49 protein-coding genes (1 of these 49 running past the window's edge) are annotated in these 57671 nt (G+C 66.1%); 33 read left to right on the forward strand and 16 right to left on the reverse strand.

Annotated features, from left to right (window positions below):
* Positions 1–184, reverse strand: a 184-nt coding sequence (locus V9L21_RS07575) for a hypothetical protein (protein ID WP_337310567.1), incomplete at its 3' end; no start/stop codon positions are given.
* A 645-nt stretch (positions 185–829) separates the two neighbouring features.
* Between V9L21_RS07575 and V9L21_RS07580 the strand changes: the two genes are divergently transcribed.
* Positions 830–2128 carry a hypothetical protein gene (locus V9L21_RS07580; protein ID WP_337310569.1) on the forward strand — a complete coding sequence of 433 codons (1299 nt, stop codon included), beginning with the start codon at positions 830–832 and terminating at the stop codon, positions 2126–2128.
* Positions 2129–2338: 210 nt separating this feature from the next.
* Here V9L21_RS07580 and V9L21_RS07585 read toward each other — a convergent pair whose 3' ends face one another.
* Positions 2339–4741: an acetamidase/formamidase family protein gene (locus tag V9L21_RS07585; RefSeq protein ID WP_337310571.1), complete on the reverse strand. Its 2403-nt coding sequence runs from the start codon at positions 4739–4741 to the stop codon at positions 2339–2341.
* 181 nt (positions 4742–4922) lie between these two features.
* Here V9L21_RS07585 and V9L21_RS07590 point away from each other — a divergent pair, with 181 nt between their 5' ends.
* Positions 4923–5297: a RidA family protein gene (locus V9L21_RS07590; protein ID WP_337310573.1), complete on the forward strand. Its 375-nt coding sequence runs from the start codon at positions 4923–4925 to the stop codon at positions 5295–5297.
* Here the strand turns inward: V9L21_RS07590 and V9L21_RS07595 are convergent.
* Positions 5294–5659 carry a hypothetical protein gene (locus V9L21_RS07595; RefSeq protein WP_337310575.1) on the reverse strand — a complete coding sequence of 122 codons (366 nt, stop codon included), beginning with the start codon at positions 5657–5659 and terminating at the stop codon, positions 5294–5296. The two genes, V9L21_RS07590 and V9L21_RS07595, sit on opposite strands and share 4 nt — an antisense overlap.
* A gap of 453 nt (positions 5660–6112) precedes the next feature.
* On the opposite strand from V9L21_RS07595, the gene V9L21_RS07600 reads away from it, so the two are divergent.
* On the forward strand, positions 6113–9229 hold the full coding sequence (locus V9L21_RS07600; RefSeq protein WP_443304516.1) for an autotransporter family protein: 3117 nt from the start codon (positions 6113–6115) through the stop codon (positions 9227–9229).
* Positions 9230–9405: 176 nt separating this feature from the next.
* A complete protein-coding gene (locus tag V9L21_RS07605; protein WP_337310577.1) occupies positions 9406–10542 on the forward strand; it encodes a YihY/virulence factor BrkB family protein in 1137 nt (378 codons plus the stop codon).
* Between the two features lie 15 nt (positions 10543–10557).
* Here the strand turns inward: V9L21_RS07605 and V9L21_RS07610 are convergent, their stop codons facing one another.
* From V9L21_RS07610 to V9L21_RS07630, 5 genes are all read right to left on the reverse strand, one after another.
* Positions 10558–11640 carry a bifunctional nicotinamide-nucleotide adenylyltransferase/Nudix hydroxylase gene (locus V9L21_RS07610; RefSeq protein WP_337310579.1) on the reverse strand — a complete coding sequence of 361 codons (1083 nt, stop codon included), beginning with the start codon at positions 11638–11640 and terminating at the stop codon, positions 10558–10560.
* A 7-nt stretch (positions 11641–11647) separates the two neighbouring features.
* Positions 11648–13348, reverse strand: coding sequence for an NAD+ synthase (locus tag V9L21_RS07615; protein WP_337310581.1), 1701 nt, complete (start codon positions 13346–13348; stop codon positions 11648–11650).
* 5 nt (positions 13349–13353) lie between these two features.
* Positions 13354–14541 (reverse strand): nicotinate phosphoribosyltransferase, encoded by a 1188-nt coding sequence (gene pncB / locus V9L21_RS07620; RefSeq protein ID WP_337310583.1) that lies wholly within the window; start codon positions 14539–14541, stop codon positions 13354–13356.
* Positions 14542–14567: 26 nt separating this feature from the next.
* Positions 14568–15431: a cysteine hydrolase family protein gene (locus V9L21_RS07625; RefSeq protein ID WP_337310585.1), complete on the reverse strand. Its 864-nt coding sequence runs from the start codon at positions 15429–15431 to the stop codon at positions 14568–14570.
* A 69-nt stretch (positions 15432–15500) separates the two neighbouring features.
* Entirely contained in the window at positions 15501–16241 is a 741-nt protein-coding gene (locus V9L21_RS07630; RefSeq protein ID WP_337310587.1) for an NUDIX hydrolase, read from the reverse strand.
* An 80-nt stretch (positions 16242–16321) separates the two neighbouring features.
* On the opposite strand from V9L21_RS07630, the gene V9L21_RS07635 reads away from it, so the two are divergent.
* The 7 genes from V9L21_RS07635 (at position 16322) to ybaL (ending at position 23861) form a co-directional block, all read left to right on the forward strand.
* Positions 16322–17542: a helix-turn-helix domain-containing protein gene (locus V9L21_RS07635; RefSeq protein ID WP_337310589.1), complete on the forward strand. Its 1221-nt coding sequence runs from the start codon at positions 16322–16324 to the stop codon at positions 17540–17542.
* Positions 17543–17588: 46 nt separating this feature from the next.
* Entirely contained in the window at positions 17589–18275 is a 687-nt protein-coding gene (locus V9L21_RS07640) for a Vgb family protein (protein WP_337310591.1), read from the forward strand.
* Positions 18276–18323: 48 nt separating this feature from the next.
* Positions 18324–19112 (forward strand): DUF899 domain-containing protein, encoded by a 789-nt coding sequence (locus V9L21_RS07645; protein WP_337310593.1) that lies wholly within the window; start codon positions 18324–18326, stop codon positions 19110–19112.
* Between the two features lie 31 nt (positions 19113–19143).
* Entirely contained in the window at positions 19144–19695 is a 552-nt protein-coding gene (locus tag V9L21_RS07650; RefSeq protein ID WP_337310595.1) for a hypothetical protein, read from the forward strand.
* A gap of 177 nt (positions 19696–19872) precedes the next feature.
* The gene (gene phbB / locus V9L21_RS07655) at positions 19873–20610 is read left to right on the forward strand and encodes an acetoacetyl-CoA reductase (protein WP_337310596.1); all 738 of its coding nucleotides are present in this window, start codon (positions 19873–19875) and stop codon (positions 20608–20610) included.
* Positions 20611–20736: 126 nt separating this feature from the next.
* On the forward strand, positions 20737–22080 hold the full coding sequence (locus V9L21_RS07660; RefSeq protein ID WP_337310598.1) for a dicarboxylate/amino acid:cation symporter: 1344 nt from the start codon (positions 20737–20739) through the stop codon (positions 22078–22080).
* A gap of 80 nt (positions 22081–22160) precedes the next feature.
* Entirely contained in the window at positions 22161–23861 is a 1701-nt protein-coding gene (gene ybaL, locus V9L21_RS07665; RefSeq protein WP_337310600.1) for a YbaL family putative K(+) efflux transporter, read from the forward strand.
* 20 nt (positions 23862–23881) lie between these two features.
* Here the strand turns inward: ybaL and V9L21_RS07670 are convergent, their stop codons facing one another.
* Complete coding sequence (locus V9L21_RS07670; RefSeq protein ID WP_337310602.1) at positions 23882–24286, reverse strand: hypothetical protein; 405 nt, start codon at positions 24284–24286, stop codon at positions 23882–23884.
* 395 nt (positions 24287–24681) lie between these two features.
* On the opposite strand from V9L21_RS07670, the gene V9L21_RS07675 reads away from it, so the two are divergent.
* Entirely contained in the window at positions 24682–26040 is a 1359-nt protein-coding gene (locus tag V9L21_RS07675) for a homoserine dehydrogenase (RefSeq protein WP_337310604.1), read from the forward strand.
* 123 nt (positions 26041–26163) lie between these two features.
* Entirely contained in the window at positions 26164–26499 is a 336-nt protein-coding gene (locus V9L21_RS07680; protein ID WP_337310606.1) for a DUF1090 family protein, read from the forward strand.
* A gap of 31 nt (positions 26500–26530) precedes the next feature.
* On the opposite strand, the gene V9L21_RS07685 is transcribed toward V9L21_RS07680, so the two are convergent.
* Entirely contained in the window at positions 26531–27382 is an 852-nt protein-coding gene (locus V9L21_RS07685; protein ID WP_337310607.1) for a PA4780 family RIO1-like protein kinase, read from the reverse strand.
* Between the two features lie 307 nt (positions 27383–27689).
* On the opposite strand from V9L21_RS07685, the gene V9L21_RS07690 reads away from it, so the two are divergent.
* From V9L21_RS07690 to V9L21_RS07710, 5 genes are all read left to right on the forward strand, one after another.
* A complete protein-coding gene (locus V9L21_RS07690) occupies positions 27690–28070 on the forward strand; it encodes a helicase SNF2 (RefSeq protein WP_337310609.1) in 381 nt (126 codons plus the stop codon).
* Positions 28071–28213: 143 nt separating this feature from the next.
* Complete coding sequence (locus V9L21_RS07695) at positions 28214–29191, forward strand: Bug family tripartite tricarboxylate transporter substrate binding protein (RefSeq protein ID WP_337310612.1); 978 nt, start codon at positions 28214–28216, stop codon at positions 29189–29191.
* Between the two features lie 72 nt (positions 29192–29263).
* Positions 29264–30658, forward strand: coding sequence for an acyclic terpene utilization AtuA family protein (locus V9L21_RS07700; RefSeq protein WP_337310615.1), 1395 nt, complete (start codon positions 29264–29266; stop codon positions 30656–30658).
* Complete coding sequence (locus tag V9L21_RS07705; protein WP_337310617.1) at positions 30655–31020, forward strand: AtuA-related protein; 366 nt, start codon at positions 30655–30657, stop codon at positions 31018–31020. The genes V9L21_RS07700 and V9L21_RS07705 overlap by 4 nt, the downstream gene beginning before the upstream one ends.
* A 48-nt stretch (positions 31021–31068) precedes the next feature.
* A complete protein-coding gene (locus V9L21_RS07710) occupies positions 31069–32037 on the forward strand; it encodes a Bug family tripartite tricarboxylate transporter substrate binding protein (RefSeq protein WP_337310619.1) in 969 nt (322 codons plus the stop codon).
* A gap of 22 nt (positions 32038–32059) precedes the next feature.
* On the opposite strand, the gene V9L21_RS07715 is transcribed toward V9L21_RS07710, so the two are convergent.
* Complete coding sequence (locus V9L21_RS07715; protein WP_337310621.1) at positions 32060–32860, reverse strand: NAD(P)H-dependent oxidoreductase; 801 nt, start codon at positions 32858–32860, stop codon at positions 32060–32062.
* Between the two features lie 89 nt (positions 32861–32949).
* On the opposite strand from V9L21_RS07715, the gene V9L21_RS07720 reads away from it, so the two are divergent.
* Positions 32950–33843 carry a LysR family transcriptional regulator gene (locus tag V9L21_RS07720; RefSeq protein ID WP_337310623.1) on the forward strand — a complete coding sequence of 298 codons (894 nt, stop codon included), beginning with the start codon at positions 32950–32952 and terminating at the stop codon, positions 33841–33843.
* A 22-nt stretch (positions 33844–33865) separates the two neighbouring features.
* Here V9L21_RS07720 and V9L21_RS07725 read toward each other — a convergent pair whose 3' ends face one another.
* The 3 genes from V9L21_RS07725 to V9L21_RS07735 form a co-directional block, all read right to left on the reverse strand.
* Positions 33866–34219 (reverse strand): DUF2200 domain-containing protein, encoded by a 354-nt coding sequence (locus V9L21_RS07725; protein WP_337310625.1) that lies wholly within the window; start codon positions 34217–34219, stop codon positions 33866–33868.
* An 8-nt stretch (positions 34220–34227) separates the two neighbouring features.
* Positions 34228–34674, reverse strand: coding sequence for an SRPBCC family protein (locus tag V9L21_RS07730; protein ID WP_337310627.1), 447 nt, complete (start codon positions 34672–34674; stop codon positions 34228–34230).
* 167 nt (positions 34675–34841) lie between these two features.
* Entirely contained in the window at positions 34842–35714 is an 873-nt protein-coding gene (locus V9L21_RS07735) for a helix-turn-helix transcriptional regulator (RefSeq protein ID WP_337310629.1), read from the reverse strand.
* Positions 35715–35991: 277 nt separating this feature from the next.
* Here V9L21_RS07735 and V9L21_RS07740 point away from each other — a divergent pair, with 277 nt between their 5' ends.
* From V9L21_RS07740 to V9L21_RS07760, 5 genes are all read left to right on the forward strand, one after another.
* Positions 35992–39678 carry a beta strand repeat-containing protein gene (locus V9L21_RS07740; RefSeq protein WP_337310631.1) on the forward strand — a complete coding sequence of 1229 codons (3687 nt, stop codon included), beginning with the start codon at positions 35992–35994 and terminating at the stop codon, positions 39676–39678.
* Between the two features lie 87 nt (positions 39679–39765).
* Positions 39766–41583, forward strand: coding sequence for a type I secretion system permease/ATPase (locus tag V9L21_RS07745; RefSeq protein ID WP_337310633.1), 1818 nt, complete (start codon positions 39766–39768; stop codon positions 41581–41583).
* The gene (locus V9L21_RS07750) at positions 41580–43304 is read left to right on the forward strand and encodes a type I secretion system permease/ATPase (RefSeq protein WP_337310635.1); all 1725 of its coding nucleotides are present in this window, start codon (positions 41580–41582) and stop codon (positions 43302–43304) included. The genes V9L21_RS07745 and V9L21_RS07750 overlap by 4 nt, the downstream gene beginning before the upstream one ends.
* A gap of 40 nt (positions 43305–43344) precedes the next feature.
* On the forward strand, positions 43345–44718 hold the full coding sequence (locus tag V9L21_RS07755; protein WP_337310637.1) for an HlyD family type I secretion periplasmic adaptor subunit: 1374 nt from the start codon (positions 43345–43347) through the stop codon (positions 44716–44718).
* Complete coding sequence (locus tag V9L21_RS07760; RefSeq protein ID WP_337310639.1) at positions 44718–46052, forward strand: TolC family outer membrane protein; 1335 nt, start codon at positions 44718–44720, stop codon at positions 46050–46052. Before V9L21_RS07755 ends, V9L21_RS07760 begins: the two co-directional genes overlap by 1 nt.
* 10 nt (positions 46053–46062) lie before the next feature.
* Here V9L21_RS07760 and V9L21_RS07765 read toward each other — a convergent pair whose 3' ends face one another.
* Complete coding sequence (locus tag V9L21_RS07765) at positions 46063–46557, reverse strand: Lrp/AsnC family transcriptional regulator (RefSeq protein WP_337310641.1); 495 nt, start codon at positions 46555–46557, stop codon at positions 46063–46065.
* A 65-nt stretch (positions 46558–46622) separates the two neighbouring features.
* Between V9L21_RS07765 and ilvB the strand changes: the two genes are divergently transcribed.
* Entirely contained in the window at positions 46623–48404 is a 1782-nt protein-coding gene (gene ilvB / locus V9L21_RS07770) for a biosynthetic-type acetolactate synthase large subunit (protein WP_337310643.1), read from the forward strand.
* 56 nt (positions 48405–48460) lie between these two features.
* Here the strand turns inward: ilvB and V9L21_RS07775 are convergent, their stop codons facing one another.
* Complete coding sequence (locus tag V9L21_RS07775; RefSeq protein WP_337310645.1) at positions 48461–50209, reverse strand: hypothetical protein; 1749 nt, start codon at positions 50207–50209, stop codon at positions 48461–48463.
* A 399-nt stretch (positions 50210–50608) separates the two neighbouring features.
* Here V9L21_RS07775 and V9L21_RS07780 point away from each other — a divergent pair, with 399 nt between their 5' ends.
* The 8 genes from V9L21_RS07780 to V9L21_RS07815 form a co-directional block, all read left to right on the forward strand.
* The gene (locus tag V9L21_RS07780; protein WP_337310647.1) at positions 50609–51289 is read left to right on the forward strand and encodes a helix-turn-helix domain-containing protein; all 681 of its coding nucleotides are present in this window, start codon (positions 50609–50611) and stop codon (positions 51287–51289) included.
* Between the two features lie 71 nt (positions 51290–51360).
* Entirely contained in the window at positions 51361–51669 is a 309-nt protein-coding gene (locus V9L21_RS07785; RefSeq protein WP_337310649.1) for a hypothetical protein, read from the forward strand.
* A gap of 186 nt (positions 51670–51855) precedes the next feature.
* Positions 51856–52902 (forward strand): beta-ribofuranosylaminobenzene 5'-phosphate synthase family protein, encoded by a 1047-nt coding sequence (locus tag V9L21_RS07790; RefSeq protein WP_337310651.1) that lies wholly within the window; start codon positions 51856–51858, stop codon positions 52900–52902.
* Positions 52903–52957: 55 nt separating this feature from the next.
* A complete protein-coding gene (locus tag V9L21_RS07795) occupies positions 52958–53878 on the forward strand; it encodes an NAD(P)-dependent methylenetetrahydromethanopterin dehydrogenase (RefSeq protein WP_337310653.1) in 921 nt (306 codons plus the stop codon).
* 20 nt (positions 53879–53898) lie between these two features.
* The gene (locus V9L21_RS07800) at positions 53899–55047 is read left to right on the forward strand and encodes an ATP-grasp domain-containing protein (RefSeq protein ID WP_337310655.1); all 1149 of its coding nucleotides are present in this window, start codon (positions 53899–53901) and stop codon (positions 55045–55047) included.
* Entirely contained in the window at positions 55044–56051 is a 1008-nt protein-coding gene (gene mch / locus V9L21_RS07805; RefSeq protein WP_337310657.1) for a methenyltetrahydromethanopterin cyclohydrolase, read from the forward strand. The genes V9L21_RS07800 and mch overlap by 4 nt, the downstream gene beginning before the upstream one ends.
* 10 nt (positions 56052–56061) lie before the next feature.
* A complete protein-coding gene (locus tag V9L21_RS07810) occupies positions 56062–57018 on the forward strand; it encodes an ATP-grasp domain-containing protein (protein ID WP_337310659.1) in 957 nt (318 codons plus the stop codon).
* Positions 57018–57671, forward strand: the 5' portion of a protein-coding gene (locus tag V9L21_RS07815) for a triphosphoribosyl-dephospho-CoA synthase (RefSeq protein WP_337310661.1). It continues 285 nt past the right edge of the window; only the first 654 of its 939 coding nucleotides appear in the window; it begins with the start codon at positions 57018–57020; the stop codon falls past the right edge of the window. The genes V9L21_RS07810 and V9L21_RS07815 overlap by 1 nt, the downstream gene beginning before the upstream one ends.

Below are 57671 nucleotides of genomic sequence, written 5' to 3' on the forward strand. Positions count from 1 at the left end.
CCATCTGAAGCAGTTGCGGCAATGAAGACTGCGTGAGGTGAGCTTGCAGGCTTGCCACGTGCTCTCGCATCGTCAACACGATCAAGATTTCTGTGTGATCGCCAGCGCAGGCAAGATTCAAGGCGAGTTTTTCAACACAATCGGCCAAGACCAGTCCTTCGCGGCTCCGGCAGAATTCAGTCATCTGCAGAAGAAGCCCAAATGAAGCCTACCTACTGTCACCTTTGCCACAAGGATTGCCGCTGCGAGTCATGGCATTTCCAAACCGGGGGTGAATACGTCCGTTTCTCCGACTTTTTGCCTCTTCATGAAGATGTAGTCGGGCATCCTCGATCCATGGAATGGTTTTGCCCTGTCCACCTGCCTGCAGCACGAGCTTTGGCATCCAAGCCGTTGAGCGAAGCTATGAATTGCTTGAAGCAGGAATTCGGTTACTTCGAGCCACCTCTTTCCGATGTTCCTTGTCCAGATCCGGAACTATGGCTGACATCCGTTGGCCCAAGTCGAGCAAAGGTGTTCAGCATTATTCGTCGAGTCACAGGCCACAGCCCAAATGAAGTTAAGGCATTGCTGGAAGCTGGCAATTTCAGGATCAAAGCAGGGTGGCCGGTAGACGTGGAGCTCAGGCCGATCGCTGAGGCCCTCCAAGCTATTGGTGCGTCAGTAGTTCTGCGTTGCCCTTAGCTGCTGCGGGCGTGGTTACTGATTTGGGACAACGTCCGCTTTCAAGCGGATCGTAAGACTGCTTCAGGCCCTTCTGCGACACTCGCTCCGAGCAACTGGTCGTCTGAAAGCTGACCTTCGGCGCAGTGCTTGCACAGGACGCTCGATGCAAATAAAACAACCGACCTTTCCATTGACCACTGCCGCGTTTGCAGCCGCTCTGCGAACAGGTCACGGGCGCGCCTTGCAGCAGGCCACAAGCTGTGGATTGAATGGGTTCGAACACGAGATCACAAAAGCGTGTGTGTCGTGTCTCTCCTACGATCCTCAATGCGAGGCGCAGCGAGCTCCGTGGCTGCTTTCGATCGTCGATCGCGCGAAGTTGAACGGGAAGGTACTTCAGGCGATAGAGGTGATGGCGGATGCGTCGTTGCAAGAGAACCACCACGACATGAGTCATCGCAGTGCGATCCTGAAAGAGCTTGCCGGCGCGGGTTCGGAACACGCGAGAAGCTTGTTGTATCGATCGCTGGCCCGAGTGCCGCATACGTCTGACGTGATTGGAGTCGATCAAATATTGGCTCTGGACGGCATGGACGGACTGATCCATGTCGCTCGACAGCTAGGACAGTGGCTGCGGACAGATCCCGACTTCTGGGTCGATGACTATCCCAGCGAGCAGTTCGATTCGCTCACGGGCATTGAGGGAGGGCTGGCCGCACTCGAACGCGAGGCTGCGGTCGACTCGGATATTTCGAACTACCTTGCAGGCGTGCGCAAGACACGCGAGAGTCGCAGCGCATCTTCAGGCCGCTTCGACACTACGGCCTATACAGGCGCCGAGATCGTGGCGCATGTCAGCAGAAACCCGCGGGATCAATGTCATTGGTTCAGGCGGTGGGGCGCGCAAGCGACCAGTGACCATCTCGATACGGTATTCGCTGCACTGTTGGCGTCGGAGGAGCCCGAGCATGCCAAGCGCTTGCTCGGATGCTTTGCAAAAAAAGGCGTTCCGCGATTCGACAGTCGGTTGCTCCCATGGATTGCTCATCTCGATGAGCAGATTCGGTGGGCCGCTGTGAGAGCCGTGGCCCCGCTCACACACGGGGAGTTGCGGCAAGCTGCCATGCGCTTGCTTGCTGCCGGCGACTTGGCGAATGGCGTCACCTTGCTGGTGAACAATTTCGAAGCTAGCGACTTTGCGATGTGTGCGGAGTATCTGGAACCGTTGCACGACGCCGATCAGGCTCATCGTCTCGTCGGAGAACTTTTGGACTTGTGCGAAGCGCACGCGGACGCAGATGCATCCGACTGTCTGCTCTACGTATATGAGCTTTCACCCTGCTCGATATGCCGCAAGCGAGCCTTGAAGGCCTTGATCGACACGAATGCCGCCCCGGCCTGGGTACTGACAGAGGCTGCGCACGATGCAGACCCGGACACACGAGCACTTGTCGCGGCCTGAGCGCTACCATCTTTTTCTGCCGCATTGCCGGGTAGAACGATGCACTTCCCATGGCCGAGTGCGACCTTCGGCTACAACCAACTCACTGGCGGAGCGGGCCTGTGCGACGGCGTCGAGTTGGCAATTTAGCCGCTAAATTCCAAGCTGAAGGAGACAACCCCCGAAGAATTCCAACTCAAATAAAACAGCGGTCCCAAGCGCAGTCATTGATCAGCCTGTATCACCCGACCTCCGCTGCCGACCGGCGAACAGCGATTTGCGGATGACCGCGTGCACGCCCCAGTTGCCGTCGACGACTTGCGTCACGCCAAAATCCACGGCCACCGACATCAGCGAAATCGCCTCGTCTTCGCTCAGCCGCATGGCGGTCATCAGGAAGCGCCGGGTCTTGCGGAAGGCATCGCGCATGGCCGGGTCGAGCGAAGACTTTTCGTAGATGGCGCTGCGCGCCTTGTCGCCGAACTCCTTCAGGTAGTTAGGGTGGCTGAAGCCGTGGATCACCCACTCGTCGGCAGTTTCCACCAAGGGGTAGTCGATGTCGGCGTAGGGTTCGCCCTGCAGCTGATCGGCCTTGCGCAGCACGATCTGGAAGACGCCGGTCAGCGAGCATTCGATGGCTGTGCCGCACAGTTCGCTGTCGCCCTGCGAGGCGTGCGGATCGCCCACCGACAGCAGCCCGCCATCGACCCCGACCCGCAGATAGACGGTGGCGCCCTTGGCAATGCGCCAGTTGTCCAGGTTGCCGCCGAAGCATGAGGGCGGCACCGAGTCGACGAGGCCGGTCTCGGCGGGCGCGACGGCGATCACGCCGAAGTGCGGGCGCACCGGGATGGTCACGCCCTGCAGCACGCCGTGGTTCTCGACGATCGATGCACGGTCGACCGGAATGCCGGGATAGTCGATGGTGGGATGCAGTACGCCGTTGGGGTCGAGCTGCGGCGTCCAGCGAAAGTTGTAGACGGCGTGGGCGCACGCATGGCCCTGGCTGCAGTCGACCTCGTAGATGGTCACCACTTCGCGCTGCCGGGGCTCTTCGATCAGGTCGTCGTAGTGAAAGCCCCACCAGGCGGCGGCATTGCTGCCGAAGGCCCGGCCCTCGTACTTGGCGTCGGCCGCCAGGCGCGGCGCAAGGTCGAGGATGCGCACCTCCAGCACGTCGCCGGGCTGCGCGTCCTTCACGTAGATGGGCCCGGTGCAGATGTGCACGCCAAAGCCCTCGCCGCTGCCCCGGCCGTAGATCGATGCGTCGGTGGGGCCGGCGCCGCGGCGGTCCACAGCCTTGTGCTCGCGCGTCCACTGAAAAACGCTCTCGGCGCCGGAGTCGCCCTTGATCATGCGTTCGTGGTCGTCGTAGGCGTGCTGGGTCAGCGTCTCGATGGTCACGATGTCGCCGGAGGCAATGGTCAGCACGGGCGGAATCGAGCGGCCGAAGTAGCCCCAGTGAATGGTTTGCGCAGTAGCCGGCAGATGGTGGTGACGGCCCGCCGCGGCGCTGGTGTCGTGTGGCGCGGCCGTTGTTGCTTGCGCGGCAATTTCGATGGTGCCGGTTGCATCGCCGGCCGGTGCCCGCGCGTCGATGCGAGCGGTGAAGGGCACCGGGTCTTCGGCCGGAGACTCGAAGTAGCCCGAAGGCCAGCCGCGGCGGATGCGCTTGCGCAGCGACTGCTGGCTGACCTCGTTGGCCTGCTGCCGGTACTGGCGAGGCGACATGCTGTAGCGGTCGCGGAAGCAGTGGCTGAAATGCGCCGGGTCGTTGAAGCCCCAGCGAAAGCAGATGTCCGAGATCGACAGGTGTCCGTACTGGCGATTCGCGAGGTCGGCGCGGCACCGTTCGAGGCGGCGCTGGCGCACGTAGGCGGTAAAGGTCTGGCCAAGGCCCTCGAAGAGCTTTTGCACCAGGCGCTCCGACACGCGCCCATGGGCCGCCACCGCGGCCAGCGACAGCGATGCGTCGCTCAGGTTGGCATCGACGTACTGGCAGAGCCGGTGCACCGTGGCAGCCTGGGTGCTGCTGATGGCAGGCAGGGCGGTGTCTCGCTGTGCGGCCAGGCTGGTTGCGATGAACTCCGACAGGGCGGACTCGACCGGTGCGACGTCGTCATCGTTCAACGTGTCGAAGGCGTCGGCCAGCGCGGTCAGCGTGCCTGCGAACATGCGGCCCAGGCCCGCTCGGCCCGGCAAGTGGCCGAGCGCGAAGCCGGGGTTGCCGGGCAGCCGGGCCTTCAGGCTGGCGCGCGGCATGGACACCATGAACTGCCGGAAGTTGGAACGGAAATCCAGCCCAGCCTGCGCCTGGGCCGGTCCGAAGACGATGTCACCGGGAGCCAGTTCGATGGTCCGCTGGCCGTCGTGCAGCGCGGCATCGCCGCTCAGATGCAGCGCGAGCCAGATGGCGTCGGCCGTGTCGCCCAGCCGCTGGATGGTTTGAGGCGACGAGGTGATGCGCGCCATGCCGACCCCGCGTGCAGTGCGCCCCGCCGTCAGGGTGCCGTACAAGGGAGCCGCTGCCGGCGCCATTTCGGGCCTGAGGCGGTGCAGATGCAATGCATCGCGCCAGGCATGGGGCCGCTGGTGCACCGGATAGGAGTCGGTCGAGAACTGTTCGAACTGCACGGCGGCGCTTTCTGGTTGCTTGCGCAGGGTGCGCAAGACACGTGCCACGCGCCATGCCCGGCGTTGGCACGCTACTGGCTTGCCGCAGGTGCATGTCGAACTCCGGGGCGGGGCGCGGCAGCCGCATCGACAACGGCTGCCGCAGCTGCCTCAACTTGCCGCGATGTCTCCCATCTTTCACATGATTGCCGGTGCACCAGAACCGGTCGCTCCTTTCAGCCACGCGGTCGAAACCGACGGCTGGGTGTTCGTTACGGGGCAGATGCCTTTCACCGGCGTTTCGCTGGATGAGCCTTATCCCGAGGGCATCGAGGCGCAGACGCGGCAGGTATTGAAGAACCTGCAGACCGTGCTGGCCGGTTGCGGGCTGGGCCTGGAACACGCGCTTTCAGTTCGCGTCTATCTGACACACTTCGACGAGGACTACGAGGCGATGAACGCGGTCTACGCCAGCCATTTCGCGAGTGGGCGAAGGCCCGCCCGCACCTGCATTGGTGTGACGGGGCTGGCCAAGGGCGCGCGCATCGAGATCGATCTGGTGGCGCGGCGCGGCTAGCGCCCCGCGTCAACCGCATCGGCCAGTTCGGCCAGTTCTGCGAGCGTGCGGAAGTGGTAGTCGGGTTCGGTGCGCTCGGGTTCGATGGTTCCGCCGGAGCCTTTTTGCGCATGGCGCCGCTCGATCCAGCAAGTGGCAATGCCCAGTTCCTTCGAGATGCCGATGTCGTGGTACTGGCTTTGAGCCACGTGCAGGTTGTCGGCCTGCTTGTAGCCCCAAGCGCCTTCGAAGCGGCCGCGGGCGTAGGCGAAGTAGCGCGCATCGGGCACCGCCGAGCGAAGGTAGGCGAGCATGCCTCCCTCGAAGTCGATCAGCGTGCCGACCACGTCGAACGTAAGAACCTTGAAATCTTGCAGGGACATGCGAATAGCTCCAATCGGTGCGGACAAGGCAAGAGATGCCGTTCGTCGATGAGCATAGGAGCGGCGGGGGTCTTGTCCGAACCGAAGTGGGCCGTTGAATCAGCATGGGATTTCGCAATCGGTGCCGTGCCGGCATCTTCTTCGGCGACGCCGTCAAGCGAACGCTTTCCTTGACGAAACATTAATTACATCTGGACGCAAGCTGGGGTATTTGGCTGGGCCTTTTCCCCGTCCGCGGCGCCATTTGCGTGCGGCTGCCGTTGTCGATTGAGTCGGCAAGGTGCGTTCCCGCGCTCCCTGGCCTGCCTCAAACGAGGTACCCGATGGGGTATGTCACGAGTTAGTACGTCTGTTTACATTGACCCTGCGGAACGGGATCCGGGGCAGTGGAGGCAACTTTTCAAACGCCTGCCTGGATGCGGTCGCAAGAACCTAAGCATTAAGGAAGAGGCTGTGAACAAGACTATTCGCGTTTTTTGGAATTCTCCAGTCGACACGCCCCCCGTCGACACCGTGGGCACCGTGGACGGCCATTCGCTGCACGCCATCGCTTTGTCTGTGCTGTTGCTGGGCGCAGCCCTGGCCCTGCCCGCGGGCGCCGCCGGCGGCACCGGCGGCCAGCCCGTGGGCGAGACCACCCTGCACGCTGGCGACGGCGGCAGCGACGGCCAGGGCGGCTCCGGTGGGCTCAATGACACCAGCGTCAACGCCCATGGCGGCGACGGCGGCGCCTCCACCGAAGCCGGCCCCAGCGCCGGCAGCGCCGCCGACATCGGCAGCTTCGGCGGTGCCACCCCGGGTGCGGGCGGTGCGGCCGGTGCCGCCACCACCGAGGTCTCCCCCGGCGTGTGGCAAGGCGACGCGGGCGGCGCCGGCCAGTCCCAGACCGGCGACCTCGGCGGCGGCAACGGCTACGGCGGCGGCGGCGGCGGCGGCCAGATCGGCAACGCCATGAGCCCGGCCACCACCGCGGCCACCTTCTCCGCCACCGGCGGGGCGGGTGGCGCCGGCGGCAACGGCTACTGGGCCGCGGGCGGCGGCGGTGCGGGCGGCCACGGCGCCACGCTGCTCGACCCCCTGGCCGATGCGACCGCCAGCGGCGTCTTCACCGGCGGCGCCGGCGGCGCGGGCGGCGATGCCTTCTCCCAGGCCGGCGGCGGCGGCAGCGGCGGCAGCGGGCTGTGGCTGCGCAGCGCCACCCCAGGGCGCACCCTGACCCACAGCGGCACCTCGGCGGGCGGCGCTGGCGGCGCAGGCGGCGCTGAACTGTTGCCGGCGCGCAGCAACGCCGCGGGCGGCGGCGGGGGTGCCGGCGGGGCCGGCCTCACGCTCGCGGGCAGCACGGCACTGACAGTGGTCAACACCGGCCAGCTCCTGGGCGGCGCCGGTGGCGCGGGCGGTGCCGGCGGCGGCGGCGTGGGCGGCACCGGCACCCCGGGCAACGGCGGCGATGGCGGGGCCGGGCTGGCCTCGGCCGGCGCGGGCGGCGCGATCGTCGTCAACAGCGGCACCATCGCTGGCGGGGCGGGCGGTGCGGGCGGAGCCAGCAGCAACGGCGGGCCCGCAGGTCTTCCGGGTGCCGGCGGCGCCGGGGTGAGGGGCGCCGACCTGGACCTGCAGAACAGCGGCACCCTGGCCGGCGGGCTGGGCGGCGACGGCGTCACACGCGCGCCGGCGGTGGCCTTCACCGGCGGCAGCAGCAACCGCCTGGTGCTCAACGCGGGCGGCACGCTGCTGGGCGCGGTGGCCATCGACAGCGGCGCGAGCGCGCGCCTCGTGGCGGGCACCAACGGATTGGACCTGGGCAATGCGCTGCTGCTGGGCGGCACCGGCACCATCGACAGCAACGGCCACGGGCTGGGCTGGTCGGGCCCGATCTCGGGCGCGGGCGAGCTGGTGAAGGTGGGCGCGGGCACATTGACCCTGAGCGGGGCGAACACGTACACGGGCGCCACCCGGGTGGCGGCGGGCAGCCTGCGCGCGGGGGCAGCCAACACCTTCAGCAGCGCGAGCGCGTTCACGGTGGACGCGGGGGCGGTGCTGGACCTGGCGGGCCACAGCCAGACCATTGCGGGCATGGCCAGCGCGGGCACGGTGTCGCTGCTGAGCGGCTCGCCGGGGGCGACGCTGACGGTGCAGGGGCCCTGGGTGGGCAACGGCGGCACGCTGCGCCTGGGCACGGCGCTGGGGGGCAGCGGCAGCCTGAGCGACCGGCTGATCCTGAGCGGCTGCACGGCGATTGCCAGCGGCACGACCAACATCCAGGTGACGAACCTGGGCGGGCTGGGGGCGCTGACGGTGGGCAGCGGGATCGAGGTGGTGACGGCGATGAACGGGGCCACGACGACGGCGCAGACCACGCGCGATGCGTTCCGCCTGGCGGGTGGGCATGTGGATGCGGGGGCGTATGAGTACCGGCTGCATGCGGGGGATGCCTCGGGGGCGGGGGAGAACTGGTATTTGCGGTCCACCACCACCGTCGTTCCCCCGGGCGACGGCGGCAAAACGCCCACAGACGGCGGCGGCGGCGCCGCGGCGCCGGGTGACGAGGGTCTTGCCGCCCCCGGCCCCGTGCTCGGCTTGGTCGTGCCCACCTACCGCGCCGAAGCCGCGCTGTATGCGGCGCTGCCTAGCCAGTTGCGCCAAGGCAACCTCGCGATGATCGGCGACCTGCACAAGCGCATAGGCGACGACGATGCAAAGGGCACCGCTGCAACTTCGACAAACCCCGCAGGCTCGGAGCGCCGCGCCTGGGCCCGCGTGCTCTCCACCGACATCGACATTCGCCAGGGCGGCACCGTCTCGCCTTCCAGCAAGGGGCGCCTCACGGGCTTCCAGGCCGGCACAGATTTGATGGCCGCAACCAACTGGCGCGCCGGCCTCTACGTGGGCCAGCTCGACGGCGATGCGCGGGTCAACGGCTTTGCAAGCGGCCTGCAGAACCAGCACGTGGGCCGCAACGACCTGCGCAGCCAGTACTTCGGCATCTACGGCACCTACACCGGCAACGGCGGCTTCTATGCCGACGCGGTGGTGCAGTCGGGCCGGCACCGCTACACGGTCGAGCCGGTGCTGGGCGCGGGCGTCGAAGGCAAGGGCCGCAGCCTGCTGGGTTCCATCGAAGTGGGGCAGGCCTTTGCGCTGGGCGCCAGCGGCTGGAGCGTCGAGCCGCAGCTGCAACTGGTGCACCAGCACATGGACCTGGACAACTCGGTCATCCCCGGGGCAATCGTGCAGCCGGAGGCCGACAGCGGCTGGATCGTGCGTGCAGGGGTACGCGTCAAGGGCACGGTTGCCACCGGCGTGGGCACGCTGCAGCCTTACGGGCGCTTCAACGTCTACCGGAGCTCGAGCGGCGCGGACATTGCACGCTTTGTCAACGGCGCGAGCCGCACCGACATCGCATCGTCCACCGGCGGCACGAGCACCGAGCTGGCCGGCGGCTTCACCCTGGCGCTCGGCGACAGGACGAGCGTGTATGGCGAAGTGGGCAAGCTGTGGGCCTCGGGCGGTGACACCAGGGTGAAGAGCTCGATCAATGCATCGGTGGGCGTGCGCGTGAAGTGGTGAGGCGAGCATTGCCGCGTGCGCTGGCGCAGTGGCCGGAATCCGACTGCGCCAGCACACCGACGCGGTGTCTACCTACAACAAAGCCTGCATGAAAGAGCCACGTTCGGCATGCAGGCGGGCGACGGCGCGCCTGGCATCCAACATCGACATTGATTGGGGCCCGGCGAATGCCCACCATGAACAAGCTCAAGCATCTACCCCGCCTTTTCAAGGAGGCGGCCATGGCCTGGGTCGACGACTTCGCTCCCAGCATGGGCGCGGCGATCTCGTACTACACGATGTTCTCGCTCGCGCCCTTGCTGGTGATCGTCATTGCGGTGGCGGGCGCGCTCTTCGGCACCGAGGCCGTGCAGGGCCAGATTGCCGCGCAGCTCTCGGGACTGATCGGGCAGGAGGGCGCGCAGGCGGTTCAGGCCCTGGTCAAGAGCGCCAACGAGCCGTCTCGCGGACTGATTGCCGGCGCCATCAGCGTGGTGGTGTTGATCGTCGGCGCCACCACTGTGTTTGCCGAACTGCAAAGCGCGCTCGACCGCATCTGGCATGTGCCCGAACGCGCGAAGCCGAGCGGCGTATGGGGCATTCTGCGTGCCCGGGTGCTGTCGTTCGGCCTGATTCTGGGGCTGGCCTTTCTGCTGATGGTGTCGCTCGTTGTCAGCGCCGTGCTGGCGGCTGTGGGCAGCTGGAGCAGCGGGCTTTTTCCGGGGTGGGAGCTTTTGCTGCAGGTTGCCAATGCGCTGGTCACGCTGGGCATTCTCACGCTGCTGTTCGCAATGATCTTCAAGCTGATGCCGAGCACGCCCATTGCATGGCCCGACGTGTGGATTGGCGCGGCGGTAACCGCGGTTCTCTTCGAGGTCGGCAAGGTGCTCATTGGCCTGTACCTCGGAAAAAGCAGCGTCAGCGAATCGTTTGCGGCGGCCGGTTCGCTGGTGGTGCTGCTGGCCTGGGTGTATTACGCCGCGCAGATCTTCCTGCTGGGCGCGGAGTTCACCAAGGTCTACGCCAACGCCCAGGGCTCGGTCGCAGCCTCCAGGGCGCAGGCTGCGACAGAGGCCGCAGCGGAGCAGGCCCGCATGGGCACAGACGGCGCCGCTGCACGGCAGCCCGCAACGGAGAAGCTCGAGGCCATCGAGAAGATGGAAAACGCGCAGCGGGCACTCGAGGTGCGCACAAGGAAGGCCACTGCCAAGCTGCTGCAGCAGGCCATCGGCCTGTTTGCAATCAGCGTGACGACCACGCTGCTTGCGCGGCGGCGCAAGCAGCGCCGCCGCCGTGCCGCGCGCATGCAACGGGAAATCCGCCGCACGGGGTGAGGCGGGATCCGGTGCTCACTCAGACCGCGTCAGCCCGAAGAAGGAATCGAGTATGTGAAAGTGATCGTCATGGAACTGGTCTTCCATGCCGGCCAGTTTTGCAATGGGCACCCACTCGGCGGATGACGCGTCGTCGCCGGCCGTCAGCTCCGGCGGGCGGCGCGGGCCCAGGTCGAACCAATGCGCGTGGGTAATGACGCGGCCCTTCTGGCTGCGGTCCGGGTTGTCGAACACCTGCACCGCCTTGAATGCGCTTTGAATGTCGCTGTCGAGCAGGCGCAAGCCGGTTTCCTCGTCGAGCTCGCGCAGGGCCGACTGCCACACCGTTTCTCGCGGCTCGAGATAGCCGCCCGGCACCGCCAGCATGCCCTTGCCCGGGGAGCGGCCACGCCGGATCAGCAGCACCTGGTCGCCGCACTGAACCACCGTGTCGACCGTGACGAAGATGACAGGGTAGGGCGTGCCGGCCCACATGGCCTTGTCCTGGCGCAGGCTCTCCCATTCCTGCACCAGCGCGGCATAGTGCGGCAGCTTCGCCCAGGCGCTCAGGAACTGCAGCGTGCTGGCGGGCGCCTGGCTCACCAATGCGGCCAACGCCGGCTCCAGCGACCCATCGGCCGCTGCTCCAAAGTACGCATCGCGCAAGGCGCTGGCGTGAATGTCGCCCTGCAAGCCGGTGTCGTCGAGCGTCCATTGCGGAAAGTCGCGCAGGTACACGCTGGTCGCGTCCTTCAGGTGGCCTACCAGCACCACCGACGGTTGGCCGGGGTACATCTCGGCCACGCCCTGCTTCACGGCGGCCACCCAGCGTGCCTGGTCGTAGTAGTCGCGCACGGGCAGGAACTTCACGCGCTCCCGGTCCGCCGGCGGAAGCGCGAGGCGGATCATTTCCGCACGCTCCTCCCAGGTGAAAGGGTTGCGCGGCGTGCGGGCCTGGAAAGACGAGCCCAACACCACGACGCACTCGGGCGCCGAGGCCAAAGCGCGCCGCAGCAGCGCCAGCTGGGCGTTGTGGAAGATCTGGAACCGGCCGATGTAGACGGCGACGTCGTGCGTCCGGGATGGTGCTTCAGGTGTGGCTTGTTGTTGGTTTGTCATGGGGTTCTCAAGACAGTTTGGCTGCAATCGGCATCTGGCGTCCGGAGCCGAAGGCTCGCGCCCTGACCCGGACGATCGGCGGCGATTGCCGCCGCTTGTATTCGTTGCGCGCGACCATGCCGCGGATGCGCTCGACAAGCGCTTCGCCGGAAGGCTGCGCCCGCAGGGTGTCGACGAATTCGCGCGCCTCCTGGTACTCGTGCTGTGCGAGCCGCGGCCCCTCGATCAGCAGCTTGAGGATCTGATCGAGCACGGGATAGGGCGGCAGGCTGTCGACATCCTTCTGGCCCGGCGCCAGCTCGGCCGAGGGCTCCTTGTCGATGATGGCCTGGGGAATGATCTCTCTGCCCGCTGTTTCGTTCAAGTGCCGCGAGAGAGCGAACACCTCGGTCTTGTAGAGATCGCCGATCAGGCCCAGGCCGCCGTTGGTGTCGCCATAGAGCGTGCAATAGCCGACCGAGATCTCGGACTTGTTGCCCGTGGTCAGCAGCAGGTGGCCGAAGCTGTTGGAGTACTCCATGAGAGTGGTGCCCCGTACGCGCGCCTGAAGGTTCTCCAGCGCCACGCCGTGCAGCTCGCCGCCGAATGCCGATTCGAAACCTTGCGTGAACTGCGACACGATGCCCGCAATGGCATGGTGCTTCAGCGGCACGCCCAGGTTGCGGCACAGGGCTTCGGAGTCGCTGACCGAACCTTCCGATGAAAAGCTCGACGGCATCGTGATGCCGACCACGTTCTCTGCCCCTAGCGCTTCGACCGCCAGCGCCAGCGTCAGCGCCGAATCGATGCCGCCCGACGAGCCCACGACCGCCTGGCTGAAGCCGCAGCGCCGTGCATAGTCGCGCAGGCCCAGCACGATCTGCTGGCGGTAGAACTCCAGGGCGGACAAGCCCTCCGGTGCCACCGGCGACGGAGCCTTGCCGGCCGGCGTCAAGAAGCGGCCCTTGTCGAAACACAGCGTGCTCACATCCTCCGCAAAGCGGCGAGCCTCGTACACCACACCGGCCTGCGGCTCGACCGCAAACGACGCGCCGTCGTACACGAGCTGGTCATGGCCGCCCACCTGGTTGACGTAGAGAATCGGCAGGCCATTGCGACGGCTGGCTGCGCCGAAGATCTGGTGCCGCTGCTCGCGCTTGCCAATGTTCGAAGGGCTCGCGTTGATCGACACCACAAGGTCGGGCGCCGCATCGCGCATGCGTTCGAACGGATTCACGAGGTAGTCCTGTCCCTCGTCATTCCAGCCGTCTTCGCAGATCAGCAGGCCCACCTGAAAGTCGCGGATGCGAAGCACGCGCGCCACGTCGGGCCCCGGTTCGAAGTGCCGGCGCTCGTCGAAGATGTTGTAGGTTGGCAGCAACTGCTTGGCGTATTCGAGCAGCACTTCGCCCCCGCGAATGACGCGCAGCACGTTGCGAAGCTTCTTGCCTGCGCCTTCGCGCCGTGCCGGCAACCCCACGGCCCAGTGCAGCGCCGGCATCTGGCGGGATGCCGACAGAAGCTCTTCGAAAGCGGCCTCCACGCGGTCCATGAAGCCTTCTTCTTCCAGCAGGTCGGCCGGGTAGTAGGCGGTGAGCGACATCTCGGAAAACACGACCAGGTCGGCTTCTTCGGACGAGGCCTTGCGCGCAGCCTCGATCATTCGCGCGGCATTGCCGCGCAGGTCGCCAATTGTGTAGTTGAGTTGGGCGGCGGTGATTCGGAGCATGGCTCTCAACTTTCGATGTGAAACACCTGGCGCAGATAAGCCAGGAAGGTCTGGTCTTCGCACAGCGTCTTGCCCGGGCTGTCGGACAGCTTGGCCACGGGTTGGCCATTGCATCCGGTGAGCTTCATCACGATGTTCAGCGGCGTAAGGCCCACGTCATTGGTGAGGTTGGTGCCTATGCCAAAGCCGGTCTGCGTGCGGTCGGCGAAGGTGCGGTACAGCCGGATGGCCGTCTGCAGATCGAGCCCGTCGGAGAACACCAGCCGCTTGGTGTGCGCATCGATGCGCAGCCTTGTGTAGTGCGCCAGCGCCTTCTCGCCCCAGACGACCGGGTCGCCCGAGTCGTGGCGAAGGCCGTCGAACAGCTTGGCAAAGTACAGGTCGAAGTCGGCCAGGAAGGCGTCCATGCCGACCACGTCTGTCAGCGCCACACCCAGGTCGCCGCGGTACTCCTGCACCCAGCCTTCGAGCGCCGCATTCTGGAAGTCGCGCAGCCGCACGCCCAGTGCCTGGTAGGTTTGCAGGTATTCGTGGGCCATGGTGCCGATGGGCACCAGCTCCAGCTCCTTGGCCAGCAGCACGTTGGAAGTGCCCTTGAAGTACATGGGCACTTCGCGCTTGAGCGTGGTGACCACCTCCCGCTGCCAGTCGCGCGAAAAACGGCGGCGTACGCCGAAGTCGAAAAACTCGAAAGGGTGCCGGGCCGCCGGCTCCTGGGCAAAGCCGCGCAGCAGTTCGATCTTGGCCTGCAGGCGCTTGCGGCCCTCGGCCAGAGCGGCCTCCGCATCGAAGCGGCGGAAATACAGCTCGTTGACCATCGCAAGAACGAAGATCTCGAACCCCATGGTGTGGACTTGCGGCCCGACCGCCCGGATGTGCAGCGCATCGCCTTCCACCGTGGCCGAGATGAACTCGCGCTGAAAGCTGAAGATGCGCAGGAAGTCGACGAAGTCGCTCTTGATGTAGCGCAGGCTTCCCAGGTAGGCGAGTTCGCTGGGTGCAAAGCGCAGGGTGCAGAGGTGGTCGAACTGCTCGTTGACGTCCGAAAGCAGTTCGGCCAGCGGATAGGCGGGCTGGTTGCGGCAGACGAAGGTGTACTCGGCCTGCGTTTGCGGGTGGCTGTGCAGCATGGCCTGCCACATGGTGAACTTGTACAGGTCGGTGTCCAGCAGGCTGCGGATGATGGGTTGCATGGTGTGGTCCTTCGCTGTTCGTTCGGTCAGGTGTTGGCGGTCAATATGGAAAGCACTTCGGCGCTGGTGAGAAGCCGGGCGCCGCGGTCGCCCATGTCTTGCAAGAACGCCTGGTGCTGCGCCTCGAAGCCGGTTACCGGGCTCATGCAATCGGTAACGAGCACCAGCTTGGCGCAATTGCCGGAGGGCAGGTTGGCGGCAATGTGCTCGGTGGTGGCCTTCACGCAATGGCTGCTGGCTTCGCCGGCAATCACGATCAGGTCGGCCCGGTCGAGCGACTCCACCAGCGGCATGTTGAGCAGGGTGGCGGGGTCGTCCTCGTCCGGCACTTCGGCCTGAATGGCGCTGTAGTGTTCGGTCCAGGGGTTGCTGCCCTTGCCGACCTTTTCCACTACGCGCAGTTGCTCGTCTTCCCAAGCGTTGTAGGCGGCCTTGACCGCGGGGTGCACGTTGTGGCCCCAGCTGCCGATCTCGCAATGCACCGGCCACACCATCAGCGTGTAGCGGCCCCGGCGCTCGAGCTCGTCGATATAGGCCAGCGCCCGGGGCAGGGCAGCAGGGTCGCGCGGACGGTAGTCGCCGGCATTGACCTGGGCCGCAGTGATCGAGGTGAATGGCGGCACACCCCCGCCGTCGCGCGTTTGCCAGAACGTAGGGTGCGCAATGTCGAGCCGGTGGTGTGAATCCAGCGTGACGGTGATACCGCCAATGCCTTGCGCGCCCTCGCGAATGAGTTGGGCCAGCCGCAGCATGTCGGCATGTGCACCCGCAACCGGCAGGGCCGGCTGCAACGGCGCGCCCGTGGCTGCGTCTGCCGGAAGCCAGTTGGCCGGAAGGTCGCAGAAGTCGTTCTGCGGATCGATCAGAAGGAGTTGGATGTTCTGCTTCATGGTGTTCTCTTTGATAGAGTTGTACTGTGCAACTATATGGGTTGCATAGTACAACTTAGTGGGAAGAAGTCAAGCGCCAAGCTCCGAGGCGTCGCGCGGGCTGAACGTGCGGGGGAACAGGGCTGCCTGAGACCGGTCGCGCAAGCGGTAACCCATGGCCGGCCGGCCGAAGGTGCCTTCTACGGTGCCGGCTTCTTCCATGAAGCCGGCGTCGAGCATCCGCTTGCGGAATGCGCTCTTGTCGACAGGGCGGCCCAGCACGACCTCATAGGTGTGCTGCAACTGCGGCAGCGTGAAGGGTTCGCCCAGCAGAAAGGCGGGCAGCGAGGTGTATTCCACCTTGCTGCGCAGGCGGGCAATGGCGGCTTCGAGGATTTCGGCGTGATCGAAGGCCAGGCGCTTGCGGGCGGCCGCGGTGGCCTCGATCCATTCGACCTGCGCGGCGTTCGCTCCTTTTTCGAGCACCAGGTCCTGGCTCGGCACGAGCGCGAAGAACGCGTGCGTGGTCGACCAGCCCCGGGGGTCGCGGCTTGCGTCGCCCCAACTGCCCAGTTGCTCCAGGTACGGCGCGGAAACACCGGTTTTTTCTTGCAGCTTGCGCAAGGCGCAGCCGAGCAGGCTGGCGTCCTTGTCGACGTCGATGAACCCTCCCGGCAGGGCCCAGCGACCCGGGAACGGCTCGTGGGCATCGCTGGGGCGGCGCATCAGGACGACCTTCAGTTCATCTTCCAGCACGGTGAAGATGACGACGTCGACAGTGACCAGCGGCCTCGCGAATTTCAATTCGGCCGGTGTGTTGGAAGGTTTCAAGACCGGGCCTCCTTTCTAAAGAGGTTGCACTGTACAACTCCAATGGACCGGCCGACAGGGCGGGTTAACCTCCGCGACCTGTGGATTCCCTGATCGCCGCCTCCGCGCGGGCGCTTGCCGCTGGCGATGCGCTCGGCGCCCTCAAGCGGGTCGCCCTGCGTGACGATCCGCCTGCGCTGGCGCTGCGCGGTATTGCCATGGCGCAGCTTGGCGAGCACCCGCGCGCGCGAGAGCTCTTGCGGCGGGCCGCCCGCGGCTTTGGCGCCCATGAGGAACTGGCGCGCGCCCGCTGCCTGGTTGCCGAAGCAGAGGTCGCGCTGGCGATGCGCGACCTTGGTGGATCGCCGCGCGCTCTTGCCGCGGCAGCCGCCACGCTCGAGGCACATGCCGACCATGGCAATGCGCTGCAGGCGCGGCTGATTGCGGCGCGCAAGTTCCTGCTGCTCGGCCGCCTCGACGAGGCGGCGGCCACGCTGGCGCCGCTCGATGCGCGCGGCCTTGCCCCGTCGCTGGCAGCCGTGGCGGAGCTCACCGCGGCCGAGCTGGCGCTGCGGTCGCTGCGCACCGGCGCGGCGCAGGCGGCGCTCGCCCGTGCGCATGAGGCGGCCGAACGCGCGCGCGTGCCGGCGCTCCTGGCCGAGGTGGCGGAGGCGCGTGCCGCGCTCAGTCGTCCCGCCGCGCGGCGCCGCTCCGCCGGCGGCGAAGAGACGCTGCGCCTGGACGAGGTGGAAGCGCTCCTGGCTTCGGACGCGCTGGTGGTCGACGCATGCCGCCGCGGGGTCGGCGCGGGCGATGCATGGCGGCCGCTGGCCCGGCGCCCGGTGCTCTTTGCATTGGCGCGCGCGCTGGCGGAGGCTTGGCCCGGCGATGTCGATCGCGAAGCGCTGATCGCCTATGCGTTCAACACCCGCCACCCCGACGAGACGCTCCGGGCGCGCCTGCGGGTCGAAGTCGGCAGGCTGCGCGCGCTCATTGCGCCGCTGGCGGGCATCGAGGCGACGGCGCGGGGTTTTGTCCTCAAGCCGCACGGCGGGCGCGAGGTTGCCGTGCTGGCACCGCCCATCGATGGCGACCAGGCGTCGCTGCTGGCGCTGCTCTCCGACGGGGCGGCGTGGTCGACCTCGGCGCTGGCGCTGGCATTGGGAGCCAGCCAGCGCACCGTGCAGCGCGCACTCGCCGAACTGGAGGCTGCCGGGCGCGTGCGGGCCATCGGGCGGGCGCGGGCTCAGCGCTGGCTTTCGCCGCCGCTGACCGGATTCACGACGATCTTGTTACTCCCCGCTGCGCTGCCGATTGAATAGAGTTGTCTCCAAGGCCCCGATCCCGGGGCGCAAACAAGGAGCAGCAATGAGCACTGGCAGCAAGGCAGGCAAGGACCAGACCCCCGTGACGGCGCGCGCAGCCGAAATCGTTCGCGAGTACGGCCCCTTGGCGGGCGAGGCGAGCGTGGGCGGCGTGACCCACGACGGCCAACGCGTCTGGGCCGCCACGCGCGACGGGCTGATTGCCTTCGATCCCGTGAGCGGAGAGACCACGCGCACGCTGGCTTGCGCCGGAGATGCCGGCACCGCGTTCGACGGCACTCATCTGTATCAGATCACCGAGGCGCGCATCGACAAGATCGATCCGGCAACGGGCACCGTGGTGGCATCGATTCCCGCCCCGGGCAACGGCAGCGACTCGGGGCTCACCTGGGCCGAGGGCAGCCTGTGGGTGGGCCAGTACCGCGACCGCAAGATCCGCCAGATCGACCCGGCCACCGGCGCCGTGCTGCGCACCATCGAGTCCAACCGCTTCGTTACCGGCGTGACCTGGGTCGACGGCGAACTGTGGCACGGCACCTGGGAGGGCGACGAGAGCGAGCTCCGCCGCATCAACCCCGAAAGCGGCGCCGTGCTCGAGCGGCTCGAGATGCCGCGCGGCACCGGCGTGAGCGGGCTCGAATCCGACGGGGGAGACCTTTTCTATTGCGGCGGCGGAGGCAGCGGAAAAGTCCGCGCCGTGCGCCGTCCGAAAACAGTCGCCAGGGCGTGAGCGAATCTGCCCGCGAAACGATTCATCGAAACCAAGGAGCACATCGTCATGAACACCGCCGTTGCCGAAACCGGCATTGCCCATCATCCCGTCGTTGCCAAGGACCGCTGGCTCACGCAGCGCAAGGCGCTGCTGGCCCGCGAAAAGGAACTGACGCGCCTGCGCGACCAGATTGCCCGCGAGCGCCGCGCACTGCCGTGGACCCGCGTCGAGAAGAACTACACCTTCGACACGCCCGACGGCCCGCGCACCCTTGCAGATTTGTTCGAAGGCCGCCGCCAGTTGCTGGTGCAGCACTTCATGCTCGGCCCCGATTGGGAGCAGGGCTGCCCGAGCTGTTCCTACATGGCCGACCACGTCGACGGCATGAAGGTGCATCTCGAGCACCGCGACGTCACGCTGCTGGCGGTTTCTCGTGCGCCGCTCGACCAGATCGAGCGCTTTCGCCGGCGCATGGGCTGGCAGTTCAAGTGGGTGTCGGCCTTCGGCAGCGATTTCAACTACGACTTCGGCGTGAGCTTCAAGTCAGAGGAGTGGGCCGAGGGCCAGGGCGAGGTCTACTACAACTACAGCGTGCGGCCCTTCCCGGCCGAAGAGGCTCCCGGCATCAGCGTGTTCTACAAGAACGACGCGGGCGAGGTCTTCCACACCTATTCGACCTATGAGCGCGGCGTTGAAGTGATGATGGGCACATACAACCTGCTCGACCTCACCCCCAAGGGCCGCGACGAGCACAACGCGGTCTACACCATGGACTGGGTGCGCCACCACGACCGCTACGAGCCGGCGCCGGCCGCAAAACCGGCGGCCCATGCGTGCTGCCATCCGTCGAACTGATCGGCAACCGGGCTGAACTTGAAGGCATGCCGTGGAAAACCTCTGGCCCTGGTTGGTGGTGGCGGGTCTCGGCGCTGTTCATGGCCTGAACCCGGCCACCGGCTGGATGTGGGCCGCGGCCTGGGGCGTCCGGTCGAAAGACCGGGGCCAGGCGCTGCGGGCCCTGGTGCCCATCGCGGTCGGGCACGCCGGGTCGGTCGCGCTGGTGGCGGCGGCGGTGGCGTTCGGCGTGTCGATGGACCGGACGGTGATGCAAGTGGTGGCGGGCGGGCTGGTGGTCGTGGCCGCGGTGCTGCACCTCTCGGGCCGCACTCCCAAGGCGGTGCGTGCGCCGGCGGGGCATGCCGGGCTGGCGCTCTGGTCTTTCATGATGGCCACCGCGCATGGCGCCGGGTTGATGCTGGTGCCGGCGCTGATTCCGCTCTGCATGGGCGACACGCCGGCTCGGGACATTGCGGCATCGGGCTCGCTGATGCTGGCGCTTGCGGCGGTCGGGGTCCACACGGCGGCCATGCTTGCCGTGACCGCGCTGGTCGCCAGTGGGGTGTGCCGGGGGCTGAAACTCATACTTTCGAACTCGTGAGGCGCGGCGAAACAAGCAAGAAGGTACAGACTCGCGCATCTGGTTGCACATTGGCGGTGCCATGACAGCTGGTTGCAAGCTTGGCTCAGTGTTTTCCTCAGAGAACGATGGCTTGAAACTCGCTAGAGTGAAGGCGGCCGTTCAGGCTTTTGCTTCGCACACATCAAGGAAAATTTCATGAGCAAGAAAGTTGCATATGTCACCGGAGGCATGGGTGGCATCGGAACTGCCATCTGCCAGCGTCTGCATAAAGACGGCTTCACTGTCGTCGCAGGCTGCGGCCCCACGCGCGACCATGCCAAATGGCTGGCCGAGCAGAAGGCCCAGGGCTTCGAGTTCCACGCGTCGGTCGGCAATGTCGGCGACTGGCAATCCACGGTCGAAGCATTTTCCGCCGCCAAGGCGGCACACGGCCCCATCGACGTGCTCGTCAATAACGCCGGCATCACGCGGGACCGCATGTTCCTGAAGATGACGCCGGAAGACTGGAGCGCGGTGATCGAGACCAACCTCAACAGCATGTTCAACGTCACCAAGCAGGTGGTGGGCGACATGGTCGAGAAGGGCTGGGGCCGCATCATCAACATCAGCTCGGTCAACGGTGCCAAGGGCCAGGCGGGGCAAACCAACTACTCGGCCGCCAAGGCCGGCATGCACGGCTTCACCATGGCCCTGGCGCAAGAGCTGGCGAGCAAGGGCGTTACTGTCAACACCGTGAGCCCGGGCTATATCGGCACCGACATGGTGAAAGCCATCCGCCAGGAAGTGCTCGACAAGATCGTGGCCACCATTCCCGTGAAGCGCCTGGGCGAACCTAGCGAAATCGCGTCCATCATTTCGTGGCTTGCCACGGACGAGGGAGGCTATTCCACCGGGGCCGATTTCTCGGTGAACGGCGGGCTTCACATGCACTGAGCATGCTGACTGGAACCTGATCGAAAAACCCGCTTCGGCGGGTTTTTTTGTTTCCAGCGATGTGGCTTCTACGAATGGAAAGGCGCGAGAACGGCCATAAAGTTTCCCACCCGCTGGAGGCACGACATGGCAGACACAACAATCACACCGACCCGCAAACTTCCTCTCTACCGCTCCCTTTACGTGCAGGTGATCACTGCCGTGGTCATCGGCGTGCTGCTCGGGCACTTCTATCCCGCCACCGGCGAAGCCATGAAGCCGCTCGGCGATGGCTTCATCAAGCTCATCAAGATGATCATCGCGCCGATCATCTTCTGCACGGTGGTGGTCGGCATTGCCGGCATGGAAGACATGAAGAAGGTGGGCAAGACGGGCGGCCTGGCGTTGCTCTACTTCGAGGTCGTGAGCACCATCGCACTCGTGGTCGGGCTGCTGCTGGTCAACGTGCTGAAGCCCGGCGCGGGGATGAACATCGACCCGACCACGCTCGACACCAAGGCGATCGCCGCCTACACCGGCCCCGGCAAGATGACCGGTACGATCGACTTTCTGCTCAACGTGATTCCCAGCACGGTGGTCGACGCCTTTGCCAAGGGCGAGATCCTGCAGGTGCTGCTCATCGCGGTGCTGTTCGGCTTTGCACTGCACCGCTTCGGCGGACGCGGCACGCTGGTGTTCGACGTGATCGAGAAGGGCTCGCACGTGCTCTTCGTGATAGTCGGCTACATCATGAAGCTCGCGCCCATTGGTGCCTTTGGCGCCATGGCGTTCACCATCGGCAAGTACGGCCTGGGCAGCCTGTTCTCGCTCGGCAAGCTGATGGGCACGTTCTACCTGACCTGCCTGCTGTTCATCTTCGTGGTGCTGGGGCTCATTGCGCGCTTTCACGGCTTCAGCATCTGGAAGTTCATCAAGTACATCAAGGAAGAGCTGCTGATCGTGCTGGGTACTTCGTCGTCCGAATCGGTGCTGCCGCGCATGATGGAGAAGATGGAAAACCTGGGTGCGAAGAAGGCCTGCGTGGGCCTGGTGATTCCCACCGGCTATTCGTTCAACCTGGACGGCACTTCCATCTACCTGACGATGGCGGCGGTGTTCATTGCGCAGGCCACCAACACGCCGATGACGCTGACCCAGGAGATCACGCTGCTGGCCGTGCTGCTGCTCACTTCCAAGGGCGCGGCGGGCGTGACCGGGAGCGGCTTCATCGTGCTGGCCGCCACGCTGTCGGCCGTGGGCCACGTGCCGGTGGCCGGCCTTGCGCTCATCTTGGGCATCGACCGCTTCATGTCCGAAGCGCGTGCGCTGACCAACCTGATCGGTAACGGCGTGGCCACCATCGTGGTGGCCAAGTGGACTAACGAGCTCGACACCGAGCGGCTGAAGGCCGGTCTCAACAACGAGAGCTGGGTCGAGTCGCAGGAGCCTGAAGTGCTGGAAGGCGCGCGCATCAGCAAGATGGCCGATTGAATGGCCTGAAGGCACGATGACGGCCCGGTGAAGGGCCGGGTGAAGTAAAGGGCCGCGCATCGTTCCTGCAAAATGGAACGATGCCTCACAGCGTTTCCCTCATCAACACCATCGCCGCCGGCCTGGGGCTGGCGCTTGTGTTCGGCTTTTTTGCGGTGCGCCTGCGGTTGCCCGCACTGGTGGGTTACCTGCTTGCGGGCGTGATCATCGGCCCCTTCACGCCGGGCTTTGTGGCCGATGCGGGCATTGCGGCGCAGCTGGCCGAAATCGGCGTAATGCTGCTGATGTTCGGCGTGGGCCTGCATTTTTCGCTCGACGACCTGCTGGCGGTGCGCAAGATCGCCTTGCCCGGAGCGTTGGCGCAGATCGCGGTGGCCACGCTGCTCGGCGGTGCGCTGGCGCTCTGGTGGGGCTGGTCCTGGGGCGAGGCACTGGTCTTCGGGCTGGCGCTGTCGGTGGCAAGCACGGTCGTGCTGCTGCGGGCGCTTGAAAGCCTGGGCATTCTCGACTCGTTCACCGGCCGCATCGCCGTGGGTTGGCTGGTCGTCGAAGACCTGGCGATGGTGCTGGTTCTGGTGCTGATGCCGCCGCTCGCGGGAGCCTTGGGCGGCCATGCCGCCGATGCGGCGGGTTCCGCGGAGCCGCTGTGGCAGACGCTCGGGCTCACGCTGCTGCAGGTGGGCGGCTTCGTGGCGCTCATGCTCGTGGTCGGAAGGCGCGCCTTCCCCTGGATTCTCTGGCAGGTCACGCGTACCGGCTCGCGCGAGCTGTTCACGCTGTGCGTGATTGCGGCGGCCGTCAGCATTGCATTCGCATCGGCGGCGCTGTTCGGCGTTTCGTTTGCGCTGGGGGCATTCTTCGCGGGCATGGTCATGCGCGAATCGGAGTTCAGCCACCGCGCCGCGCAAGAATCGCTGCCGCTGCGCGATGCCTTCGCGGTGCTGTTCTTCGTGTCCGTGGGCATGCTGTTCGACCCCTCGGTGCTCATCGAGCGTCCGCTGCAGGTGCTGGCTGTGGTGGGCGTGATCGTGCTGGGCAAGTCGCTTGCCGCCTGCGCGCTGGTGCTGGCTTTCCGCTATCCACTGGGTACGGCGCTTACGGTGAGTGCAAGCCTCGCGCAGATCGGGGAGTTCTCGTTCATCCTGGCGGGGCTTGGCGTATCGCTCGGCGTGCTGCCGGTCGAGGGCCAGAGCCTCATTCTTGCCGGCGCGCTGATTTCAATTGCCACCAATCCGCTGTGGTTCAGCCTGATCACGCCATTGCAGAAGTGGCTGCATGCCCGTTTGCCGGTGGCTCGCGGACTCGAGTCGCGCGACCACCCCCTGGCCGAGCTGCCGACCACCACCGAGGCCAGGTACCTTTCAAGGCAGGTGGTGTTGGTGGGCTACGGCCGGGTAGGGCGGCGCATCGCGGCCGAGCTGGAGGCGAACGACATTCCCTATGTGGTGGCCGAGCAGAACCGCGAGCTGGTCGAGAAGCTGCGCGAAGCCGGCATTGCGGCGGTATGGGGCGATGCGGCCGACCCGGCGGTGCTGATCCAGGCGCACATTGCGCGTGCCCGTGTGCTGGTGGTCGCAACGCCTGACGCCCTGAACGTGCGCCAGATGATGGAAACCGCGCGCACGCTCAACCCTGCCATCGAAACCGTCATTCGCAGCCACAACGAAGACGAGGCCCAACTGCTGACCCAGCAGACCGCCGCAACGGTGTTTCTTGGCGAACACGAATTGGCGCAGGCTATGGCCCGCGACGTCGTCCGGCGGGCCGCGGTGGCGGCCTGAACCGCTGGGCACCGAAGCGTTCAGAGGTCTTCGATGACCAGTGTGCGATAGCGCTGCGCAATCGAATACGGCACGGCGCGCACCACCTCCATCAGGCGGTTCGCTTCTTCTTCGTTCTTCGTCCTGACGAGCAAGGCCGTGTGGCCTTCGCGCGCGAGCTTGGTGTAGGCGCGCACCGTGGCGGCATCGGTACCCGCCGAAGGCAGCGGGTCGTCGGATTCCTTCACGGTGGGCGTGATCTCCTCGAGCACCGTTTGCGGCGGAATCAGGTAGATCTCGTCGCCGCTCACACCCTTCTGGAGCAGCTGATGGCCGATGCGGTTGGCGTCTTCCGCGCTCGGAAACATCACCATCGAGTAGCCGCTCGGGTAAAAGGCGCCGCCGATGGTTGCTCGCATGCGGGGTTCTAGGACGAAGTTCTTCATGGTGCTGCCTCCTGGTGATGCAGTTCTTTGCTTTGCCCACCACGCTAGGCCTTCAGCGGGCCGTGCGCTGTAGGCCTGCTCCCTATATTTCCGCAGGTTGGCACGGCAAGCTTGGGCAATGCCCCGGCAGGCTCCTGTACACTGCGCCTTCTCATGTCTTGCCGCTTTTTCCCCACTGCCGATTGCGTCGCCTCCATGGCCCGCATGATGCCGCCTGCGTTTGCGCGGGCGAATGGGGCATTGGTTGCACGAATGATTACCACCATTACCACCGCGGCCACCTGAGCACGCGCAGGTGGCCGTTTCGGCAGCCACCTGGTGTATCGCTCTTCTCTCCGAATGATTGAAACCCAGCTCTGGCAGCTGGGTTTTTGTTTTTTCATCCGGAGATTTCCATGTACCGCGATCCAGTCCAGTCACTCGAACCCTTGCCCAGCCGCAGCGCGGCCCCCCACGCATTGCGCGTGGGCATGATCGGCATCGGCACCGTCGGCTCGGGCACGTTTCGCGTGCTGGCCCGCAACCAGGCCGAAATTGCGGGCCGGGCAGGGCGGCCCATCGAGGTGGTGATGGTCGCGGCGCGCAACCTGGCGCGGGCCGCCGCCGTGGTGGGCGGGAACGTTCCGCTGACGGACGACCCGCTGCGCGTTGCGACGCACCCCGACGTCGACGTGGTGGTCGAAGTGGCCGGCGGCACCGGTCCGGCACGCGACTGGGTGCTGGCCGCCATTGCCCACGGCAAGCATGTGGTCACCGCCAACAAGGCCCTGCTGGCGGTGCACGGCGCCGAAATCTTCGCGGCTGCGCGGAAGCACGGCGTGGCCGTGGCCTACGAAGGTGCGGTGGCGGTGAGCATTCCCATCGTCAAGGCGCTGCGCGAAGGGCTCACGGCCAACCGCATCGAGTGGGTGGCGGGCATCATCAACGGCACCACCAACTTCATTTTGAGCAAGATGCGCGATGAAGGGCTGGACTTCGGCGCCGCGCTCGCCGAGGCCCAGGCACTGGGCTACGCCGAGGCCGACCCGGCTTTCGACGTGGAGGGCGTCGACGCCGCGCACAAGCTCACGCTGCTGGCCGCCAATGCGTTCGGCACGCCGGTGCGCTTCGACGATGTGCAGGTGGAAGGCATCACGGCCTTGCAGCGGCTGGACGTGGCCTGCGCCGAGCAGCTGGGCTACCGCATCAAGCTGCTGGGCGTGGCGCGGCGGCGGAAAGAGGGCGTGGAACTGCGCGTCCAGCCCGCGCTGGTGCCCGCCTCGCACCTCATGGCGCATGTGAACGGGTCGATGAACGGCGTCATGGTCAAGGGCGACGCGGCCGGCGTGACGATGTACTACGGCGCGGGCGCCGGCTCGGAGCAGACCGCGTCGGCGGTGATCGCCGACCTGGTCGATGTCGCACGCCTGGCGGGCACCAGTGCCGCCCAGCGGGTGCCGCACCTGGGCTTTCATGCCCATGCAATGAACACACTGCCGGTGCTTCCTCGCGCCGACGTGTGTTCGTCGCACTACCTGCGAGTGCCCGTGCATGCAGCGAGCGGCATCGAGGCGGTGGCAGGCTGGGCCGCCGCCCAGCAGCTGCCGGTGCAGCAAATAACGCTTGCGACCGGCCAGGCCGGCGCTGCCCCGCAAGTGCTGGTGCTGACCCAACCGATGCGGCAAGCCGCGATGGACCTGGCCCTGGGCGCACTCCAGTCGCTCCCGGCGGTGGCAGGGGCGGTGGCGGCGCTGCGGGTGGAGGAACTGGCGTGAAGCGCTTCCTTCTAACTGGGACAGAATGCGCCCGAACGCGGGCGTCTGTACCGCACATGCAATGGGAGCCGCAATGGATGTCTATGGGTTGGATGAGCTTCAAGCGCGCGAAGGAAAGCGCGCGTGAAGCGCTGGTTGATGGCCGTCGCGCTGGGTGGGGCAGTCCCCGTCTTTGCTCAGCCGGCGGAGCAGCCCAAGCAAGTGGAGGGGGTGTCCTGCGAGGCGGAAGAAGCTGCGCTCGAGCGTGAGATGGACCTTGCGCGCTCCCGGGGCCAGATGCTGCGCCGGCGACAGCTGGCCGAAACCCTGGCCGCGCTGCGCACGCGTTGTCACGGCTCGGAAACTCAGCAGAGTCGCGCGGCCCGCATCGACAAGCTCGAGCAGGAGATTCGCACGCTTCGCTCGGAACTGGAGCGCGCCGAAGATCAACTGCGCGACCTGAGAAACGAGCGGCCATAGAGGGCTGCCCTGTGAGGCGCAAAGCTGCCGGCTAAAGCCGCGGCAGTTGCATGCGCACCCGGCGCGCCGCTTCTTCCTCGCGCGCATCGTCCACTTCGCGCATCACGTTGCCCAGGTCGACAGGGCCGGTGTCGCGCACGTGCGTGCCGGTCAGTACCGATTCGACGCGCAGCAGGCCGCGCTCGTACAGGTGCCAGATCTCGTCGCCGTAGTGCGTGCCCAGCAGCTCCGGCGCAAACTGGCCGAAGAAGTTGCGCAGGTTCTCCACGTCGCGCAGCAGCATGCGCCTCGCGTGGTTGTTGCCCGCCGCGTCCACCGCCTGCGGCAGGTCGATGACCACCGGGCCGTCGGCCGACAGCAGCACGTTGAACTCCGACAAGTCGCCGTGCACCACGCCCGCGCACAGCATGCGCACCACCTCCTTCAGCAGGCTGGCGTGGTGGCGCACTGCCTCTTCAGGCGTAAAGGCCACGTCGTTGAGCCGCGGCGCCGCGTCGCCGTTGGCGTCGGTCACCAGCTCCATCAGCAGCACGCCCTCAAGAAAGTTGTAGGGCACCGGCACGCGCACGCCGGCCGCTGCAAGGCGGTAGAGCGCGTCGACCTCGGCACTTTGCCAGATGGCCTCGGTCACCTGGCGGCCGAAGCGCGTGCCCTTGGCCATGGCGCGCGTTTCGCGCGAATTGCGCACGCGGCGGTTCTCGGTGTAGTCGACCGCCTGCCGAAAGCTGCGCTTGTCGGCTTCCTTGTAGACCTTGGCGCAGCGTGTTTCGTCGCCGCAGCGCACCACGTACACCATGGCCTCCTTGCCGCTCATCAGCTGGCGTACCACCGTGTCGATCAGGCCTTCGTCGACCAGCGACTGCAGTCGTGGCGGTGCTTTCATTGATGTTGCTCCCTCGGGGCCAGCGGGCGGGTCGAGAGGAAGGCCCTCAGGCTTTCCGGGCCGATCTGGTAGGCCGCATCATGCCTGTGCGCGGCGGCTTACTGCTGAGCCATACCTGCTTTCGCGCGTCATTTCAAAAGCCGCCGCACCGTTTCCACGTCGCGATTACCGAGATTCCATTCGCCAAGGGTTTGTACTTAGATGTGGTCGCAGAATTGATTTCACGGACCTGCCCATCAAGCAAGAACGGTTCGAAGCATCTCCAACCAACTTCAAGCCATTGAACACATTGAACAAAGGAAACTGAATGACCGCCTCCAAGCTCTTTTCCGCCGCTGCATTGGCCCTGGTAGCCGCCGCTGGTGCCGCTCATGCCGAAACCTATGAAGGCGTCCATCCCCTGACCTCCGCCGAGAGCCGTGCCGACGTGGCCGCCGGCGCCGTGGTTGCCGCGCGTATTGGCAATCCCTACGCCACCGGCGCCGATTCGGGGCCGGCCTATGCGCCGGTTGCCATGAACAGCCGCGAAGCCGTGCGCGCCGAAGCGGTGGCCACGGCTCGCAATGCCGATCCGTATGCCGAAGGCGCTTCCTCGGGTGTCGCCCCGATGGTGGCGGGTGCGGTGGACCGCGCGACGGTGCGCGCCCAAGCCTACGCGGCCGCGCGCGGCGACGCCTTGCCGCTGTAATTGCCGTAGCAGCCACGCTCGTCTGCAAGGACGATGTACCCAAGGGCCGGTCCTGCGAAAGCAGGTCCGGCTTTTTGTTTGGGCACGCCAGCGGCGCAATGCTGAGCTAAGGTAGCCGGTCGGCTCAAGCCAGGATCTTGAAAATGAACAACAGGCGCAAGCTCGCCGTCGCCGTATTCCTTCTCGCATGCGCAATGAGCCTGGCTGCACAGGCACAGGAGTGGCCGGCAAAGCCCGTGCGCGTGATCGTTCCCGCGCCGCCGGGCAGTTCGCTCGACCTGATCGCGCGCACGCTGGCCGACCGGCTGCGAACGATGTGGAAGCAGCCCGTCGTGATAGAGACCAAACCCGGCGCGGGCGGCCTGATCGGCATGGACGCGGTGGCCAAGGCACCGCATGACGGGTACACGCTGGGCATCGGCTTCAACGGGCCGATTGCCTTCGGCCCCTACATGTACAGCCGCATGCCCTATGCGCCCGCGCGCGACCTGGTGCCCATTGTGCTCACGACCTCGCAGCCCAACGTGCTGGCGGTGCAGGCCGGCAATCCCGCGAACACGTTGCCGGAGTTCGTGGCCTGGGCGAAGAAGCAGGGCAACGGGTTCAGCTATGCGTCGGTGGGAGCGGGGAGTTCGTCGCATCTCACGATGGAACTGTTTCGCAGCATCGCCGGCATCGAGGCGGTGCATGTGCCTTATGCCGGCTCGCCGCCTGCGGGGCTTTCGGTGGCGGTGGGCGATACGCAGGCGCTGTTCACCGTGGCGCCGGCGCTGCTGCCGCTCATTCAGGGCAAGCGCATCAAGCTGCTGGCGATCACCAGCGCAAAGCGCTCCGAGCTCATGAAAGACGTGCCCACGGTCGCGGAGTCCGGCTACCCCGGTTTCGAGGCGCTGGCCTGGAACGGCCTGTTCACCGCAAGCGGCACGCCGCCAGAGGTGGTGCGCCGCATCAATGCCGACGTGAACACTGTGCTGCAGGAGCCGGCCGTGCGCGAGTTGCTGGCTGGTCAGGGGCTTGTGGCGGGTGGCGGCTCGCCTGAAGAATTCAGGTCTTTCATCGACAGCGAAGGACGCAAGTGGGGCGCCATCATCGGCAAGGTCGGCATCCGGCTCGAGCAATGATCCGAAATTTGGATCAATTGATCTGAATTTTCGATTTTACGGATGATGGCGGGCTGCATAAAGTCCGCCTCGATGAATGCCACTGCATCGCCCCCACTGCTGATCGGCTGCGCTGCCGGCTTTTCCGGCGACCGCACCGATGCGGCCGGGCCGGTGGTCGATACGCTGATCGCCCGGCTGCAAGGCGGCCCGGCGGAGCAACGCGCTTTCCTGATCTTCGAAACGCTGGCCGAGCGCACGCTCGCACTCGCCCAGCTGCGCCGACGCGACAACCCCGAAGCCGGCTACGAGCCCTTGCTCGATGCCATGCTGCGGCCCGTGCTGGCGCGTTGCCTTGCGCACGGCATTCGCATCGTGAGCAATTTCGGCGCAGCCAATCCGCGCGCCGCGGCCCGTCACATTGCCCGCATGGCGCGCGAACTGGGTGCTGCCGAGCCGCGCATCGCAGTGGTGGAGGGCGACGATCTTTCCGGCCCTGCGCATCTCGCGCTGCTGCACGAAGCGCTTGGCGCGCAGATGGACGGCCTGCGCATCGTCAGTGCCAACGCCTACATCGGCGCCGAGCCGATTGCCGCAGCCCTCGATGCGGGTGCACAGATCGTGGTGTGCGGCCGCGTGGCCGACCCGTCTCTCACGGTAGGTCCGGCCATGTCGCACTTCGGCTGGCGCGCCGACGACTGGCACCGGCTGGGCCGAGCCACCATGGCCGGCCACTTGCTCGAATGCGGCGCGCAGGTCTGCGGCGGCTACTTTGCCGACCCTGGCTACAAGAACGTGCCGGGCCTCGAAGAAGTGGGGTTCCCGATTGCGGAGATCGATGCCGACGGTCACTGCACCATCGGCAAGGCCGACCGCACCGGCGGCCTTGTGAGCGAGGCCACGGTGAAGGAGCAGCTGCTGTACGAGGTGCACGACCCGAACGCCTACCTCACGCCCGACGTGGTGGCCGACATTGCCGAAGCCCAGATCGATCAGCTGCCGGACGCTGCGAATCGCGTGGCGTTGTCAGGCGTGCGCGGCCATGCGCGGCCCAGCCACTACAAGGTCAATGTCTGCCATGAAGGCGGCTGGCTCGCCGAGGGCGAAATTTCTTATGCGGGCCCGCGCGCCGAGGCGCGTGCGCGGCTCGCGGCAGACGTGCTGCGCAAGCGGCTAGGCAGCCTTGCGCTGCGCGTGGACCTGATCGGTGCGCTGAGCATTTTTGGCGACGACGCCGGGCGCATGCTCGCCGATACGCCGGATGCCGGCCTGCGCGATGTGCGCCTGCGTATCGCGGCCTCGCATACAGACCGTGCGCAGGCCGAGCGCCTCACGCGCGAAGTCATGGCGCTGTACACCTGCGGGCCGGCGGGCGGCGGTGGCGTGCGCACCGCGCTCACGCCGCGGCTCAATACCTTGTCGTGCCTGCTGCCGCGCGAAGCGGTGCCGGTGCGTTTCGAACTGCTCGGCGCGGAGGCCCTGGCATGAACACGCCCACAGACTTCGTGGAAGTGCCGCTCTACCGCGCCGCCCACGGCCGCACCGGCGACAAGGGCGACCGCTCCAACATCAGCGTGATCGCCTGGCATCCGGACCTTTATCCGCTGCTGGCCGAACAGCTCACGCCTGAACGCGTGGCCGCGCTGTTTCGCCACCGTGCGCCCTCGCGGGTGCAGCGCTTTTTGCTGCCCAGGCTGCATGCGATGAACTTCGTGCTCGATGCGGTGCTCGACGGCGGCGTCAACGATGCGCTGAACCTCGATGCGCACGGCAAGGCGCTCTCGTTCCTGTTGCTGGACATGCCCATTCGCGTGCCGCGCCCGCTTGTGCCGCTGCTGGCGGGGCCATAGCGGCAATCCGATTTCTTTTTCCTCACCCATCCATCCGGAGACAAAAAAATGAAACGACGTTCCCTCACCCTTTCGGCCGCCGCCTTGGCCTTGGTGCCGCTGCTCGGCCATGCGCAGCAGGCCTTTCCAGACAAGCCCATCACCTTCGTGGTGCCCTTTGCAGCCGGCACGGCCACCGACCAGATCGCACGCGCGCTGGGCAACAGCATCACGGCGGAAACAAAGCAGCCCGTGGTCATCGACAACAGGGCCGGCGCCAGCGGCTTCATCGCCTCGCAGCAGGTGGCCAAGGCCGCGGCGGACGGCTACACCGTGCTGATCACCACCAACACCACGCACGCGGCCAACGAGCACCTGTTCAAGAAGCTGCCCTACGACCCGGTGAAAGATTTTTCGCCCGTTACCGCGCTGGGCAAGGGCGGGCAGATCATGGTGGTGAACCCCTCATTCCCGGCCAAGAGCGTGGCCGAATTCATCGCCCTCGCGAAGAAGGAGCCGGGCAAGTACAGCTTTGGCAGCGGCAGTTCGTCCAGCCGCATGGCAGGCGAGTTGCTGCAGCAGATGGCCGACATCAAGCTGCTTCACGTGCCCTACAAGAGCAACACGCTGGCAGTGACCGACCTGCTGGGCGGGCAAATCCACATGATGATCACCGACGCTGCCACCGGGCTGCCGCAGGTCAAGGGCGGCAAGCTGCGCGCGCTGGGTGTGTCGAGCGCGGCGCGCTCACCGCTCGCGCCTGATGTGCCCACCATTTCCGAGGCCGGCGTGAAGGGCTATGAAATGGGCTACTGGTTCGCGGCCTATGCGCCAGCCAAGACGCCGCCGGCGGTGGTCAAGCGCCTCAACGAGCTGCTGGTGAAGGCTGCGAAGAGCGAGTCTGCCAAGACAGCGTTCTACGAACCCACGGGCACCGAAGTGTTCACCACCTCGGCTGAAGAGCTCGCCAAGTTCCAGACTGCGGAATCGCAGAAGTGGGGGCGCATCGTGAAGGCGGCCGGTATCGAAGCCGAGTAGCCGGGGAAGGCGGCGGCCGCTGCTAGCGTACGTTCGCGCTCTTCTTCGGAGCAGTGTGCGCCGCAAAGCCTGATTCACCCGGCGCGATCTCGTCGCGCAGCGTGAGCGCCGGAATGTCGTAGTCGCCGAAGTTCTGCGGACGAAACGGAATCGGGTCCGTCGTCCACAGTGTGTCGAGGCGGCGGCCGAGCTCTTCGGTGATTCTTGCGTAGGCGCCTGCATCCACGTTGCCGGTGCGGTAGACCACGTAGGGCGGCAGCACCTCGAACCCGGGGTAGTACAGCACCCCGTGATGAATGGGAAACAGCAGGTCGTCCATCGGTCCGTTGATGCCTCTGGCGCTGTAGTGCGAAGCCCAGCCGCCGGTGCTGACCACCAGCATGGCTCGCTTGCCGCTCATCACGCCTTGGCCGAAGCGGTCGCCCCAGTGCGAGTCGGAGTGCTCGCCCACGCCGTAGGCAAAGCCGTAGGCATAGACGCGGTCTATCCAGCCCTTGAGGATGGCCGGCATCGTGTACCACCACAGCGGAAACTGGAAGATCACCGCGTCTGCCCACAGAAGCTTGGCCTGCTCGGCCGCGACCTCGTCGCGCTGGGTGCCGGCTTCGAATGCGCGCAACGAGTCGGCTACCGGGTCGAAGTGCGCGCCGGGCTCGATGTGCGGGAAGTCGTCCGCGTCGAGCGTTGCCTTCCATTGCATGGCGTAAAGGTCGGACACGCGCACCTCGTGTCCGGATTGCACGAGGCACTCCACCATGAACTGCTTGAGAGATCCGTTGAGGGAGCGCGGCTCGGGATGGGCATGAACAAGAAGAATTTTCACGGTTGCATGTTGCGTTGAATGAAGATGCATGCAGGTTAGGTTCAGCCGAGCTATATTGGAAATGAATATTCGAAATTCCAGGAATAGTGTTGAACAATTTCAACCGGCTCGACCTCAACCTTCTGCTCACGCTCGATGTGCTGTTGGCAGAGCGCAGCGTCACCCGTGCCGCCGAGCGCCTCAACCTTTCGCAGCCCTCGGTCAGCGTGCAGCTCGCCAAGCTGCGCGAGGTGTTCAACGACCCGCTGCTGGTGCCCGCGCAACGCGGCATGCGGCCCACCGCGCGCGCCGACGAACTGCGCGAGCCGCTGCGCGAAGCGCTGGAGTCGCTGGGCCGTGCGGTGGCTCCTACCAAGCCGTTCGACCCCGCCGAGGCAACCACCACCTGGCGCGTGGCCGCGGCCGACTATGCCGAGTCGGCCATTCTTCTGCCGGCGCTTGCCGGCCTGCGCGCCGCTGCGCCGAACACGCGCCTTGCCGTGGTGGAGGCGGTCCCCTCGCGCATGGCCCGGCAGCTGGAGCAGGGAGAAATCGACCTGTTCTTTCATACCAGCGTGGGTGCGCCGCCCGGGCTGCACCGGCGGGTGCTGTTCCACGAGCGCTATGTGCTTGCCGGGCGCACAGGCCATCCGCGCCTGAAGCGCCGGCCCACACTGGCGCAGTTCTGCGCGCTGGAGCACGTGGTGGTGTCGCAGGGCGGCGGCGGCTTCATCGGGCCCACGGACGAGGCGCTCGCAAAGAAAGGGCTCGAGCGCCGCGTGGCATTGTCGGTGCCGCACTTCCTTTTCATGATGTCGGTGCTGGCCGGTACCGACATGGTTGCAATGCTGCCCGAGCGGCTGGCGCGCGGCGCGCCGGGGCTGCGCGTGGTGGAGGCGCCGCTGGAGGTGCCGGGCTACGAAATGGCCATGCTCTGGCATGAGCGCCGGCATCGCGATGCGGGCCACCGGTGGCTGCGGGAGCGGATTGCCGAAAGCCTGTGAACGGCAACCGCTCGCAGAAAAACTACTTCCGCAGAATTTTCTCCATCGCCTTGCCTTTGGCGAGCTCATCGATCAGCTTGTCCAGATGCCGGACCTTTTGCATGAGCGGATCTTCGATGTCTTCAACGCGAACACCGCACACCACGCCCTTGATGAGCGAGCTGTCCGGATGAATGGCCGGAGCTTGGGCGAAGAAGGTTTCAAAATTGTTCGCCTGCTCGATCTGCTGCTGCAGCCCGGGCATGTCATAGCCCGTCAGCCAGCAAATGATCTGATCGACTTCTGCTTTCGTCCGGCCCTTGCGTTCCGCCTTTTGAACATACAAGGGATAGACCTTCGCAAAAGGCATCGTGAAGAACGACTGCCGGGGCGCCATCGGTTTTCTCAACCCGGAATATCGGGCTCGACCAACTGGGCCAGCGCAACCAGCGACTCTTGCCAGCCCAGGTAGCACATCTCGGCGGGAATCACGTCGGGAATGCCTTCCTGCACGATGGAGATTTCGGTGCCGCAAGACACCTGCGTCAGCGTGACGCTGGTCTTCATGGTGCCCGGCAGGTTGGGGTCGTCGAAGGCGGCATCGTAGGCAATGCGCTGGCCGGGCACCAGCTCCAGGTATTTGCCGCCGAACGAGTGGCTGTGGCCGGTGCCAAAGTTGGTGAACGACATGCGCCAGGCGCCGCCGACCACCGGCTCCATGCTGTGGACCTTGCCGGTGAATCCGAACGGCGGCAGCCAGCGCTCGAAGGCAGCGGGCTCGGTAAAGGCGCGGTAGAGCCGATCCGGCGGGGTGCGCAGTACGCGGTGCAGACGGATGGTGTTGGTAGCCATGGATGTGTTCTCCTGATGTGCAGAGGACAGCCCTCTACTGGCACGACGAACGAGCCTGGGGAAGATCGACACGATGTTTGTGGATTATTTCGAAACCCCGCGGCCCGGCCGATGGTACCCATCAGCGCGAGCATTGCCCGCTCAGATGACAGGCGGGCCGGCTTTCTTCAGCAGGCGCGGATTTCTGACTGCCCTGGCCGGGCAAGATGCCAGCGCCGGCTGTGCTGCCCCTGCTTTGCAAACACGTGGGCGAGGTGCTTTTTTACCGTGTTCACGCTGATGCCGAGTTGCTCGGCGATCTGCTTGTTGGACATGTCCCGGTGCATCAGCGACAGCACCTCGTCCTCTCGCGCGGTGAGCGGTATCGCGGGTGGTGCCGCAGCCGACGCCGGTCGCCCGCCGGCCACCGCGAGGCGCAGCACCGACAGATAGAGCGCCTGCAACACCTGGTTCGGAAAGCCCAGCGTGCCCGACAGGACGGCATCGAGCGATTCCGCGAGCTGCTCCGCACTCGCTCCCCATTCGACACATCCGCGCGCCCGGATGCGGAATGCCGCATCCAACCCTTTTGTCGAGGGCTGATTCCAGCCAAGGAGCCAGTCGGTGCCCGGAAAGCGGCGGCGGAGATCCTCCAGCTGACCGAGTCCCTCTGCAGGGATCAGCTCGATGTCCACCAGAAGCAGGCGCGGCACGCGTTCCCGGCAGCAGGCTTCCAGGCCCGCGATGCTTTTCAGCTCCACGTGCTCGACCCGATACATGCGCCCGGCGCGGAGCCTTGAGGCCAGGAGGCCAGGCCCGAACAGCGTCGATTCGCGCTGTGGGGTGGTTGCAATCAGCACTGAAATGCCGCTGTCGAACGCCGGGTGCGGCAAGGCATCGTGCGGCGCAGAGCAGGGGATCTCCAGCCAGGCGGGGCAGTCCGACGTGCGCAGCGCAGACACCGCAAACAACGACAGCGGGCGAGAGTCTTGCGCGGTCGGCTGCGAATCTGCGGGTTGTGCAGGTTCCAGCCCCGCAGACGAGCGTGGGACTTGGTCCATGTTTCCCCCGGGGTGCTTGTTGGGTGCACCGTTAAATTAATGATAAAGGGTTACAAGGTTTCCAGATTGATTCCTCGCCACCGCAAGGTATCGAGATGTATGGCGGCTTCGTCATCCTTTGGGTGACAACTTTTGTCCTATGGACAGTGCGCGGGGCCGCGGTTCAGCATCGTCTCCCCTTTGCTGATATGTGAACCTGGATCAAAGCCAGCAAACGCACCTCGTTCGGAGTTGCGCCGTTCGCGTCGGCCGTTTTTTCCTAACCCAAGGAGCGTTTATGCCCGCGCTAAACATCACGGCCGGTTCGACCGTTACTCTGGACGAGTCCGTCAATTTGCAGAACCTTGCCGCCACGCCCGGCGTTGCAGGCGACAGCAACGACAACGACCTGCTGGCAAGTTCGCTTCCGGCCGCCTTCACCAGTCGCCTGGCAGCCCAGAGCGTGGGAACCGCCATCAACGCCGCGTTGAGCGGCTACGACGGAACCAACGCCGGCACCAACGCATTCACGTTCGCGGCATCCGGCGCGGTCACCGATCTTTCGTTCACCGACGCAAGCGGCGCTGCGCTCAACGGCCTCGACAGCGGGCTCAATACCGCCGATGGCGAAGACATCTTTCTGTTTACCGACACGACCAACAACAACGTCGTCTACGGAAAGACCGCTGCCAATGTCGTCGTGTTCGCGGCCTACCTCGAGGAAACGGGAACCCCGGTCACGGGCGCCAAGATGTGGATGGTCCAGTACGAAGCCATGGCGAACCCCGACGGGACCAATGCCGACGATCCGGTCGACCTCACCGGCAAGGTCTTCGTCAGCGTCAGCCAGGATGCGGAGTTCAACCTCGCAGGTGCGCCGTCCGGCCAGAACCTGTTCCTGATGTTCACCAAGACCAATCCGACGGTTGTCGACGGACGGATTTCCGACGTGACGATCATCGCGACCGGCAAGAACCCGGCAAACCAGTCCGGCGCCGACTCGGGCAGCACCGCCGACGACATCAACATCTCGACTGGCGACACGATCAACACCAGCAAGGCGGGCGGGCCGACCACGTTCGGTACCAACAGCCAGATGATCACCGAACAGGACGGCATTCGCTTCACGTTCGTGACCGGCGCCAGGGCCGACGTGACCATTCCGAACCTCGACCAGAACGAGGCCGACCTGGAGTCGAACATCGACTTCACCGGCATGTTCGGGGCAAGGACGGCCGACTTCGACGTGGTGCAGCTGCAAAGCGGCAAGACGGCCCAGGTCAAGGTCACCGCGTACAGCACGGCGGTCGAGTCAGGCAACAGCTTCGTCGACGGCTACGCGGGCGACCAGGTGATCTCGATCACGGGCGTGCGCGTGCTCGACTCCGTGACCGGGGTGGCTCTGGAAACCTACTCGAACGGCGCCGAAGGCGCGTTGAGTTCGGCCATCGTCATCAGCATTACCGGCGGCGTTGCGTCGATCACCGGCGTCAAGGCCGGCTACTCGATCGAGTACACGACATCGGCGGACCACAACCGCGTGCTGATAGAAAACGGGGCCGCGCTCGACGCGTCGGGCAACACTCATGCGGACTTCGACATCGGCGGGTTCCGGTTGCTGCAGGTTTCCGCCGCAACGGCTGAAGTCGGCTCGATGATGATCTTCGAGGACGACGGACCGTCGCTGGTGATGGCCACGCCCACGGACACCACCAATGTCAACACGCAGGACGCGGACACCATCGGAACCAACACCGACTCCGCCACTGAAAACTTTGCAGGCGCGTTCGGCACGACTTCGAGCAGCCATGGCACCGACGGCGCGGGCTCCACCGGTTCGGTCTTCGCGCTCGGCGTAAAAACGCAGGGCGGCGACTCGGCGCTCAAGAGCGATGGCGCGACGATCTACCTGTACCTGATCGGCAGCACGGTCGTGGGCTCGACATCCGCCGCCGAAGTCGGAGTAGACGCGACCAACACGATTTTCGACCTGACCGTGAGTGCAGCCGGCTTGGTGACGCTGCAGCAGTTCGCTGAAATCGACCACGCGCTGCCAGGGGCTTCATCGAACTACGCGGCCCAGGAGGCCTCGATGGCCGACGACCTCGTCACCCTGACCGGCACGGTAACGCTCACCGACCAGGACGGCGACACGGCCAGCGATTCGAAGGTGCTCAACATCGGCGCCAACATCAGGTTCGACGACGACGGCCCGTCCGTCGTGCTGGCAACGCCCACAGACAGCGCACTGCTCAACACGCAGGACGCCGACACCGTTGGCGCAAACACCCAGTCCGCAGTGCAAGACTTCTCGACCGCCTTCGGCGTGACTTCGAGCGGCTACGGTGCAGACGGAGCGGGCTCCACCGCGTCGGTTTTTTCACTCGGCCTTTCCACGCCGGGCGGAGCTTCGGGGCTCTCGAGCGACGGTGCCGCCATCAAGCTGTACCTGGTGAGCGGGAGTGTCGTCGGTTCCACAGCCGCCAGCGCGGGCGCCATCACCGCGGACAACACCATCTTCGACCTCGTCGTGAGTGCAGCCGGCTCGGTAACGCTGCGGCAGTTTGCGGAAATCGACCATGCGCTGCCCGGCGTGTCGTCCAACTACGCGGCCCAGCAAGCCACCATGGTCGATACGCTGATCACCCTCACCAACACCGTAACGCTCACCGACGGCGATGGCGACACGGCGACCGATACCGAGGTGCTCAATATCGGCGCCAACATCAAGTTCGACGACCACGGCCCGACAGTGACCTCGATCTCCGACCTCGTCGGAGCCAACGACGCGCAGCCGATTGCCGGAACCTACAACTTCTCGGTGGGCGCGGACGACGTGGACAACGCATCGACCGACGGCATCGTGCTGAACAGCCTCTCGGGGACCACCGCCGGCGGCAGGCCCATTACCGATGCGGCCGTTGCGCACTTTGCCGAAGACGCCACCACGGTGACCTACAACTTCAGCTTCAACTACTACCCGGGGCCCACCTCGACCACAACGCAGGCGGCAACAGGCACGGTCGTCTTCAACAAGACCGACGGCACCTACACCTTCGACCTCAACCAGGTCTTCGGAGGGCAAACCACCTTTTCGACAAGCGCGCCGTTGGCCTCCTTCAACTACGACACCGAAGGCAACAACTCGCCGGAGATCGTGGTCCAGCAATACAGCAGCAACTTCTTCGGCGTGCTGTCCGCGAGGGCCGCCACGCCGCCGAGCGATTCGAGCGACCTGGTGTCTGGCGGCGATCATGTGTTTGCGGCGGGCGACACCTTCAACAGCGTCGGCGCCGGCTTCGTCAACGTCGCGACCAACACGCTGGGCGTGAACTCCGACACCGTGCAAAGCGGCGAGCTGCTCAACTTCGACTATTTCTTGTCGAACCCGGTGAACAACCCCACCGTGACGAGCCCGCCGCCTCGGCCCGACGCAGCGGTGGTGGGCACCGACAGCGCCTACGCCGACGCGATCAACATCACGATCGACCAGATCACCGACGGCGAAGACGTGGCGGTGCTGCTGAAGCTGGTCAACAGGCTGGACAGCAGCATCACGACGACCACGCTCCTGGTCGCCAATTCCGCAGCGGACTACCAGTCCGCCGGAGGCGGCATGAAGATCGTGAGCATCGGCGCGGACGACTACGACAGCGCCAACTTCCACATCTCGGGCCTGCAGGTGCTGAGCAGCACCGAAGACGTGACCGGCACAGGCACCAGCCTGAGCACTCACGGCACGGTCAACCTCACGGCCGCCGGCTCGAACTATGCCGATACGGCGGATAACGATGTGTTCAAGATCATAAAGATCGACGTGATCACATCGACCACCATCAACTCGGACGTGGACCTGAACTTTGGAGGCCGGTTGATCGACGGGGATGCCGACTACGCGGAGTTCGACTTCGATGTGCACCTGGAGATCGACGGCGTGGCCAACCTGATCGGCACGACCGGCCTGCAAAACGAGGCTATTGCGTAACGAGCGCTCGGCAAGGGGCGGCAGCAATGCCGTTCCTTGCCATTCGGCCTGTGCCCAGGCGTGTCGATGTTCAACCTGCGAGGTGCCATGAAGCCTCAGGAAAAGTCCGGCGAATTGCGGCAGGCGATGGCGTCGCTTCGGGCCTACTTTGTGCGGGCGGCATGGTTCAGCGTGTGTTCGGGCCTTTTGCTGCTGGCGCCCAGCGGATACATGCTCGAGGTGTATGGGCGGGTGGTAAACAGCCGCAGTGCGCTCACGCTGGCCATGCTCACACTGCTGGTGCTGGCCGCCTACTGCCTGATGGAAGTGCTCGACTGGGCACGCACGGAAGTGATGTACCGGGCCGGGCAGAAGCTGGACGAGAAGATGCGCAGCCGCGTGTTCGCCGCCGTCTTCGAAGCCGGTCTCAAGCGCTTGCCGATCGGAACCGTGCAGCCGCTCAACGACCTGCGCACGTTGCGCGAGTTCATGTATTCGCCGCCCTTGCTGGCGCTCATGGAAGCGCCGGTTGCATTGGTGTTCATGGGGCTGATGTTCGCCATCAGCCCCGTGCTGGGTTGGTCGGCCGTGGTGGGGTCGCTGCTGCAGGTGCTGGTCGGCTGGATCAACGACCGCAACACGCGGCCGCCGCTGGTGGCGGCCAACCGATGCGCGATGGAAGCACAGCAATATGCCGACGCTGCGTCGAAAAATTCGCAGGTGGTCGAGTCGATGGGCATGCTGCAGCACGTTCACCGCCGGTGGATGGACAAGCGGCGCGACTTCCTGCTGCGCGAAGCCACGGCGTCGGACAGTGCCGGCGCCTGGCAGGCCGTCAGCAAGTTCCTGCAGGTTGCCATGGGGTCGCTGTTGCTCGGGTTGGGGGCGTGGCTGCTGCTGAAGAACCAGCTCGACGGCGGCGCCGGAATGATGCTGGTCGGCTCGATCCTGGGTGGCCGTGCCTTGGTACCGCTGGTGCAGATCGTGGTGCAGTGGCGCATGGTGGTCAATGCGGGCGATGCATGGCAGCGCCTGGGCAGCCTGCTGGGTGCCGTTGCCCCGCGGCCGGAGGCCATGCCGCTGCCGCCGCCCAAGGGCGCGCTTCAGGTCGAGAGCCTTGTTGCAGGCGCACCGGGCAATGGGCCAGCCATTTTGAAGAACGTGGCCTTCGGCTTGCAGCCCGGCGAGGTGCTTGCGGTCGTGGGGCCCTCCGCCGCCGGCAAGACCACCCTGGCCCGGCTGATCGTCGGCCTTTGGCCGGCGGCCGCGGGCAAGGTGCGGCTGGACGGCGCGGATGTGTTCTCGTGGGACAAGACCGAGCTCGGCCCGCACATCGGCTACCTGCCCCAGGAGGTCGAGCTGCTCGACGGCACCCTGGCCGAGAACATCGCGCGCTTTGGCGAGGTGCGTCCTTCGAAGGTCAAGGCGGCTGCATTGGCGGTCGACCTGCACGCCTTTATCAGCGGTCTTCCGCTGGGCTACGACACCCCTATCGGGCCCGAAGGCGCGGTGCTTTCGGGCGGGCAGCGGCAGCGGGTTGCGCTTGCGCGCGCGCTCTACGGCGAGCCCGCGCTGGTGGTGCTCGACGAGCCGAATTCAAGCCTCGATGACGCCGGCGACGCTGCGCTGGCAGCTGCCATCCTGAACCTCAAGGCACGCGGCACAACGTTCGTCGTCATGACGCATCGCACCAGCGTGCTCGCAGTGGCCGACAAGATGCTGGTGCTGTGCGACGGTGCGATGCAGGCGTTCGGCGCACGGAACGAAGTGCTGGCTGCGCTGCAGCAAGCCGGTGAGCAGGCGGCAGACCGGATGCGCAAGGCTGCAAACCAGCCCAGGGCGAGGCGCCGCAGTGGCGACAACGCCGCAGTCGCAATGGCAGGAGCCACGGCAGAGGCCATGGCAGAAGCGAGTCCACTGCCATGAAGAAATCCTCGTTCTTCGAGCGCAGCGAACTGGCGCACGCACTTTGGGGATTGCGAAGGGAATTTCTCTGGGTCGGATCGTTGAGCTTCCTGGCCAACCTGCTCATGCTTGCGCCCACCCTCTACATGCTGCAGATATTCGACCGCGTGCTGGCCAGTCAGAGCGAACTGACGCTGCTGGCGGTTTCCCTGGTCACGCTGCTCCTCTTCGTGGCGCTGGCCTTGTCGGAGTGGCTGCGCTCGCGCCTGCTGGTGCGGGCCAGCCTGCGCTTCGACCGGCAGCTGAGCACCCGCGTGTTCCACGGCAGCTTCCGGGCGTGCCTGGGCCAGTCGGGAGCCCTGAGGTTCCGGCCCTTTGCGGACCTCAACCACATCCGCCAATTTTTTACCGGCCCCGGCGTGTTTGCGCTTTTCGATGCGCCCTGGACGCCGATCTACATCGCGGTGATCTTCTTTCTTCATCCATGGCTTGGCGCGCTGGCACTGGCCTTCGCGCTGGTACAGGCTGCGTTGGCGTGGTTCGGGCAGAGGCGCACCGCCGCGCCGTCGGAAGAAGTGCTCAAGGCCGCGGGCGAGACGATGAGCGACGTGCAGGGCAAGCTGCGCAATGTCGAGGTGCTCGAATCCATGGGCATGGTCGCCAACCTGCAAGAGCGCTGGAATCGCCAGCAAGCGGCCTGCATGCACAAGGGCGCCTTGGCGCAGGGCGCCATCAGCCGCATTGCCGCCTGGAGCAAGTTCATGCGCTACAGCCAGCAGTCGCTCGCATTGGGAGCGGGCGCGCTGCTGGTCATCGAAGGCCAGTTGTCGCCGGGCGCAATGGTGGCGGCCAGCGTGCTGATGAGTCGTGCCCTTGTGCCCATCGACCAGTTGGTTGGCGCATGGCGCGGCTTTGCCACCTCCCGCAACGCTTTCCGGCGGCTCGAAAAGCTGTTGGCCGACTTTCCCGGGCAGGCGCATGTTCCCTCACGGGCGGCGCCCACCGGCGCCATCAGCTTGCAAGGCGTCTCGGCTGGCGCATCGGGTCGCGAGGCGCTCATCCTCAAGAATATTTCCTTCGCCGTGCCCGCGGGAACCGTGGTCGCGGTGCTCGGGCCTTCGGGGTCGGGCAAGTCCACGCTGGCGAAGCTCATGGTCGGAATCTGGAGCGCATCCGCAGGCGCGGTGCTGCTCGATGGCGCCCCGATCCGCAGCTGGAACCGCCTGGAGCTGGGGCCGCATCTCGGCTACCTGCCGCAGGACGTCGAATTGTTCGGGGGCTCGATTGCAGAGAACATCGCGCGGCTCGGCGAGGTCGACTCGCGCAAGGTCATCGAGGCGGCAAGCAGCGCCGGCATGCACGAGACGATCCTGCGCTTTCCCAAAGGCTATGACACCCTCATCGGAGACGCGGGCCACCTGCTTTCCGGCGGACTGAGGCAGCGCATCGGGCTGGCCCGTGCGATCTACGGAAACCCGTCGCTCATCGTGCTGGACGAGCCGAACGCCAACCTTGACGACGCCGGGGAAGCGGCGCTGCTGTGCGCCATACGGCAGCTGAAGGCCAGGGGAAAAACGGTGTTCCTGATCACGCACCGCCAGGGCGCGGTTGCAGTGGCCGACCGCCTCATGGTCCTGGCCAATGGCGAACTGACCGCCGACGGACCGCGCGAGGCCGTGCTCGCATCTTTTCGCCGGCCGCAGCCTGCCGTGCGAACGGCGGCGCTGGTGCAGCCCGCTTGAGCCGGTGCACCCGTCATCGATCCCTCTCCAGGAGCTTCAAATGGCCAAACCGAATCTTCTCAGGGACGTCAAATCCAACCCCCCGCCCGCCGACGATGCCGATCGCTTGCAGGACGACGCAGACGGACTCGGCACCGGGCTCGGGCGGGCAGGGCGCATTGGTGCATGGGCGTTGGCCGCCGGCTTCGGCGGCTTTGTGCTGTGGGCCGCGTTTGCGCCACTCGATGAGGGCGTGCCGAGCCAGGGGCAGGTTGCCATCGACACCAAGCGCAAGGCCGTGCAGCACCAGATCGGCGGCATCCTCAAGGAGGTGCGGGTCGGCGAGGGCGACCAGGTGCAGGAAGGGCAGCTGCTGTTCAAGCTCGACGATGCCGCGGCCAGGGCGAGCTTCGAAACCGTGCGGCAGCGCTACCTGGGCTTTCGCGCCATACAGGGTCGCTTGCTGGCCGAACAGGCGGGCCACACCACCATCGAGTTTCATCCGGACCTGCAGGCGGCCGCCGCGGACCCACTGATTCGGCAGCAGATGTTCAACCAGGAGCAGTTGCTCAAGTCGCGCCGCGCTGCCTTGCGCGCCGATCTGCAGTCGATTGAAGAAAACATCCAGGGGCAGCAGGAGCTGTCCCAGGCCTACGCGAGCATGCTGGGCAGCCGCCGGACCCAGCTTTCGCTGCTCAACGAGGAACTGGTCCAGACCCGCAGGATGGTGGCTGAAGGGTATGTTCCGCGCAACCGCCAGCTGGAGATGGAGCGCCAGGCCGCGGAATCGAGCACCCATGTTGCCGAGCTCATCGGCAACATGGGCCGGGCCCGGCGCTCGGTTGCGGAGCTTCGCCAGCGCGCCATTGCAAGGCAGCAGGAATATCACAAGGAAGTGGAAACCCAGCAGGCCGAGGTCAGCCGCGAGGTGCTCGGCGATTTCGAGAAGTTCGTCGCGTTGCGCGATGAACTGGGCCGAACGGAGATTCGCTCGCCCGCTTCAGGCCAGGTGGTGGCGCTGGTGGCGCAAACCGTGGGTGGCGTGGTCGCGCCGGGGCAGAAGCTGATGGACGTGGTGCCCGCCAACGAGCCCTTGCTGCTCGAGACCAGGGTGCCGCCTCATTTGATCGACCGCGTTCGCGCCGGCATACCGGTGGACGTGCGCTTCTCGAGCTTTGCCCATTCGCCCCAGCTCGTGGTGCAGGGCAAGCTGGTTTCGGTCTCGGGCGACCTGCTGACCGACCCGCAGTCCAACACGAGCTACTACCTTGCGCGCGTGGCGGTAACGCAGGAAGGCCTGAAGAAGCTCGGCAAGCGGTCGCTGCAGCCGGGCATGCCGGTCGAAGTCGTCTTCAAGACCGGGGAGCGCTCGCTGCTCGTCTATCTCTTGCATCCGCTCACCAAGCGCATCGCGGCCTCGATGACGGAAGAATGATGGGCAAGAAGAAAAACCTGCTGGCGTTGGCTGCCTACGGCCTTCTCTCGGGCCAGGCGTGGTCGTTCGACCTTTCGCAGGCCTACTCAGAAGCGCTGGAGCAGGACTCGACCATCCGCGGAGTGCGGGCGGCCACGGACGCCCGGCGCGAGCGCTTGCCGCAGGCCCGTGCGCTGCTGCTGCCCAACTTGTCGGCAAGCATCTCGCGCTACAGAAATTCGCTGGAGCGAACTTCACCCGATTCGTCCGGGCAACCCGTCACGTCCGACCTGCGCTACACGAGCCGCAGCGAGGTGCTGAGCTTGCGCCAGCCCATCTTCCGGCTGGTCCAGATGGCCGACTACCGGCAGGCGGCAGCACAGGTGGAAGATGCCGAGGCCGTTCTCGAGCGCGAAACGCAGAACGTCGGCGTGCGCGTGAGCGGCGCCTATTTCGAGGCGCTGCTGGCCGAAGAGCATCTTGCATTGGTGCTGGCGCAGAAGACGGCCTACACCACGCAGTTCGACGCTGCGCAGAAGCGGCTCGGCGCAGGTTTTGGCATGCGTACCGACGTCGACGAGGCGCGTGCGGCGCTGGACCTGAACGTGGCGCAGGAACTCGAGGCGCGCCAGAGCCTGGACTTCACGCGCAGGCAACTCCAGAGCCTGGTCAACCGGCCGATCGACAGGCTCGCGCCGCTGGACCCGTCCCGGATGCAGCTTGCGCGCCCGGTGCCCGATCGGCTGGAAGACTGGGTCGAGCGGGCCGAAGCCAACAGCCCGGAGCTTCAATCGCTTGCAGCGCAGGTGGAGGCGGCCAAGTACGAGCTGGAGAAGGCCCAGGCCGGCCACTATCCGACGCTGGACGCCGTCGTGCAGCTGTCCCGCAGCGACAGCGACACGGTCACCAGCGTCAAGACGCGCTACACCAACCGGTCGATCGGCCTGCAGCTCAGCATTCCTCTTTATTCTGGCGGCTACGTGAGCTCGACCGTGAGGCAGGCGCTTGCCGGACAGGAGCGCGCGCAAGAAGCGCTCGAAGCCACGCGCCGCGACCTGGGTGTGCGGCTGCACCGGGAGTTTCGCGGCGTGACGGAGGGCGTGCTGCGTGTCAGGGCGCTCGAACAGGCGGTGCGTTCGGCGGAGCAGGTGGTCATTTCGAACAGCCGCTCGTTCGATGCCGGCAGCCGCACCTTGCCCGACGTGTTGAATGCCGAGCAGCAGAAGGTCTCCGCCCAGCGCGACCTGGCGCAGGCCCGCTTCATCTACCTGATGTCGCGCATACGCCTGCAGGCGCTCGCGGGCGGTGCGAGGGCCGAAGTCATCGACGAGGTCAACGGCTGGCTTGTGCGCTGACCGGATTGCGTCAGATCACGGGCACGCTGGCTTCCTTGAGCACGCGCAGCACGAAGTGCGACTTGCTGTGGCGTATGCCCGGAATCTTGTAGAGCTTTTCGCGCAGCAGCCGCTCGTAGTCGCGCGTGTCGCGCACCGCGATGCGGATGTAGTAGTCGTAGTCGCCCGACACCAGGTAAGCCTCCTGGATCTCGGGAATCGTGGCGAGCGTGCGGCCGAAGTCGTACAGGGTTTCGTCGGTGTGGCTCTCGAGCGTGACCTGCACGATGACCGAGTCGTGATAGCCGAGCTTGGCCGGATCGACGTCGATGGTGTAGCGCTTGATCACGCCCGTGGCCTCGAGCTTCTTGATGCGCGTCCAGCAACTGGTGGGCGACAGGCCGACCTCGTTGCCGATTTCTTGCAGTGTCTTGCGGGAGTCGAGCAGCAGCACGCGCAGGATCGCCAGATCGGTCTTGTCGAAAGATCCTTCTTCGTTATTGCCTGTTTGACGATTGATTTTCATGAATTGAGTCAAATGAGCCAAAAGAAAGATGCAAATTCTGCATCAAAGCCGGAAGAATCGACGGCATGCGACTGCTCGATCTTCCTCCCGCTTCTTCTCCACCCGTGCAGCCGGTGCCTGTGCTCCGCTTGCGCAACGGGGCCGAGGCGCTGCTCGACACCTTGGTGGAGTGCGGCGTAGACACGCTTTTCGGCTATCCCGGCGGCGCCGCGCTGCCGCTTTACGACGCCCTTCATGGCGAGCCGCGGCTGCGCCATGTACTGGTGCGGCACGAGCAGGCGGCGGTGCATGCGGCTGAAGGCTATGCGCGCACCACGGGGCGGGTGGGCGTGGTGCTCGTCACTTCGGGGCCTGGCGTGGGCAACACCATCAGCGGCCTGCTCGACGCCATCAGCGATTCGGTTCCGCTGCTGTGCATCAGCGGCCAGGTGGCAACCGGGGTGATCGGCACGCAGGCTTTCCAGGAGAGCGATGCGCTCGGCATGTCCCGCCCGGTGACCAAGTGGAACCAGCAGGTGCGCGAGCCTGACGCTGTGCCGGCGCTGGTGCGGCGCGCACTAGAAATCGCTGCATCGGGGCGGCCGGGGCCGGTGCTGCTCGACGTACCCAAGGACGTTCAGCTTGCGCGGCTGGGCCATGGCGCCGCACCCGCGCCGATGCGCGCATTGCGCACGGGGAGGGCGGCGCTGCCGCCGCGCGCCATGCTGCAGCGCGCGGCCGACCTGATTTCAACTGCGCGTCGGCCGGTGCTCTATGGCGGCGGCGGGCTGATCAACTCGGGCCCTGCCGCGTGCGAGGCCTTTGCACAGCTGGTGCACCGGCTGCACGCACCTTGCACGCTCACGCTCATGGGGCTCGGCGCCTTTCCTGCATCGGACCGCAAGTTCATCGGCATGCTGGGCATGCACGGCACGCTGGAGGCCAATCTTGCAATGCATGAGGCCGACCTGGTGGTGTGCGTAGGTGCGCGCTTCGACGACCGCGTCACCGGCAAGCTCGACGAGTTCTGCCCGCATGCGCGCAAGATCCATATCGACATCGACCCGGGCAGCATCAACAAGGTGGTGAAGGTCGACGTGCCGATGGTGGGCGATTGCGGCGCCATCGTCGATGCCTTGCTCGCGCTGCTGCCGGCCGAGAGCTTTGCGCCTGAGCGGCTCGCGCCGTGGTGGCAACGCATCGAGCGCTGGCGTGCGGAAGATTGCCTTGGCTTCGAGCCGCGCGGCGATGCAATCTTGCCGCAGCAGCTGATGGCGTCGCTGCAGCAAGCCATTGGCGGGCGCGATGCCATCGTGTCGACCGACGTGGGCCAGCACCAGATGTGGGCTGCGCAATATCTGCGCTTCGAGCAGCCGCGGCGCTGGCTGACTTCGGGCGGTGCCGGCACCATGGGCTACGGACTGCCGGCGGCCATCGGCGCGCAGGTGGCGCACCCGGAGGCATTGGTCGTTTGCGTGAGCGGCGATGCGTCGGTGCTCATGAACATCCAGGAGCTTTCAACGGCCGTGCAGCACCGCACGCCGGTAAAGCTGGTTCTTTGCAACAACGGCTACATGGGCATGGTGCGCCAGTGGCAGGAGCTCAACCATGGCAACCGGCTGAGCCACAGCTGGAACGAGGCGCTGCCCGACTTCGTGGCTCTGGCCAAGGCCTTCGGCTGGGGCGCACGGCGGGTGTCGGACCCCGCCGAGCTCCAGGCAGCCCTGGCTGAATGCCTTCAGAGCGACGGTCCGTTCTTTCTCGACGTGCAGGTCGCGCCGCAGGAGAACTGCTTTCCGATGATGCCGGCGGGGCACGGGCATCACCGCGTCATGCTGGGAAAAGACCGCTGGTTCGAGGAGCGCTGAGCGGCCTTGATGCACGAGATGCGCGCGGTGGTCGCCCGGTCTGCAGACCTCCGTCTTCAGGAGTGGCCGTCCACGCGCATCTGAAAGAGGAAGTAGGGCGGTATGCACGCGCCCCGGCCTTCGGGCTGGCCTTCTGCCTGCGCGCAAATGAAGTCGTCGCGGCAGGGTTGCTGCGCCGAGCAGCTGCGCAGGTTTCCGGGCCGCGTGTGCTTGCTCAGGCATTCCCCAAATGGTTTGTTCGCAGCCAGGCACTGGTTGAAGTCGCTGAGGATGGCGATGCCGCCGCAGGTGCCGTTCTTGTCAAGCGGGTCGCACGGACCGGAGCACATGCCACCCGGAAAACCGACCGAGGTTTTCTCGCAGACGGAAAGGGCGCCTTCGCAGGCGATGCGCGGCAGTTTCTCTGCGCGATCGAGCCTGGGGTTGGCAGACTGCGTGATGCGGGTGGGCTCGCAGCTTGCGCCGACAGTGGCCTTTTCCGCCACGCCATTGCCGTCGTGCAGCTCGGCCAGCGGACGGAACGGGTCGGGCTGCGGTGTCGAAAGCGCGGCATGCACATAGCGGCCCCGCCGCGAAAGTTCGTCCTGCAGGTGCGGCGATTGCGGCAGCGCGAGCGCATTGCCCGTGGTGAAGGTGCGCGATGCGCCGCGCCGGTCGACGCCCAGCAAATGAAAGCCCGCAACCGCGCGGCTCTGGTGGCAGCCCGCGCAGCTCAGGTCGTCGAGCCGGCGCAGCACCGCCTGCGGCGATTGGAGCGTGCGGCTGCCGGGCACGGCCTGCCACTCGCTTGCTGAAAAGACCTGGGCAAACGGGCGGTTTGCCAGCCGCTCCAGACCGCGCGGTGCGACCGAGACCGCTTCGGTTGCCAGAAACTTCTCGGGCAGTTGCAGCGTGGCCTCGTCCAGAGCGCGCATGTTCGCGGGCTGCTGCAGCCACTGCCGAAGCTCGTTGCGCAGCGGAGCGTTGGCCTTGAGCCGTGCGACGTCGGGCGTGTTCTCCAGCGGCGCTACGTTGAAGCGCCGCGCGGCTGCGTTCCAGCGGAAGGCGCGCAGCATGTATTCCGCGTGGCCACCCAGGTCGGGCCGCACCGCGGAGGGCCAGCGCACGCTCTGCAAATTGGTGGTGATCTGCGCAATGCGCGCCGGTGCCAGGCGCTGCGGCGCCAGCGGGCCGTCGGGCGATACCAGCCAACGGCCCAGCGCTTCGTCCGTCATCGATGGCTCTGGCGGTTGCCAGCGCCGCGCAGTGGCGGCGCAGCTGCCGTTTGCATCGGGCGCATCGCCACGCAGTTCGATGTTGACGGTCATCGGCAGGCGGGACTGCATTGCCGGTGTGCGGTAGGCCAGCCGGTACACCAGCCGTGTTTCGCCGCAGGCGCCGTTCTGGAATGGCCGGCGGTCCATGCGGTTGGCTACGCCCACGAGCTCGAAAAACGCATCGGGGCTTGCGAGCCAGCGCGCGTCGAACAGCCGGTGCGGATAGCGGGAGATGCCGACACCGGCCTGCCTGTCGCTGCGCTGGATGCGGGCAAGGCTTTCGCTCAGCGGAAGGGCGACGGATTGCCAGGCCGGCGAGCGCATCAGCAACTGATTGGTGGCGATACCGTCGGGTGATGAGGACGCCTCTGCGAACCAGCGGCCAAAGCCTGCTCCCGATTTTTCGGCCAGTTGCAAGGCGGCCGGAGAAGTGACGAGAAGCAGCGGCCGCTCGGCCGCGTGCGCCGCAGCGGCGGGGGCCAAGGCGAGGGAGGCAAGGAGCGCCAGGGTCGGGAGGCCGGCGGGCAGGCTCTGTGTGAGGAGGGGCACGCGGCCGATTGTGCCGCGCCGTTTCATGGGGAAATCCCGCTCTGGGTGATTGCACCGACGTTGCGGCGCAAACGAACAGCTTTGTCGTTTCCTAACCGCCTTTTTGCGGACTTAGTTTGCGTTTTTTGGGGGCTCATCGAAGCGTGCGTAATCTTGCGGACATATGGTGCGCAATTTAAGGGGACTCAAACTATTGGTTTCTTTAGATTCTGCGGTCATGTCGGAATTCGTTAACGCATGCGAACAGTCCTCTGGATCGCGATGCACTCCGACCCAACTGCTTCCTGTGCAGGAAGCGATTGACCGCGAGAACCCATTTTGCAAATTGCCGTACTAGATCCGACACTTCGATCCCGAGAGCTGGCGCGCCGTGCCATCTGCAGGTTGGGCCATGTGCCAGTGACCTTTGTCACCCTGGATGAACTGCAGGAGCATGGCGCCGGAGTCGAAAACTTTGGTGTTTTCCTGCTCGCCTGCCCCAGGGACCCCGCTTTGTTTCAGCCGCTCATCGCCCGGGTGCGCGAAATCCTGGGCCACCAGGTCCCCTTGATTCTCAGTGCGTGCAAGAGCCAGTTCCGCGTCATGTCGGTTCTTCATGCGGATGCCCTTTCGACCGTGGTGCATGCGCCGTCTTCGTTCGAAGACACCTACCGTTTGCTCGAAACCGATTTGCTGCGCCGCGGAGTGCCCATTGCGGAGCGGGTGCTCGAATGGCAGGGCTATCGCTTTGTGCTGGACGAGGACAAGGCAGAACTTGCCGGTGCTGCCATCAAGCTGCGCCCCCGCGAGTTCGATCTGGCGGTGGCCTTCTTTCGCAACGTCAACCGGCTTTTAACGCGCGAATGGCTCTTTGTGAATGTCTGGGGAAGAAAAGAAGAAGAGAGCGGCTCCGTTTCCCGATCGCTGGATGTCAGCGTCTCGGGCCTGCGACGCAAGCTGGGCCTGCATTTCAAGCTGCAGGCGATCTGGGGCCAGGGCTATCAGCTGAGCGACATGCCCGAACGCTCCGACGATCAGAGCCAACGCTTCTTGAGCCGGATGGCCAGCCTGGAAAGCGGCATGGGCAAGGCTATTGGTTGAGCCAGGCTGCCATGGTGCTCCAACAACAAACGAGCCAAGCGGCTCAAAACGCAATGAAAGAAGCCGCAGATATGCTGAAAGCTGAAGAAAGATTCAGCCGTCCGATGGATCTGCCGATTCTTATTGGAAGCGAGTGCACATATGTTCCGGTGATTGCTGCCTTCAGGCGCGTGCCGAGCAACAACATCGACGACTGGCTCATTTCCAACGGCCAACCCCGCAGCGACCGCGACCTGGCTGCGGAGGTCCTGCTTGAAGTCCGGGGCTTGCCCAGCGTCGACGGCCATCGGCGAGGGCGGCACTACAGCGTGATCGAAGTGCTCGAGTTCGAGCGTGCCGCAGCGCTGGTGATTTCGACCTTCCTGGCGGAATCGCGGTAGCGCGGCGCCGCACTTCGGCGGCCATCTTCCTGCTGGCGGAAGGGCGTGACACATTGTCACGCTCCTGGGACATCGCCCGCCTTGCGCGTGCGCAAAGCCGCGGCGCCGCCCTGTGGGCGCATGGACGGAACGGCCCTTGCTATGACAAGCAAGTCCATGACTTCGTCCCGCCGCCCGAATCCGCCCATGACCTCCGCCGACTTCGCCGTTGCTCCGCGGCACGACCTGAGCCTTCGCACAGTGAACGTGAGTGCTCCCGGGCGCTTGCACCTGGGTTTTCTCGACCCGTCCGGCACGCTGGGGCGCTCGTTCGGCAGCCTGGGGGTGGTCATCGAAGGGTTCACCACCGAACTCGAACTGACAGCCTCCGACTCTGACCGCCTGGCAGCCGACACGCCGGCCGCGGAGGCGGAGCTCGACCGGGCTGCAGCGCATCTCCAACGGCTGAAGCAGCGCAGCGGCTGCCATGCGCCGCTTTCGCTGAGGTTGCGCCGGGTGCTGCCGGCGCATGCGGGCTTTGGCTCGGGCACCCAGCTGGCATCGGCCATCGGGCGGGCCTTTGCCGAGTGGCATGGTCTCGATCTGGGCACCGCCACACTGGCGCACTGGCTCGGCCGCGGGCTGCGCTCGGGCATTGGAATCGCGGGCTTCGATACCGGCGGCCTGCTGCTCGATGGTGGCCCCGGTCCCGATGGCCTGCCCGCGCCGCTCTTGTCGCGCATTGCGTTTCCGCCGGCGTGGCGCATCGTCGTCGTCCAGGATCCCGCGCACCGCGGCCTTTCGGGCGGAGAAGAAAAAAAAGCCATCGCAGCCTTGCCGCCGTTGCCGCAGACGGCCGCTGCCGAAATTTGCCACCAGGTTCTGATGCGCGTTCTGCCCGCCGCCGCCGGCGCGGAGTTCGCACCGTTTGCCGCCGGCATCAACCGCATGCAGCAGCTGCTCGGCGAGCACTTCGCGCCGGCGCAGGGCGGCATCTTCACCAGCCCGGCGGTCGCGCGGCTGATGCAATGGTTCGCGGATGCCAGCCGCTCAGGCGGCGCCGCCATCGGCCAGAGCTCCTGGGGGCCGACCGGCTTTGCCATCGTGCCCACGGAAGCGCATGCGCAGCTGCTTGTGGATGCCGCGCGCGCATCCGAACGCGCCGCACCGCAGCTGGAACTGCACATTGTCTCGGGCCGCAACAGCGGCGCACTGGTGCACGACCGCATCGCGCCGCAGCCGCACGCTCGTTGAATTCACCGCTGTCGTCCCAACCCGACGCCACTTCTTCCACACCACGCAGGCTCTCATGGAACGTCCCCGCATTCTTCACATGTTCACCCCCGGCCCCCAGATGAGTCCCTTCGACATCAACATGGCGGCGGACGCGGGCTACCAGATCATCGTGCCTTACTGCGATGTGGCCCTCGACCGAATCACGGGCCTGACGCAAGACACCATCTTTTCGCGCGGGCCCAAGGGCGTTGCGCGCACGGGCATCTTCATTGGCGGGCGCGACGCGCAGCTGGCGGCCGACATGCTCGAGCGCGCAAGAACCTCGATGGTCAAGCCCTTTGTTGTCTCGCTCATGGCCGACCCGAGCGGCGCCTACACCACCGCCGCGGCCATGGTGGCCTGCGTGGAGGCCGCCCTGAAGCGCCACCATGCCCAGGGCCTTGAAGGCCAGCGCGTGGTGATCCTTGGCGGCACCGGTCCGGTGGGGCGTGTGGCCGGCGTGATCGCGGCACAGGCCGGTGCCGACGTATACCTCTCCAGCCGCAACGGCATCGATGCGGCGCAAGACGCGGCGGACGAAACCGGTCAGCGCTTCGGCGTCAAGCTGCACGGCCTTTCGGGCGGCGACCCCGATGCCGTGCGGCGCTCCATCGCAGATGCCGACGTGCTGCTGGCCTGCGCCGCCGCGGGCGTGCAGGTGGTCTCGAGCGAAGCGCTGGGTGCCGCGACGCGGCTCAAGGTTGCCGCCGACGTGAATGCCGTGCCGCCCGAAGGCATTGCCGGTGTCGGTGTGATGGACGACGCGAAGCCGCTTGCCGGCACGCAGGCCGTGGGCATCGGCGCGCTGGCCGTGGGCAACGTCAAGTACCAGACGCAACACCGGTTGCTGGTGCAGATGTGCGAGGCCGAGAAGGCGCAGGTGCTGAGCTTTGCCGAAGCCTTTGCGGTGGCGCGCGCGTTCCTGGTCGAGCAAGCCGCGACGAAGGCGTCTTAACAAGCGCTCCCCCTCGCGAAATGCAGACCATTGCCGTTGCAGCCATCTCCGCGCGCGCCATGGCCGAGGCGGCGGCGAACGACGGCTTCAACGTCGTTGCGCTCGACCTCTTCGGCGACGCCGACACGCGCCGCGCCGCATCGCGCTGGTTGCCGATCGGCACGCCTGGCAGTTTGCAGATCGAAGCGGCATGCACGCTGGCCGCATTGCGCCAATTGGCCGAAGAAGGCGAGGGCGGCGACCCGGTAGTGGGTTGGATTGCAGGCAGCGGCTTCGAGGGTGAGCCCGGCTTGCTCGAGCAGGGTGCAGCTGTGCTGCCCTTGATCGGCACCGCGCCCGATGCCGTGCGCCGCCTGCGCGACCCGGCGAGCTTCTTCGGATTTCTTCGCGCACGCGTGATGCCGTACCCGCAGGTGCTGCTCGAACCTCCGGAGGACCCTGCCGGATGGTTGATGAAAGACGCGCGCGGCTGCGGCGGATGGCATGTTCGCCATGCGCCTTGGTCGGTGGAAGAACCGCTGTCGTCGCACCACTACTTCCAGCGAGAGATGCCGGGCCGGCCGATGTCCGCCACCTTCATCGGCAACGGGCGCGAGGTTCACGTGCTCGGCTTCAATGAAATGACCGTGCGGCGTTTTGGCGCGCGGCCTTTCGTGTTCTGCGGCGCGGTCGGGCCGGTGCCCGTGCCGGAGAACATTGCGATGCGCGTGACCGAGATCGCTCGCGCGTTGACTGCGGAGTTCGAACTGCGCGGCCTGTGCAGCCTCGACTTCATGCGCGACGGCGATGCCATCGGCGTGCTTGAAGTCAACCCCAGGCCACCCGCGAGCATGAGCCTTTACCGTTGGCCGGCAGGCGCGCCGGGCCTCATGCAGGCGCACCTGCGCGCTTGCCTGCACGGTGAGTTGCCCGCGATGCCTGCGCATGCGCAAGACATGGAAGGCTTCGAAATAGTCTTCGCACGGCGCCCCATGCAGCTCGAAACCGCCGCGGCCCGGCAAATCGCGCAATGGCCAGGCATCCGCGATATTCCGTGCGCCGGCCAGCGCTTCGATATCGACGACCCCCTCTGCACCCTCACCGCGAGCGGTACCAGCGCGGACGAGGTGCGCGCCCGCCTCGGCGAAAGCCGCCAGCGGCTGTTGCAATCACTGGAGACATCGGCATGAGCAACACCCCACCGCCGGCCTTCGCCGCGGGCCTGAGCGTCAACCGCATGGCGCGGCCTCTGGTCGAACGCCTGCTGCACGATGCCGATGCGCTCGGGCTGCAAGTGCGCCGCGACGAGAGCGGCGTGCACATCGTCGATGCCGGCATCGAGGCGCCGGGCAGCATCGAGGCCGGCCTGCGCGTCGGCGAGATCTGCATGGGCGGCCTCGGCCATGTGCACTTGCGCAGCGGCAGCGATGCCGAGGGCTGGCCCACATGGCTCGACGTGCGCAGCTCGCAGCCCGTGCTGGCGTGCCTAGGCAGCCAGTACGCCGGCTGGAGCCTTTCAGCAACCAAGGAGGAAACCGGCGGCAAGAAGTTCTTCTCGCTCGGCTCCGGCCCGGCGCGCGCACTGGCGGTCAAGGAAAAACTCTTTACCGAACTGGACTACCGCGACAACGCAGAGTGCGGCGTGCTGGTGCTGGAAGTCGATCGCGCTCCGCCGAAGATCGTGATCGACAAGCTGCTGCGCGATTGCAACCTGGCGGCCGACGCGCTCACGCTGATCCTCACGCCCACCACAAGCCTTGCGGGCACCACGCAGGTGGTGGCGCGCGTGCTCGAGGTGGCGCTGCACAAGTCGCACGAGCTTGGTTTTGCGCTCGCCAATATCGTCGATGGCGCAGGCACCGCGCCGCTGCCTTCGCCCAGCGCTGATGGCGTCGAGGCAATGGGGCGCACCAACGATTCCATTCTTTACGGTGGCCGCGTGCATCTCACGGTTCGGGGCGACGATGAGGCCGCACGCGAACTGGCCCGCGCGTTGCCATCCCGCAATTCGCGCGATCACGGCCGCTCGTTCGCCCACATCTTCAAGGAGGTCGAGTACGACTTCTACAAGATCGACGGCGCGCTTTTTGCGCCTGCCGAAGTGTGGGTGAGCAACATCGACAGCGGCAACACATGGCACGGCGGCGCGCCCGAGATGGCGCTGCTGCAGCGGCTGTGGCTGCAGCAGGCATGAGGGCGCTTCGATGACCACGCGAATCGCCATCATGACGGACGAGATCGGCTGGCATACCCGCCAGCTGCAAGCCGCGTTGCGCGCACGCGGTGCGGTGGGCCGCTGCGTCGACTTGGCCGACTGCAACATCGACACCACCGCAGCGTGGCACGGCCTCGTGATTCCCGGCTATGGCCGCGAGCTGCCCGACGCGGTGCTGGTGCGCGGCATTGCCGGCGGAAGCTTCGAGCAAGTGACCAAGCGGCTGGGCGTGCTGCATGCGCTGCGCGAGCTTGGCGTGCCGGTCTACAACGATGCGCGCGCCATCGAGCGTTCGGTCGACAAGTCGATGACCAGCCTGCTACTGCATGCAGCGCGCATTCCCGCTCCCGCCACATGGGCCACCGAGTCGGCGGCACAGGCCAGGCGCATTGCCATGCGCGAAACGGCCGCGGGGCACGCGCTGGTGATCAAGCCCTTGTTCGGCTCGCAGGGCAAAGACCTGCAACTCGTGGGCGAGGTAGACGGCGTACATCACCCCATGCCCGACACCGACGCGCGCTATGCGGGCCTTGCCTATCTGCAGCGCTTTGTGCCGCCTATGGGCTCGCCCGGTTTCGACTGGCGTGTGCTCGTGGTCGGCGGGCGTGCCATTACCGCGATGCGGCGCGTGAGCACGCACTGGGTTCACAACGTGGCGCAGGGCGCGCGCTGCGAGCCCGCCCAACTCGATCCGGCACTCGTGCAAATGGCCGAAGGCGCGGCGCATGCACTCGACATGGACTATGCGGGCGTAGACCTCATCGCCGCCGCCAGCGGGCCGAAGATCCAGGTGCTGGAAGTCAACGGCGTGGCAGCCTGGCAGGGGCTGCAGCGCGTCACGGGCTTCAACATTGCCCGCGCCATCGTCGACGACCTTCTCGACCGCAAGATGGTGCAGAGCCGCAGCCGCTTGCAAGAAAGCCTGCCTCCGGAGCGCCGTGCCTGATGAATGCGAGGCAGGCCGCCATCGAACGGGCGCGTGCCTGCTTCCTGCGCGCCTGCTGGCTCGATGTTGCAGTGCGCAAACCGGGCAACGTCAGCCGCGATTCGCCCGGCCACCGCATGCAGGCCTCGATGTTCATCGATAGCGCCAAGGCTGCCGCAGGCCCGCTGTTCGAGCCCGGGCTGCGCGTGGGCGAACGCATCGAAGCCGCTGTGGAAGCCACTTGGGCGGTGGCGGGCTGCAACACCAACCTCGGCATCTTGCTGCTGTGCGCGCCCGTAGCCGTGGCCGTGGAGCAGAACCCCGCCGCTGCCGCGCCTGCGGCATTGCGCGCCGCCGTGGAGTCCGTGCTGGCCACGCTCGACATCGACGATGCGCGCGCCGCCTACCGCGCCATCGCGCGCGCGCACCCGGGCGGCCTCGGAAGCGCGCCGGAGGAAGATGTGCATGACGCCCCAACGGTCGATCTGCGCGCGGCCATGGCGCTTGCGGCCGACCGCGACCTCATCGCGCGGCAGTACCGCGACGGCTTCGCGGACCTGTTCGCGCTCGCATTCCAGGTGCCGGTGTACCAGGCAGGCCTGGTCGATGCGCCGGCCGGCACCGACGCACCCCCCGATGCGGCCACTGTGGCTTCTGTCCAACGGCTTTACCTC

The sequence above is a fragment of the Variovorax sp. CCNWLW235 genome (assembly GCF_037204085.1).
Classification (GTDB): domain Bacteria; phylum Pseudomonadota; class Gammaproteobacteria; order Burkholderiales; family Burkholderiaceae_C; genus Variovorax.

What these genes read in the sequence shown, in the direction of transcription:
- V9L21_RS07705 (WP_337310617.1), top strand. Translation starts at nt 30,655, where the DNA reads ATGAACACGCCCACAGACTTCGTGGAAGTGCCGCTCTACCGCGCCGCC.
- V9L21_RS07660 (WP_337310598.1), top strand. Translation starts at nt 20,737, where the DNA reads ATGGCAGACACAACAATCACACCGACCCGCAAACTTCCTCTCTACCGC.
- V9L21_RS07700 (WP_337310615.1), top strand. Translation starts at nt 29,264, where the DNA reads ATGAATGCCACTGCATCGCCCCCACTGCTGATCGGCTGCGCTGCCGGC.
- V9L21_RS07645 (WP_337310593.1), top strand. Translation starts at nt 18,324, where the DNA reads ATGAACACCGCCGTTGCCGAAACCGGCATTGCCCATCATCCCGTCGTT.
- V9L21_RS07595 (WP_337310575.1), bottom strand. Translation starts at nt 5,659, where the DNA reads ATGTCCCTGCAAGATTTCAAGGTTCTTACGTTCGACGTGGTCGGCACG.
- V9L21_RS07725 (WP_337310625.1), bottom strand. Translation starts at nt 34,219, where the DNA reads ATGGCGCCCCGGCAGTCGTTCTTCACGATGCCTTTTGCGAAGGTCTAT.
- V9L21_RS07740 (WP_337310631.1), top strand. Translation starts at nt 35,992, where the DNA reads ATGCCCGCGCTAAACATCACGGCCGGTTCGACCGTTACTCTGGACGAG.
- V9L21_RS07800 (WP_337310655.1), top strand. Translation starts at nt 53,899, where the DNA reads ATGCAGACCATTGCCGTTGCAGCCATCTCCGCGCGCGCCATGGCCGAG.
- V9L21_RS07790 (WP_337310651.1), top strand. Translation starts at nt 51,856, where the DNA reads ATGACCTCCGCCGACTTCGCCGTTGCTCCGCGGCACGACCTGAGCCTT.
- mch (WP_337310657.1), top strand. Translation starts at nt 55,044, where the DNA reads ATGAGCAACACCCCACCGCCGGCCTTCGCCGCGGGCCTGAGCGTCAAC.
- V9L21_RS07810 (WP_337310659.1), top strand. Translation starts at nt 56,062, where the DNA reads ATGACCACGCGAATCGCCATCATGACGGACGAGATCGGCTGGCATACC.
- V9L21_RS07735 (WP_337310629.1), bottom strand. Translation starts at nt 35,714, where the DNA reads ATGGACCAAGTCCCACGCTCGTCTGCGGGGCTGGAACCTGCACAACCC.
- pncB (WP_337310583.1), bottom strand. Translation starts at nt 14,541, where the DNA reads ATGCAACCCATCATCCGCAGCCTGCTGGACACCGACCTGTACAAGTTC.
- V9L21_RS07615 (WP_337310581.1), bottom strand. Translation starts at nt 13,348, where the DNA reads ATGCTCCGAATCACCGCCGCCCAACTCAACTACACAATTGGCGACCTG.
- V9L21_RS07605 (WP_337310577.1), top strand. Translation starts at nt 9,406, where the DNA reads ATGAACAAGCTCAAGCATCTACCCCGCCTTTTCAAGGAGGCGGCCATG.
- ilvB (WP_337310643.1), top strand. Translation starts at nt 46,623, where the DNA reads ATGCGACTGCTCGATCTTCCTCCCGCTTCTTCTCCACCCGTGCAGCCG.
- V9L21_RS07750 (WP_337310635.1), top strand. Translation starts at nt 41,580, where the DNA reads ATGAAGAAATCCTCGTTCTTCGAGCGCAGCGAACTGGCGCACGCACTT.
- V9L21_RS07690 (WP_337310609.1), top strand. Translation starts at nt 27,690, where the DNA reads ATGACCGCCTCCAAGCTCTTTTCCGCCGCTGCATTGGCCCTGGTAGCC.
- V9L21_RS07760 (WP_337310639.1), top strand. Translation starts at nt 44,718, where the DNA reads ATGGGCAAGAAGAAAAACCTGCTGGCGTTGGCTGCCTACGGCCTTCTC.
- phbB (WP_337310596.1), top strand. Translation starts at nt 19,873, where the DNA reads ATGAGCAAGAAAGTTGCATATGTCACCGGAGGCATGGGTGGCATCGGA.
- V9L21_RS07765 (WP_337310641.1), bottom strand. Translation starts at nt 46,557, where the DNA reads ATGAAAATCAATCGTCAAACAGGCAATAACGAAGAAGGATCTTTCGAC.
- V9L21_RS07730 (WP_337310627.1), bottom strand. Translation starts at nt 34,674, where the DNA reads ATGGCTACCAACACCATCCGTCTGCACCGCGTACTGCGCACCCCGCCG.
- V9L21_RS07695 (WP_337310612.1), top strand. Translation starts at nt 28,214, where the DNA reads ATGAACAACAGGCGCAAGCTCGCCGTCGCCGTATTCCTTCTCGCATGC.
- V9L21_RS07685 (WP_337310607.1), bottom strand. Translation starts at nt 27,382, where the DNA reads ATGAAAGCACCGCCACGACTGCAGTCGCTGGTCGACGAAGGCCTGATC.
- V9L21_RS07675 (WP_337310604.1), top strand. Translation starts at nt 24,682, where the DNA reads ATGTACCGCGATCCAGTCCAGTCACTCGAACCCTTGCCCAGCCGCAGC.
- V9L21_RS07625 (WP_337310585.1), bottom strand. Translation starts at nt 15,431, where the DNA reads ATGAAGCAGAACATCCAACTCCTTCTGATCGATCCGCAGAACGACTTC.
- V9L21_RS07580 (WP_337310569.1), top strand. Translation starts at nt 830, where the DNA reads ATGCAAATAAAACAACCGACCTTTCCATTGACCACTGCCGCGTTTGCA.
- V9L21_RS07640 (WP_337310591.1), top strand. Translation starts at nt 17,589, where the DNA reads ATGAGCACTGGCAGCAAGGCAGGCAAGGACCAGACCCCCGTGACGGCG.
- ybaL (WP_337310600.1), top strand. Translation starts at nt 22,161, where the DNA reads ATGCCTCACAGCGTTTCCCTCATCAACACCATCGCCGCCGGCCTGGGG.
- V9L21_RS07745 (WP_337310633.1), top strand. Translation starts at nt 39,766, where the DNA reads ATGAAGCCTCAGGAAAAGTCCGGCGAATTGCGGCAGGCGATGGCGTCG.
- V9L21_RS07610 (WP_337310579.1), bottom strand. Translation starts at nt 11,640, where the DNA reads ATGACAAACCAACAACAAGCCACACCTGAAGCACCATCCCGGACGCAC.
- V9L21_RS07755 (WP_337310637.1), top strand. Translation starts at nt 43,345, where the DNA reads ATGGCCAAACCGAATCTTCTCAGGGACGTCAAATCCAACCCCCCGCCC.
- V9L21_RS07670 (WP_337310602.1), bottom strand. Translation starts at nt 24,286, where the DNA reads ATGAAGAACTTCGTCCTAGAACCCCGCATGCGAGCAACCATCGGCGGC.
- V9L21_RS07710 (WP_337310619.1), top strand. Translation starts at nt 31,069, where the DNA reads ATGAAACGACGTTCCCTCACCCTTTCGGCCGCCGCCTTGGCCTTGGTG.
- V9L21_RS07795 (WP_337310653.1), top strand. Translation starts at nt 52,958, where the DNA reads ATGGAACGTCCCCGCATTCTTCACATGTTCACCCCCGGCCCCCAGATG.
- V9L21_RS07590 (WP_337310573.1), top strand. Translation starts at nt 4,923, where the DNA reads ATGATTGCCGGTGCACCAGAACCGGTCGCTCCTTTCAGCCACGCGGTC.
- V9L21_RS07785 (WP_337310649.1), top strand. Translation starts at nt 51,361, where the DNA reads ATGCTGAAAGCTGAAGAAAGATTCAGCCGTCCGATGGATCTGCCGATT.